The organism is Ignicoccus sp., from assembly GCF_056435145.1.
In genome coordinates this window covers 1-55,768 of the sequence record NZ_JBWNMZ010000009.1, presented here as the reverse complement: position 1 = coordinate 55,768, position 55,768 = coordinate 1, and the positions used below count along the sequence as shown (strand labels likewise).

Here is a 55,768-nt window from a genome sequence, read left to right as displayed (position 1 = left end):
ACCCAAAATTGGGAGCGCCATTGGACATGGCAAAGAGCGGCATAACCAATAATGTAAGGAGAAACAACGAGGTCCTCTTCATCACGCTCGTCCCGTATCCTCTGTCCCTTCGTCTGGTTTTTAAAAACGGCGTAAATATGGCGTCGCCAATGTAGCCAGTTATATAAGTTCAACACCTCGCGAGGGCTTATTCGCGACGAAGACCTTCTTCGCACCGGAAGCCAAGAGGGCCGCGCTAACAGCCTTGGCGTCTTCAGCCAATGCCACAACGGCTCCGCCGCTGCCGGCTCCCGAAACCTTGACTCCGTAAGCGCCCGCAAGCTCTGCGGCGTGAACGGCATTACACACGTCTTTCGGCACTAACCCGAAGGACTCCAACATAGCGTTGTTTATTTTCATCAGTTCTCCTAGCTCATTGAGATCCCCTTTGATTAGGGCCTTACGGGCCTCCTCTGCTATTTTTCCCATAATTTCTATTATATCTTTGTAGATTTCTGATCTACGGACCTTTAGTGCCACTTCGTTTACTAATTCAGCCGTAGTCTTCCTCTTTTCAAATATTCCTACGACCAACGGAAGCTCACTTACGTTCAATCTTTCAATCTTCCACTCCGGACCTTTCTTTTCTATCCATAGCACACCACCCAAGGCCGAGGCAAAGGTGTCCATGGGACTGGCCTTCCCTTGGACCTTTTTCTCAACCTCCCACGCCATCTTGGCAATGTTTTCCTTCTTTAGGTCACATCCCTTCATAGCGCACGCCGCAGCTATAGTGCCGACAGTGACCGCCGCGCTAGTACCCACCCCCGCTCCCACGGGCATGGGAGACTCGATCTCTACTTTCACCGACTCTACGCCGATGGCTTGCAACGCCTTGACAACGTATGAAATGTACTTTTCCATTTGTTTCTTCACTAACTAGCCTACCTCTATCCTACCTTCAGAAATTACCAAATCAACACTCCTCAAGTTAACTGGTCCAGTTATTACTACTAACCCGTCACTTGGAGCTAACTTTACCTTTATGTATATCGGTAGAGAAAACACAATGGCGGGCTTACCGTAGACTACAGAATGTTCGCCAAACAAGGTAACTTTAGTTGGAGCCCGAGCCAAGGCCACCAAATCTTGCCCGGGGCTTCTCTACTAGATTTTTATTTTAGCAGTAACGAGGGACGCGGGGTTTTAGGGAGTTGAGTGCACACCAGAAGAAGCTCCCCTTTAGGCCCATACAAGAGATACAAAAAAGTATAGCTGATAGGTTGAGCGGGATAAAGTACAAGATCGCCGTGATGAGTGGTAAAGGAGGCGTTGGTAAGTCTTTCGTAACCGCCAATTTGGCGTTCGCTTTGGCTTACAGAGGTAAAAAAGTCGTCGTTTTAGACGCAGACTTCTACGGACCCAGCATTCCGAAGATGATGGGGGTAGAGGGACAGAGGGTCTACGCCACGCCCGAGGGCTTGATACCCGTGACCGGACCTTTGGGAGTAAAGATAGTTAGCGTTGACTTCATGCTTCCCGACGACGAAGCTCCGGTTATATGGAGAGGGCCGATGCTTACCAACGCCATGCTGGAGCTCCTCGAAAACGTATTGTGGGGAGAGGCTGATTACATGCTAATAGACTTGCCCCCCGGAACGGGGGACGCTCCTTTGACAGTAGCACAGATGATCCCGAACTTAACGGGATCCGTAATAGTTACAATCCCGTCCGAAGTATCTCAAAAAGTAGTGATGAAGTCAGTAAACTTCGCAAAGAGGTTGAACGTTCCCATACTCGGCATCATAGAAAACATGTCGGGCTTCACGTGTCCGTGTGACGGAAAGACCTACCCGATATTCGGCAGCGGAGGTGGTAAGAAGGTCGCAGAGAGGGCCGGCGTGGACTTCTTGGGATCCATACCGCTCGACCCGAGGATTTCGGAAAGCAACGATAAGGGCATACCGTTCTTCGTGGAGTACCCAGATACCCCGGCGGCAAAAGCCTTCCTAAAGATAGCGGACAAGATTGTAGAGAAAGTAGAGAAGGCTAAGGTAACGTCCTCTTGATCGTTTCGACCACAACATCCGGCCTCATCAAAGCCGTATTGATTACTAAGTCGAATATTTCTAGACTAGCCACGTCAAAGCCGTAAAGCTTCCTAAACCTAATCCATTGCACCTCTTCTCTCAGAATGATCTCTTCGAGCGCTTTTTCGTAACTTATGCTGTCGCGCCGGGCTATCCTCTCGGCCCTCACTTTTAGAGGGGCCGTTAAGTAGACGTTCACGTCCGCGTAGGGCGCTGCGACCCAGCCGCCCAAGTGCGCCTCTATTATAACGTCCCCTCTCTTGGCTTCCTCGAGTACCATCTTGTCTATCTTTAAGTCTATCTCGGGATCCTCGAGCGCCATCTCATTTAGTTCTAAGAGGGTTACCCCGATCTCTTCTGCTAACCTCCTGAACATGGAACCTGCAGAGACGTATCTCAGTCCTAGCTCTGAAGCCAACCTCTTCGCTACAGTGCTCTTCCCGCTGCCCGGGGGTCCACTTATTATTACTACTGTCACGCCTTTCGCGGCCCTCCGATGATATTAACGGCTCTATTAATGTCTCTTCACCACGTCTGTTGCTTCTCCGCGTATGGTCAGTGGATCGTAGTTGCTCTGACGGACGGCCACGTTCAAATTTATGGGCAAGGCAACGCGCTCGTTGCCTCGTTTAAACTGCCCAGGGCCCCCTCTTGCCTCGCCGGACCCTACGCTGTCGTACCCGAAAACGAAGGAATCTCGATATATTACATTAAAATCCCTCGTCCAGTAAAGCTCAGAGACGTGTGGTTTGAACCGTCTTACTGTCATGCTAACGAGAGGCTTATCGCCTTAGTAGCGCAAGAGGACAACACCTCTGTTATATTAGATCTCGCAAACAATACGACTTATGTAATACCCCAATCGACCTTAGTAAAAGTTTATAAGAATGTCATAGTGATCGTCAGAGGCAATTCTGTCGAGGTCCACAATCTCCTCGGCGGGTTCAGTATCTCCTTCAAAAGTCGCGTAAACGACGTAACCTTAGACAACAATCTATACGTTTGCACGGATGACGGACTTTATGCAGTCTATAGCAGAGACGAAGTGAAGCTCGTCTCGCGAAGGGGCTGCGACATCGTGGATGCTAGGGGCGAGCTCCTAGCGTTCTCCCAACGCTCGAAGCTGTTTGTATACAACGGCACCAGAAGCGTACAAACGTTCGACTTTAAAATGGGTATAAAGTCCTTGAAGGTATTGACAAACAACAAGGTTTTTGTATTGAGCGGAGACACGTTGTTTGGTTACATAATAATATCTATAGACGATAAAGTTCTAGCAATAATGTTGGGAGCCCCCCTATTGGTAGCCGTAACTGACTTCTTAAGAAAAGTTATCCAACTAAGGGATTAGCCTCTCTACATTAAGTACTAGTATGTCTTTGGCCCCTGCATTTTTTAGCTTCACAATCACGTCAGCTATTATATCCTCATCCACGGCCGCAATAACCTCCCACACGGGTATCTCACTCTTAACTTTGCTTATTGTAGGACCCGACATAGCTGGTAACACCTTAAGCACATTATCCAAGGAGTCGTCAGGTACATTCATCATAACTAGTTTCTTCTTAGAAGCCCGTAGAACTGACTCTAGCATTAATTTTATTGTTTCTATTTGAGGATCGTGCAGCATGTCCTTCCTAGCTATCAACCTGGCGCTGCTAGTTAATATTACGTCTATCGGAATCAAACCGTGTAACTTAAGCGTCGTTCCAGTCGACATTACGTCTATTATTCCGTCAGCTGCCCCTATGCCCGGCATTACCTCTGCCGAGCCACTAACCTTCACTATCTTCACGTCCAAACTCTTTCTTTTGGAATAATCAATAGCTATGTTGATAAATTTCGTAGCTATCCTAAAGCCACTAGGTATCTCTTCCGGCCTCTTTATCCCGGAGTCCCTGGGTACCGCTAAGACTAGTTTTGAATGACCGTAGTCTAAATCGAGAACCTCGGCAACGTCTCTCCCGGATTCGACGACGTAATCGTGGCCGGTTATCCCCGCCTCAGCCGCACCGCTCTCTACGATCCAAGGTATGTCCTCCGGCCTCGCGAAAACTAGATCTAAGTCAGGTTTGTTTGAAGGGACTATCAAGGCACGGGAGTCGAGGTATGACGGTTTTATCCCGGCCTTCTCCAAGAGTTCCAGAGTAGCCTCCTTAAGCCTACCCTTGCTCGGTATTACGAACCTCACGGCTCTCCGGACCCCAACTCGAGAACGAGAAATTTAACGCTACCAAGTGGACCAAACTAAAAAGATCGCAGAACGGACGTGGCTTGAAGGAACGTTGTCAGAATATCTGACGACTGCCGTGGTGGCTGTTGCCCTGGCGTTGCTCACTAACGCGTTGTACCCAAAAGTAATGAAAGTTGTTGAGAGGAAGCTCCGACCCCGAAGGGTTAGGGTTAGGATTGCTCAGAACGTGGCAATCGTCGACGCTTCCAACGTCGTCATGCACGGTCCAAAGGTAGGGAAAAAGGGTAGGATAGAAAACTTACTAATAGTTATCAACGCCCTCAAGGAGAGGGGCTTCGAAGTTTACGCCATAGCTGACGCCTCCTTACGGCACAAAGTCGACAAACCCGAAATCTTGGAAAGATTAATAGCAAAAGGGTTCGTGCTCCAAGCCCCCGCGGGCACGCCAGCTGATTATTTCATACTGGCGCTAGCAGACCGAGAGTACGGGGTAGTGGTTAGTAACGACGTCTTCAGGGAGTGGAGGTCTCTATTTCCTTGGATAAAGGATAAGCACCGCCTCGTTAGATACATGATAATAGGGAAGACAGCTTATTTCTATCCCGATATAAGACCAAAGAAAAAGAGAAAGAAGACTAAGGAGGAAGAACCCCTCTGCCCCCAGTTGCTCGAAACCTCTGAAAGGTCTGAAGGAGAGGATTACAGCAAATACTATGTTATGTAACCCTTCTTGTACATAACCTCTGCTGTTAAGAGACTGATCCCGGAGGCGCCCCTTAGCAAGTTATGACCGACGATTACCATTCTTATTCTATTAGCCTCTGTTATCTCTATCCTCCCCACAGTAACAGCCATGCCGTTACCGTTCATCCTGTCCAGTCTGGGCTGTGGACGGTCCTCTTGCTCTACGAGTACTAAGGGCTTTGTCGGAGCTGTCGGTAGCCCCAAGCGTTGGGGTTCGCTTTCGAACCCATTCAAAACGTTTTTTACTTGTTCGACATCAACGGACCTCTCAGTAGTTATGTAAACGACTTCAGTGTGACCGTCCAAGACCGGGACCCTAGTTGTCGTGGCCTCTACGACGAAGCTTGCTGGGGCTATGGAACCGTTCTCAAGCTTTCCCAAAATTTTCTTCGACTCAACCTTGACCTTGTATTCTTCCTTTGCAATGTAAGGTATTACGTTATCGACTATAGAGTACGCGGTGAGCCCTGCGAACCCCGCCCCGCTTATAGCTTGTAGCGTAGTCACAGTTATCTCCTTGATACCGAATTCATCCATAATTGGTTTGAGTGGTAACGTCAAAACTGCTGTGGTGCAGTTAGGGTTCTTAACTAACTTCCCGCCCCACCTCTCTTGCTTCTTCAAGAGTTCTAGGTGTTCCCAGTTAACTTCTGGGTTCATGAGAGGGACATCGGGTTCTAACCTAAACGGGGATGCGTTCGAAACTACGTTAAATCCCTTTTTTAAGTATTTTAACTCTACTTCGCCGGCGACCTCGCTAGGAAGGGCCGATAACACTAAGTCAACTTTCTCGGGCAAGGAATCGGGGTCGGAGGCGTCGAACACCACGTAGTCGGAGAACTTGGTTGGGAAGGGACGAGGGATAACCCATTTGACGGCTTCTTTATACTTCTTGCCGGCCGACCTCTTTGAAGCTCCCAACGCGACCAGCTCGAAGTACGGGTGATCCTCGAGCAACGAAGCAAACCATTGACCCGCCATTCCGGTAGCCCCTAAGACGGCCACCTTGAGCTTGTCCAAGCTTTCCTCCCATAATGCTCTAGGCTGATTTAGATTTAATCCCCACCACTTTGGGGTTCCCGGGGTGTAACGGGATGGGAGGAAGGCAGAGGACCAGCTTGTTCATGGAAAGGAGTTCCGACAGGAGCAAAGTAGAAAAGAGGGTTCAGAAAAAGGGTAAAAAGTGACTCTATTTAGATACAACCTTTCTGACCCAGAACGGGTTTGGAATTGAAGTGTCCGTTCAGACGTATTAGAGTGGCTATCCCCGCCGACGCCCTCTCCAGCAACCCCTCTCTGCGCGAAAAGACCTTGGTCGCGGGGTACTTAGCGCGCGCAGCGGCTGCCCTTAGAGCAGAGGGTGTGGACGTTTACGGCCCCAAGGGGCCGGGCTTCGACGTGCTAATGTCCGTCTTAGAGTACTTGTCGTACCCTACGTACTTGAGAAAGCTGACAGTCCCCTTAAGGCCGGAGCTCAAGTACGCGGGAGTACTGCCTCCTCTCGCCGTCAAAGCAATGAATGAAGGCTTTAGGGATAGAGAAGAGGGATTGTTCTTCAAGTTCGGATTAATAGTTGAGTGCAAGAAGGGGTCGATAGCAACAATAAACGTTGGAGATAAAACAATAGTACATAATATAAAGAAATGTAAAAAGAACACTTTAGTCTTGATAGGTTTTAACGACAAGAATAGGGTAGTTAAAGTCTTACCTTCAAGGAGAGGCATATGGAGAGGCGAGTACTTGGGGTTCGAAGTGAACTACTTCGAAAACATCTACGAACTCGTTCGATTCTACAAGACCAGAGGTTTCAAGACGTTAGGTACCAGCCGCCGAGGGTCGTGGCCGGGCACGTTGCGGGAATATTTGGGTTATAACTTAGGGGTGTTGTTCGGCTCGCCGGACAAGGGCCTGATTGACAAATATCCTGAGTTAGAGTTGGATGCACTCGTCAACTTGTTCCCGTGTCAAGGTGTCAGAACAGTAAGACTCGAGGAGGCGGTCTGGGGATTCACTGCGGTGTGGAACTCGCTTGAGGGCGGGATTTGTGAGACTAGGTAAGTTTGGCCGAAATTTGGACTTGGTTTGGACAACATTTGGACACGACGTTGGACCCGCTTTCGTACTGCTCCTACTGAGGAGGCTAAACTTCTTACAAAATTCAAACTTTGTTTTTAGACATGTTTTGTATAATAGTTCTATTCGCTTGGTGAAAATACAGAAACGTAGACGATAGAGAACAAAGCTGTACACGAACTCCGATGCGTACGTCCAAAAGGCTAGACGAAGTCGTGTCCGAATGCTTGTCCCAGGGTGTCCAACCGCAGTCCAAGTTGCATCCAAATATACCTTAGAGATACTTGAGCAGGTCTATAAGACGACGATCCGCTATCCTGTACTTACCTCTCTTTCCACTCTTACCGACCTTTTCGACGAGTCCCTTTTTCGAGAGAGGTTCCTTCAACCTGTAGTGTACAGTACTCTTGGCTACGTCGTAGCCTTGTGCCTTGAGCCACTTGGTGACGTCACTCGGACCAGCTTCTCTGAGCTCGGTAAGGGCCTTCAAGATCATCCGGTCGAGTTCGTCTAGTTCAAAAAGAACAGTAGTTTCCATAGCCCTCTCAGCCTCTTTTATTGCCAACTCTATGTGCTTCTCGAAGAGGATACCCTCTTTAGCTGCGTACGTAAGTGCCCTCTGCGCGACTTTGATTGCGTCTCTGAGGATGGGGAAGTGAGACCAGATATTTTCTATCCATTCTTCTTTGAAGGGATAGTAGGGGTTCTCGGGAGACGCGAAACCCTCTACGCGTCTCCGGAATACTTCCTTCACTTCTTCTGCAGTATAACCCGGGATTCTTATTTCTATGAATTTGCTGACTATAAAGGGGTACCTCATCCTAAACGTCTGGAGTGCATCGGGCGTCAAGGTTATTATGAAGCTAGCTTTGTTCTGGCCTTGAAGTATATTATCAAACCAGAAGGCGATGACTTCGAAGGAGTCGGAGACTACGAAGCCATCTATCATGAATACTATAGGTACGCTCGTATTCTCTAATATGAAACCGATTGCAGACTTCATCGTTTCTAGGTCTACGCGCCCCAGCCTCTCGTACCTCGTGAGGACGTTTTCAACAACTTGCGTTATGTACTTGAATAGTTTTTCGTATTCTTGGTTTACGCTCACATAGTATATCCATCCCGGCTTTTTGAACCCTTTTTCGATACCCTTAAGCAAGCTGTAAAAGAACTTCTGGGGATTGTCATCGTAAGTTACCTTCACCACGATAGGTATATACTTTTTCATTGAAGCTTCCAGGGGAGAACGGGGGTAAGGTACGTCAAAACGACTCCTCCAGAAGTTCAAGAACGTAGTTTTCCCGAGGCCGTAGCTGCCCACCACTGTTACTTTTGACGTTCCCTTGTCAGACATAACTTTTTCGTAAGCCAACTTTTCGAAGAGTTCGTCGGGTTCATACCTCTTTACATAGTATTTCAGCATGTCACCGTCCAGCGGCACTGGTTCGAACCTCTTGATGAGTTCGTAGAAGTCGGCTGGACCCATTGGTGCTACCCGGATTAGATCTAGCGGTCCAGAAAGATAAAGCGAAGGGAAACGTTGTTTGGACAACTGTACGACACGTTTGGACTGCTCACTTAGCAATCCAATAGAGTAGTCCATAATTTGGACGAACTGCGCAGTTGTACTGTAATAGTGGTTTGTCCAAGTCTCCTGCAGGGAAGGGCAGAGTGCACGCCAGGAAGAAACTAATTACGAAAGTATTAGAAAAGATATATCCACTCCACGACGACGTAGTTGCCATTAAGTTCATAGAAAGAGGATATTACCACGAGGTGGCGCGCGAGGTGGGAGAGGGCTCCAGAATCCTAGAAGTGGGTTGCGGCACGGGTCGATTCATACAAACGGTTACGCATAAGTGCTACGGCGTAGGTTTGGACATATCTGAAAAGCTGTTGCGCATCGCAAAGGAGAGGCTGGAAGAGGAACCCTTCGACTGCGTATTAGGTACTGCAACGCTCCTACCGTTCAGATCGGACAGCTTTAAAGCAACAATTACCTTCACGATGATACACCACTTAACAGATCAAGAAAAGGTTGAAGCTTTAAGAGAAATAGCCAGGGTCTCCCCGCTCTACCTCTTTGGGGAGGTTGCCAAGGGTTTCTGTTGGTCAGCAATCCTCTTAAAAATAATAGGTTCGAAAAGGTTGATCAGGAAGGATGTAATTGAAAGAGCTGGATTGAAGGTGCGTGAGTGGCGCGACATGGGAGGGTTCTGTTTAGTTTTTGGAAGGGCAGAGAGAACATAAATATTGTGGATCGAGCCTCGGACCCATTAGGGAAAGAACGTGAGGCTGAAAGTAGTCGCCTCTCACCCCGGAGGGTATCCGCGGCCGCCCGAGCTGCGAAAGAGCATCGACACATATAACGCCGGCAAGCTCGACTTCGCCTCTCTTCGGAGCGCTTGGGAGAGGAGTACTAGGAAGGTAATGATGGAGCAAATCGAAGAAGGGTTGGACTTACTCACCACAGGACATCTGCTGTGGGACGATTTGTTCCGTCCATTCACGGCAACGTGGGACGGCTTCGAGCTTCCCGAAGTGGGTGGGTATTATAGGTTCTACGAACTAAATTTCTACTACAAGCGCGCTAAGGTCAAAGGACCCATTTATCCTCTGAGGCCAGTGACGCTGGGAGAACACAAGCTGGCGTTCCAAGTCAGTCCGAGACCCATTAAAGCCCACCTACCCGGTCCCCTAACCTTCTCCCTCCACGTGGACAATCAGTACTACAAGAGGATGGAAGAACTCATGTCAGACATAGCTTCAGCCTTAATGTACGAGGCAATAGCGTTAAGTCAGTATGTAGATTATATGTACCTAGAGGAACCGGCGCTCGTTGACCCTGAAGTACCGGCAGAGCTGAAGCAGTTAGGAATAGAATACATAAACGTAATAGCCCATGCTGTTGACATTCCGGTAATTGTTAAAACATACTTCAAGAATCCCGAGAACGTATACGAGATGATGTTAGACCTATCAGTCGACGGAATTGGTTTCGACATGACTGCATGGAATTATGACGACGCTAAGGCTACTTTCTCCGAGTACGGATACCCGTACCCAATAATAGAGTTGGGCGTGACAGATTCATTGAACGTCAAATTGGAGCATATAGAAGAAACAGCGGCGAAAACGCTAAACTTAATAGAAGAAGTAGATGCCAATGAGATACACATAAGCGCCAGCTATAGATACGACGTATTACCATATTCGTACATTAGGAAGAAAATGAGGAGGTTAGCTGAGATAGCCTTTAAGTTGAGGGAACTTGTTAACGAGGGGTGAGCGATATGAGTTACAGAGTCCCCAAAGCCCTCCCCACGACTGTAGTGGGCAGTTATCCAAAATTTCCGATAGCCAAGGAAGCTTTAAAGAAGTTCTACAAAGGTGAGATCAGCAGCGAAGAGTTCGAAAAAATGATCAAAGAAGCAATTAGGTTGGCCGTCGAAGATCAGATAAAGGCGGGAGTGGACATCATTTCCGACGGAGAACAGAGAAGGGAAGACATGGAAGTGTACTTCGCTGAGAGAATGGATGGCTTTGTAGTAGGCAATAAGCCAGAGGATTGGGTCAGAATATTCGACAACGTCCACTACAGGAAGCCCGTAGTAGTCGGTAAGATAAGGTGGAAGGGACCCATGACTTTAACTGATTGGAAATATGCCTCGGAGTACGCTCAAGGTAGACCTGTAAAGGCTATAATCACCGGCCCCTATACTATGGCTGACTGGGCGTTTAATGAGTACTACGGAGATAAGAAAGAACTCATAATAGACTTAGCGAAGGAGTTACATAAGGAACTCAAGGCTCTCTACGACGCGGGCGCGAGGTACCTCCAAGTAGACGAGCCGGCGCTCTCGACCCACCCCTACAGAGAAGACATAGAGATAACCAAGGAGGCACTTTCCATAGTGTTCCAAGGAATGGACGACGCTAAGAAGATAGTTCACATATGCCACGGCCGAGTAGAGAAGCTGTTTCCAGACCTGCTGGAATTCCCAGTAGATCAGTTCGACTTGGAGTTCGTTAACAACAATTTCAAGTTGTTGGAAGCAATAAAGGAATACGACTACGCCTCGAGCGGGAAAGAGCTGGGTTACGGAGTAATAGACATACACTCCAAAAAAGTAGAAAGTAAGGAATTCGTGAAGAACGCGATATACAAGGTACTAGAGATAATGCCGCCAGAGAAGGTCTACGTTAAGCCAGACTGCGGCCTGAAGATCCTCGGAGACAGGGACGTGGCGTTTAACAAGATGAAGGTCATGGTAGAGGCAACTAAGGAAGTTAGAAAAGAACTGGGCTACGAAGAGTGATTTTACTTTCTTACAGCCTTCATAATGAACTCAGCGATCTTACATTTCTCAGATATTACAACGAAGGAGCCTTCGACTTCTTCGGGCCTATTCATGTGTATTATGTTGTCTTTTACAACTATAACTAACTCAATCTTATCGGGACACATCTCACCTTTTATTATACCGTTACAATTCCCATCTATAAGGCCCTCTGCGAGTAAACACTCGGATAACGCGACGTCCTTGAGCATGGTTCCCACGAGGGCGAGACCCGAGCCCTTAGCCGCCACATGCAATGCAGAGAGCTTAAGCGTCAGCGCGGGTATTTCTATTACCAAGTTGACCCTGGCGTCGGGGTTGTCTTCTAGGTCGATCATAATCATGTCGCTGTCTAACTCTATTACTTCTACGAACCCCTCAGCTTCGTTTTTACACGCTTCAAAGATCCGGAGGGCTTCCCCTCCTTTGAGCACCTCCCCGTTCACTTCGGCCTCCAGGGCCACGATCTTCTCGCTAATCGTTTCAATCCTCAGTATTACATTTCCTACGTTCTTGCACGTTCCGTCAAACACAAAACGTCCTATGAAGCCTTTCTTGGCGAACTCCCTCAATATACTTTCCAGAGGTGTGTACCTATTTACCCTCCGGAAGCCGACAGTCTTGCCTCTGCTTATGAAAGGCATTTTCAGCGACCTCCTTCTAACTTTTCTAACTCCGCTCTAATGGTTTCATAGCCCGGGACAGTGGGCGGGATAACGTATATTGCAACGATTTTCGCACCCTTAGTGAACACGAAGAATATATGGTCCTTAAACGTTTCGCGTTGAGAACTCAAACGGTCTATTACGTTTTGAAGCTCCTCTTTATACTCCTTAAAGGCCGAGGCCACCTCTTTTTCGAAATCTTTAGAAAAGACCAGTAGGGATTGATGAAGAACTGTTAGCGGAGATTCTGAGATAACTTCCTTCTCCGGCGGCTTGGTCTTAAATCCTAATAGCTTGTACCTCACTAGCTCCTTCCTCCCTTGATCCATTACGATTGAGATTACATTTCCATATTCGGCCAGCTCCTTCTCTATTTCATCTATTTCTTTCTTTAGTTTATCTATCAAGGAATCTACGCCCAGCGCAGTAATAATCATAGCTTCACTACCCCCGTTTCGACGGATTTGAGGCGTTCATCAAGCCTCGGGTCTAGCGAGAGTGAAATCTTAGGACACAAGAACGGCTTCGCTACAGTAATCACCCACTTCCCCGGGCTCTCCAAGGGAAAGACGAAGGCGTCAGCGCCCTTAATCGTTTCAACGCTCTCTGGCATGTAGAGGCTAGCGCCGAGTATCTTGTACCCACATGCGAGGACGTCCAGCGTCCACCGCTCTGTGAGCGAAACGACATTTATTGCCTTATATCCTTCGCTTAATATCTCGGCCAGCACGTCCTTGGGCTCCTCTACGGTCAACGAAAAGCTCTCCCACGTCTCAGTATCGACACTCACCGAGGAGGGGTCTATCAGCTGGGCCACGGGGTAAACTTTCTTCTTAATGACTACGGCTTCCCTTACCACGATCTCTTTGATTAGAGATATTAAGCTTTCTATCGAGTCTAGCTTGATGTAGTCCTTATCTTCAAGTTCTATAAGTATTTCTTCGTCGGTTAGTTCGTATACGTTGATTTCTAGTTTTTTGGGTAACGAGAAGCCGCTCAAGTCTCCCCTATAACCCATGATGTGACCTTCGGCGAACAAGAGGTCCAGAGGAGGCCACACCACGCTCACCTTGCAGTTGAGGCCATTTGACGTCACATAGTTTATCAAGCTTAACAGGTCTGTACCACTCTTAACAAGGCCTCCTAGCGACCAACAGAACTCAGCCATGGCTTTCCACCCTTATCTCTTTAATGCCTAACGGTTCTAGGTACTCAAGTGCAACCTTCTTCACAACGTTAGGGTCATAATTCTCAGCAATAAGCACTATGTAAGCTACTTTCTTGTCAACCTTTATGTTTATATCTTCTATTTCGTATCCCAAGCTGGTTAGTTTGTGGACAATGGCCAACACTTGTTTGCCGAGTGCGACTACGCTTATCCCAGAGAAGTATCTAGCTTCCGTCTCCTCGAGCACCACATCAGCCGACGTTTCGAAGTCCTCTGTGAACGTTAGGGAGGATGGGGCTGGGTAGAACGTTAGGTGGAAATCATTGGAATTCTTGGAAATATCGCTCAATAGCGCTTCCCAAGCTTCAGAGCCCCTAAGCCCTTTCCACGAGCCTTCTACAACCTTTCCTTTACACACTACGAAAGCTCCTTTGGTTTGACCGCTCCTTACGGTCAACCTCGTGCACAAGTTATTGAGTATCTTCTTTAGCGCTTCGACACCACATTCCCCCTTAACGATCGAGTAACCCTTCGGTAGCTCTATTGTTTCTGTCAAGTACCTCTGGAACCTCCGTTTGTGGAACTAGTACTAGAAAATTAAAGCTTCCGTGAACCTTTCACACGGGGCTCAACGGGGTGCCCGAGGAGAAGAATATTAAAAAGGTAAGAGGTCCAGAGGAGGTAATGATAGAGGCTAAGAAAATAAAGAGCGGAAAAGCCATACTGTTGATACTAAAAAAGGACCTAAAGTGGAACAAATTCATACTCACAGTAGAAAACAACAGAGTGGTTGCCGGCGAACCGAAGCTGCCCTCCGAAGCCGACTTTAAAGATGCCATCCTAGCTTTGCTCGTCATACCTCACACTGCCATGGTTGAGAAGGGCGTGGAGTCGGCCATGGAGAGTGCCGGCTTAGATGTCGCGGCGCTGCCCGAGGACGTCAAGAAGTTAGTACAGCTGATTCCTGGGATAGAACTTTTCATACCGGACAAGGAGCTCGTAGAGGCGGGGGTGGGCGAGACCGTAATACCGCCAGATGAAATAATGAATGAAGTAGCGGACGTTATAGAAAATATAATCAAAGAGTTAGGTGTGGAAGGTGAGGTAAAGTTGAGCAACCACGAGCTGATAGTGATTGTGAGTAAGAGGGTCCCCAAGCGGATTATGGAGCAGCTGCAGAAGATGCTCGAAAGTAGAGTCGGTGACTTGTTCAAAGTAAAGGTAGTCTCTGGGTGATAGGCGTGATACTGTTCTTCAAAAAGAAGAGGAAAGGAGAAGAGATAGTTGTAGGTATAGAGAAAGAGAACGTCTACGGTACTATGAGCCCTAAGGGCGGTGTCGGGAAGACCAGCATAACCGTAGAAATAGCATTCCTAATAGCACAGAGGGACTACAAAGTGGCAATGATAGACTGGGACTTGTGGTCGCCCAGATTGACGTCCAGGTTGCTCGGTTCCTCGGAAGGTCCTGGCCTCTTAGAGCTATTAATGGGCGAGGCCACGCCAGACGAAGTAGTCAGGAAGGTCAGCTTCACCACGGCCGAAGGGAAAGTCATAGAGGTAGATTTGGTTCCCGCATCTGATAAGGAAGCATTGGTCAGAGGAAAGGTAAAGAGATTAGCTGAAGAACTCGAGGACAACTATAATAAGATCAGAGAGAGAGCCGTAAGTCTGGTTAACTACTTATCTAACACACACGACATCGTGTTCAACGACTATCCAGTCCCTAGCGGACCCGCGCCGGCCCCCTTCCACAAGGTGGCCGCCAGCGCTACTCATTGGCTCAATATAGTGATAGATGCCGTGCCCACCACTGCAGAGTACGCGGCAAGGTACGTCGAGATGTTCTACCCCAGCCTCCCGATATACATGGTGTTCGTTAACATGATAAAACCAGTTCATCACGAGTACCGAGCGGCGGTGGCCAAGGCTCCGGAGCTGTGCAAGAAGTTCGCCGCCCGCTACGTGGTCTTCGTGCCATTCGACGGCAAACTTTACGACGTTAAGGTGTCCGGAGCAGCCCCTCCTGCGAGCATAAACTATAAGCCCACGGAATCGGCGGCTTTGAAGGTCCTGAGGGACGCAGCGATGAGGATAGCCAGAGGGGACAAACCTGTGGGTTGCGTAGCGTTGCACTTGAAGGTGCTTTAAGGAGGGGGTTCGGAGATGGCACAGAAGAAGTGGAAGGTGCATGAAGTTCCGGGCTACAAAGTAGACTGGTACGTAGTTTATGAACTGAAAGGGACTAAGTTAGAAGTGGTTGATTACGAAAATATAAAGCTAGACAAGATCAGCGAGATTTACGATATTGTAATAAACATATTTCACGACTTGAAAAGCATTTCGGAGAGAGAGTTAAAGATGTACAGCGTCGAGAAGAGGCAGTTGGACGTTGTGGTCAATGCTGAGAGAGGTTACATAAGTATGAGTTTCGTCGCGGACAGCGTCCTAGTCATGGCCGGCCTCAAAAAGGTAGAGTGAGCCGAGAGCGTTTTTCAAGAAGTGGATACTATCACTACTCTTACATGAGATCCATCCCATATGGCCTTTAGCTTTAGTTCGGTTTCCAGCTCGCTTTTCGAGAAGAGAGCTTTAAATACTGCGATGGAGGACCGCAAGGCCCTAACGTTGTTAACTACCTCAGAGAGCACTGGAATGACTTGATCTTTTACTAATTCATCGTTAGGATCGACAAGAACCTTCATTCTGGGGTACGACGCGGAGCCCACTCCGCTTCCTTTCCACTCCTCTTCTAAGATTATCTTCAGCATTCCTTTGATTCCATCCAAGTTCAGCGTTAACTCTTTTGACATTTCGTCCAGAAGCTCTTTAAACGACTTATGCTCGCTGACCCTCACTGGCACGGCTTTTCACCTCTACTGATAGCTCTTCAGAGTTGCTAGCATTAACCGGGCTCCCCAGCCGGTGGGGTACGGGGAACACCACCAAGCGTTGGCCTCGTGGGCCATAGCCGGGCCAGCTATGTCTAAGTACACCCACCTCTCCGGCGCGAACTCCTTCAAGAACAGTGCTCCGATTATGCTACCTGCCCCTCTGCCCTTCCCGACGTTACTCAAGTCTGCACTGGGATGCTTTAACTCCTCTTTATACTTCTCATACAGGGGCATTCTCCACACTAACTCCCTCGTGCGCTTTGACGCTTCTTCTACCTTCTTGACGTCCTCTTCATGAGTGGCGTAGAGCGCAGCTATGTCGTAGCCAAGGGCAATTATTTGAGCGCCGGTCAAAGTCGCTAAAGTGAAAGTTACCTTGGGCGAAGCGCGTTTGGCATAAGCCAAGGCGTCCGCCAGAATAAGCCTGCCCTCAGCGTCGGTGTTACCTATATGCACGTATTTACCACCATAGCTCCTTATTATGTCTTCCATTTTGTAAGCTCTCCCCGAGACTAGGTTCTCCGCCAGTGGAATGTATGCTTCCACATTGATGTTCAAGTTCATTTTGGCTGCATAGATCGTGGCGGCGGCGACTGCGGCTGCACCGCTCATGTCAGCGTGCATGTTTTTCATGTAATTTGACGGCTTCAAGTTATATCCTCCGGCATCGAATGTAATCCCCTTTCCTACGAGGGCGACCCTCTCTCCGCCCCCTTCATACCTCAATATGAGCATCCTAGGAGGTACGTCGGAACCCTTGCCGACAGCCAAGAGTAGGTCTAATCCCTCCTTCTTAAGGTCGTTCTCGTCGAGAACTTCTATTTTTATGGGCAATCCTTTGGCTTTTTCAATTACTCTATCGGGGAAGGTTTTTGGGTTCAAGACGTTGGGTGGTTCGGAAGCAAGCTCTCTGGCAAACATCTGCGCCTCCGCGTGTCTCAAGGCTTCTTCTGCTGCTTCCTTCTTAGATATACTGAAAACGACTTCTACATCACTTTTCTCGGACTTGTACTTGTCGAATTCCCAAGCGGTCAACGCTATGCCAGTTATGTACGGGTAAGGATCTTCTATTTCTGTTACGTCGACTACGCTGCTCTTCAACTTCCTTAGGACTTTGCCCAGCGAAGTTGCACACTCGAAATCGTCTTCGCAGAAAGCGGCTACATAGCCCTCTCCGTCCTTCTTTACTTTTAGGATCGTATTGGGCTTTACCTCTTCTACAGTGTAGAAGGGTGAGGCAAAGTCAACGAAATCCTCTTTGTTCTTAAATATTTTAACTTTTATACCTACTAACCTTTCCGGAGGGACGTCCGTCAACTTTAGTTTCAGCAACCTCTCAGCCGTAGGTAGGTTAAGCCGGGAGAGTTAAGGGCGATGATGATAACTCGGCAAGCCCGAGGTCTCGGTGAGGAGTCAGAGTTACGCTGAGTCGAATTTAAGGTCAGATGCGCCGAGCTTCCTCATGCCTCGAGGCGAGAGAGGTCAGTCGGGGGTTTCACATCACTCCCTGAGAGGCCCCGTGCAGAGTAAGCACCTACATAACTTTTCCGAAGGTGAGTATAAGGCCCCGTGGCAAAACTTGGCCTCGCATGCGGAAACGCACTCCTCCTCGCTTTCCACTTCGCTTATCAAGACCTCACTCATTTCTTCCTCAGCTCCTCTACGAGATCCGGAGGCAGGTAGGAGGAGGGCGACCGCACCGCCTCCCTCGCCAACTTCCTCAGTTCTGGCCTCAGCTTCTTGAACTCCTCGCTCTCTATTCTTACGAATTTGACAGTCCCTTTATATTTGTTCATGTTCTTTTGGACTTCAGAGGGCGGAACGATGAAGAAGGCTAGCTTAGGTCTCTCTTCGGAAGGTATTCTGCCCATGGCTATTGCTACGTAAACGTTACCTGCCAGCCCCCTTTCGGCCTCTACCACGAACACGTCAACGTCCACGGGCTTGAACACTTCTAACCCACCGGGGGGCGAGGAACAGCGGGTATTTATATTTTAGAGTTATAGCCCTTCTCTACCGCTTCTGAAGAACGCGTACGTCCGTTCGAGTATAGGCTTAATTGCCCTCTCTGGCAGCTCTACGCTCTTGTGGGCCCATTTCAGCGGGAGCGGGTACCCGCCCTCATTGGTGGACAGGAGAGATAACCTCCTGACGAATCTTAGAGCATCTTCCAAGCTTATCTCCCTAGGCACTTCGACGTAGTACAAGTTCCCGCCTCTCTTAAATTTAGCGTAGAAGAACCAGACCTCCTCCTTCTTACCCACCAAAGGCAGCTTGACGGTCTTTCTTGCGGGTACAGTAGCTCCAACCCCATCTAAATCTTTATTTAAGTGCGTTATTACAAAAAACAAGATGGTAAGATCGTCGAGCTCTTTGTCCTTGAATAAGACGTTTGAGTGATACTTCTTTGCGACGTAAAACAAATTAAATGGCTTCATTTTCATTAATCTCCAAAGGTTGTACTGTTTTACGGCGCATTCCAAGCACACCTTACAACTCCCGCTGAGCGTTTTGTCGTTCAGCACTTGGGATATGGATTCGTACTTTAAGGAACAACTACACTTATTTCCTTCGTAAGTCCTACATTGGCTCATGGTACTTAGAGCACCATCGGCCAAGATCAAAGTGTCCGACGAGCGTTCAATTTCGTCTATTAACTCTCTTACAAGCTCTACCTCTAATGATTCCATGTATAATATACTTCTATCGTTTGACTTGTAGGGTGGAGAGACAATCCCATAAAGACTCCTAACTCTGTGGACGCCGCTCTTGCCCTTTAAGTCTAAGAGGAAGGAAAGGGCACGCACTATGAAGAGAGACAGCGACTGGAATTCTACGTGAATCTTCGATCCGTCTATAGAAATCACTTTAGTGAAGTCGAGTCCCGAGGAACGCTCGACCCCCTTGTCCGGATACCAGAGCTCGACCACGCGTTCTTCGTATTTTTTCGCGGCGTCGAGCATTTTCTTAATTGCGTCTTTCTTCATGGATATTAGATCCATGAGTGAGAGTCCGTCGTGAGCGTTCAAACTTTTCACCTATTTCGAGAGAGGTTCTGATGATGGTACTAATGAGCTCTCAAGGGATGAGTGAAAGTTACAAAGGCGCGATAGGCTACGTAGTTGGCGAGGCGACTTCATCAAAGGTCACAGTTAGGACCAAAGAGCCGTTGAAAGTAGGTGAATACGTAATAATAAAACCCTTGAACTCGAAAGAAGAAGTGTTGGGTTGGGTCGAAGAGAGCATAGCTAAGAACGAATTGATGGGAGACTTGGTCGACCTTGAGGACCCCGAACTCGCTGGTACAATATTGAGGACCCTCGAGTTCGGGCAATCGAACACGAGGTACTTTGCGATAGTTAAGGTTCTTACTAAAATAGATCCATTAGTCAAAATGGGAAAGCAAGAACCGCCCAGAGCGGCCATCGACCCTGGATCTGAAGTATATAAAGCAAACACGGAGGCCCTCCGAGAGATATTCTCGAAGGAGGGAGAGAGGAGGTTCGTCAAGCTCGGCGCGCTGGCTGCACATCCGGACGTGGACTTCTATGTCGACGTTTCCCAAATAGTTTCACGCCACATGGCCGTGGTGGCAGTAACCGGCGCTGGCAAGAGCAATACCGTTACCGTTCTGACTACCAGAATAGTCACTGAGAAGAAAGGGTGTGTGCTGATATTCGACATGCACGGCGAGTACTCGCGGTTGGACGCGGAATACGTAAACATAATAGAACCAAAGCTCGATCCGACGAAGCTAGATCCGGACTCCTTTTCCAAGCTAATAGGTCTCAGTAGAGACGCCTACAAACAAGAGCTCTACCTCCGTAACTTATTGACTTTGTGGAAAGTGATAGAAGAGAGTAACTCGCTCGAAGACAAGAATAAGTTCTTTATTATACTTCAGAACATGTTAATTGAATTGATGCGTAACAAGGAGATGCCAGTTCTCCACTACAAGAACGTCGGACTCGCGGCACAGATCCTAAGGGAGTACGGCAAGTTCAACCCGACGAATCCCCTCTCCTCAATAAAGAGTGCGTTAAAGAGCGCAAACAAGACGAGCGTGTGTGAGAAGAACGACTGTTCCGACCTCTACACTATAATAGATGCCAGGAGTGACGTTAACTCGGCCATTCCTAACCTACTGGTAAAGATACAAGATGCGGAGAAGAAATACAATGAGATAATTGATTTCAACGTCCCTGACGTAGTGGAAAGGATAAAGCCAGCATCTCTAAACGTAATGGATCTCCACTCTTTGGACGAGGACATGGCAGATGTAATTGTGAGTGTATCAATGAAGAATATACTAAACGCGAGAAAACGGAAGGTCTTGGGAGAGGTCGGCTCCAACAAGGGACCGGTCTTGGAAGTTCCGATACTGCTGGTTTTAGAGGAGGCCCACATCCTCGCGCCCGTCAACAGGAGGACTTTAACCAAGTATTGGGTTTCGAGGATCACTAGTGAGGGAAGGAAGTTCGGCGTAGGTCTAGTTATGGTTTCCCAAAGGCCCAAGGGCTTAGATCAAGACGCATTGAGCCAAGCTAACAACTTGATAGTACTCAAGCTGGTGGAGCCCGGCGACCAGAGGCACGTGCAGGCCAGCAGCGAGGGCTTGAGCGAGGAGTTGGTCAAACACTTACCTTCCCTCTCCGTAGGAGAGGCCCTCGTCCTCGGTCCCCTCGCGCCTTTACCGGCCATAGTAAAAGTCGACAAAGCCGAAATAAAGAAAGTTGGACAAGATATCGACGCAGTAGAGGAGTGGAAGGAGCACCACTCCGCGAGGGACGATGGAGAATGGGAGACGTGGGAAGAGTAGTCGTCGGTTTGGGCGGGATAAGCTCAACGCTTGTCGCCCTAGGCTACGTAATAACTACAGAATACGACCTTTTGGGAAAGGACACGGAAGAAGAACAAGAAGAGGCGAACAAGAAAAGAAGGAGCGTTAGGGTGCCAGAGGTAGTCTCTCTGAGACCTTGTAAGAAGGGTGAGGTGATTGACGCTAAGAGGGTCTATGACTCGGCCTTCCTGTTAAACCCTTCAAGCAAGTTGAAGAAAGGCCCTCTACCCGAAAGCCAGCTGGCCGGAAAGGGGTTCAAGACGTTTGTCATCTGCCTTAAGGACCCGTGGCCTATGGTCCTCGACAGCGTCAACAAGGTTGTTGGAGATAAGGCTCTGGTAGTCGGCGACGCGTTCTGCGCGGCCTCACCCCAACCGGCGGAGTGTTTTTCGTCATTCTTAGCTATGGCGGCTCTGGGGAAGAGGAGGGGCGAGCTAGTTGTCGCCTACCCTGGGAGACCCCCTGCTGATCCTGCTTGTGTAGCCGAGAGGTTGCAAAAGGCGAGAGACTGTTACTTGGGTAAGAAGTACGTAAGCGTCGACGCTTGGGAACAGTTCAAGAGACTAATAGATTATGTATATGCTAAAGTTCCGTTAGGCTCTATTAAGGCCCTTTACCTAGCAGCAGAGGAAGGGGTGAGCCCGTTCTACCTCTTCCTTTATCCGTGTTATTACTCAAGGCAAGACGACTGTGCAGCCCTTAGAAGGAAAGGCCCCAACAAGTTCCGAAGGCCCAAGAGGCCTTGCTCTGGTGACTTAATGGAAGTACTGTCGGAGCTACGGTAAAACGAGGGTCCCCCACTCGCCTCTGTTTACGATTGACGGTATCCTCTCGGGCTCGCCGCCGTAGATCACAGCTATAGGTATTCCGCTCCTTTCAGCTATCTGTAAGGCGACGGAATCCATTAACTCGTACCTCCCGGGTTCGTTCCTCCAGTCGAGACCTTCCAAGAGCCTTTGCAGTTCTTTGGCCTTGATCTTCTTTATCTTCCTCGCCCCTGGCTGCGAGGGAGGCTTGTCGTAGACCGCGTCTACGGTGGTTGCGTTCACCACGATGTCTGCTCCCACTAGCTCAGCTACCACCAACGCAACGGCGTTCGTGGACTGTCCGGGTTGTAAACCACCCACTAAGAGTATGCTCTCTCCGTCCCAGAGCTCAAGGACCTCGGACGCGCTCTTGGGGATAACTTTCTTTGCGGACGGGGTGTGCATGGCTAGTAACTTTGCGTTGAGCCTGGAAACTTCTATTCCTATTATATCCTTGAGACCCTTGGAGGGGGGAGCCAGATCTATGTACTTTCTGGCGACACTTCCTCCGCCCACCACTACGGCTAGCTTGTATCTCTTTCTAAGCTCTTCTAGGACTGCAGCGTACCTCTCTACGAGAGGGGTGTCGTAGGGCGAGATGAATTTACCTGAAACTTTCAAGACTAAGGTCCTCAACACTTAAGCACCCGCCTCCTTCAAGCCCAAGTAGAGCTTACCGATCTCGGGGTGACCAAGTATCTCTTTCGCTGGGGCCGAGTAGGCTACTCTGCCGGTAACCAAGACGTAGCCTCGGTCCGCTATCTCTAAGCCTTTCTTAGCGTTCTGCTCGACCAAAACTATAGTTACTCCTGTGTCGCGTATTTCCTTTACTTTCATTAGTACCAAGTCTACGTATTTTGGTGAGAGCGCGGCCGTAGGCTCGTCCAACAATAAAGCTTTAGGCTTGGCCATTAAGGCCCTAGCCATAGCCAACATCTGTCTCTCCCCGCCCGACAAGTTCGCCGCCAATTGGTCCTTTCTGGCCCTCAGTTCTGGGAACACCTCGAACATCTCTTCCATTCTATTCTCTACTTCGTTTTTGTCTTTTATTGTGTACGCGCCCATCTCTAGGTTTTCCTTTACCGTTAGGCTAGGGAACACGTTGTCGGTTTGAGGGACGTAGCCGATCCCCATCCTAGATATCTTGTCTAACCTCTCGTTAGTTATGTCATTTCCCTCGTAGAGTACCTTGCCGGAGAGGACCTTTGCTATGCCGAGTATTGCTTTTAACAGTGTACTCTTACCGGAGCCGTTAGGACCGACTACGGTTACTATCTCTTTCCTCAAAACGTAGAAGTTCACGCCGTGAAGAATGACCATTTTACCGTAGCCCGCGACCAAGTCCACAGTCTCTATTACCTTATCAGTCATAATTATCACCCCTCACGCTTCGCCTAAATATATATCAACAACTACCTTGTTATTCATAATCTCTTCGGGTGTCCCCTCTGCCACTATCTTACCCCTATGCATGACATATACATAATCAACGTAGTCGAAAAGTATGTCAAGGCGATGCTCTATTATGAGCATGCTTATACCCTTTTCAACTTTCAGGTTTACCAACAACTTGAATATTTCGTGGGCTAGGGTCGGGTTGACTCCCGCGGCGGGCTCGTCTAGCATCAACATCTTGGGGTCGCTCATTAACCCCCTAGCTAGCTCTACCAACTTCATTTGACCTCCGCTGATGGCTCCAGAGGGATTCCTCGCTACGTGGAGTATCTTCAACAACTCCAAGATATCTACGGCCTTCTCAGCTATCTTTGTCTCTGCGTGCTTCCACAGCCGTCTCACGATGGACTTAGTGTACTTCTCGCCAGGGTTCTTTCTCGCAGCTGTCATGACGTTTTCGAAAACTGTCATTCCTTTGAACATCCTAGGGACTTGGAACGTCCTTACCAGCCCTAGATGGTAGATTTTTTCTGGGGGTAAGCCGGTTATGTCTTTGCCGTCGAAGATCACTTTTCCGGAATCTGGTTTATACACTCCGGCAATGACGTTGAACAACGTAGTCTTTCCAGATCCGTTGGGTCCTATTAAGGCTGTCATACTTCCCCTCTTGACGCTCATCGTTACGCCGTCGAGAGCCACTACACCTCCAAACCGCTTCTTCACATCATCAACCTCCAAGATGTTGATGCTCACTCTTCCTCACCTCCGGGCGGTTTAGCCCTACCTTCTTCTTCTGCCCTTTTCAACACGCTCCACGCCGGCGTCCTCACTACCTTTTCTACGACCAAACCTTGGGGTCTGAACATGAGAAATACTATTATTAGTATACCGACCATCATGGCTTGGAAGTAGTTAGGCTCGATGGGTAAGTTTATGTAGTCCTTGGCTATTTGTGTCAACCTGTTTATCAGTATTACTATTGCGCTTCCGACGACGACTCCGTAGTTATTGGCAACACCACCCATTATTACCATTATCCATATCATGAAGGTAACTAGCGGCATGAATACGTCGGGATTTAAATATAGGAAGTAGAACGCGTAGAGCGCACCAGCGACCCCGGCCAAGGCGCTGCCGACGAACATCGTGAGCAGTTTGTACCGGTAGGTAAACTTTCCGATGCTCTTAGATGCAAGTTCGTCGTCTCTTATGCTTTTCAAAACTCGGCCCAGTGGAGAGTTACCCCATTTGTCGACCAACCAATAGGTTAGGGCCAACAACGAGAGGGTTAGCGTTACGAAGGCCGCTTGCCGTGCAAGAGGATCACTTATGTAAGCGAAGACGGGATTTATCCCCCTTAACCCGAAGACGCCTCCCCAGACGCTTTCGGTGGGAGTGTTTCGTATGAGGATCCTTATCATTTCTCCTATGATTATTGTTGCCATACCCAAGTAGTCTTCGCGCAACTTGACCGTCGGTAACGCGACGAAGACCCCCAAGATGCCGCTGGCAAGTGCGGCAGCGATCAAGCAATAGACGAACGGCAAGTGGAAGGCAGAAGACAAGATGCCGGCTGCGTAAGCGCCCACGGCGATGAACGCCACTTGTCCGAAGTTGTTTAGTCCAGTGTAACCGTATTCTAAGTTTAAGCTTAGTGCGGCTATTGCATAGAACGCTATGAAGAATATCACGTCGAGGGCGTAGCTGGCACTGACAATAAACAATGCTATTAGGGTTCCCAAGATAGACAAGCCCAAGAGTGCGCCCACTTTATCCATGACGAACACCTCCCGCTATGCTTTTCTCCTCTTAATACCGGCTATTCCCTCCGGTTTGACGAAGAGAACTAAGAGGAATACGGAGAAAGGTATCATAAACCTGTACCCGGTTAGCTGTGGGTTTATAGACGCAAGTATGCTTACTCCTAGCTGTTCGGCGAAGGCCAATAAGTAGCTCGCCACGAGTGTGCCCCAGAAGCTACCGAGGCCTCCCAGCACCGCCACAGCGAAGGCATTTAGGAGGACCATCCAGCCGAGCTCCGGATATATTTGTGTTTGTATAGCCCAGAAGAGCCCGCCTATGCCGGCAAGCGCTCCCGCGACGAGCCACGCTAGGTTAATCACGGAGTCCACATCTATTCCGCAAGCCGCGGCAAGCACTGGGTTGTCGGCTACCGCTCTCCAAGCCTTCCCTATCTTCGTTTTCTTGAACATAGTTGTCATAACTATAAGTATTATTAAAACGGTTGCTGTACTCCAAACGTGCAGTTCGGTGAACGACATTAGGGGTTGTGGGAAATACAGCAGCAAATTGATGGACGGTATCTTAATTATTCTTATCCCTTGGGCTCCGATGCTTAGTGCGGGAACGTAGTCGGATATGAAGGACGCTGTAGTGTTAACCAGTATCAAGCTGTTGTTTATTATCCACCCTTGGAAGCTATTTAGGTTTATTCCGAAGTTTTGGTACATTATCTCGGTCTTAAAATACGTCCTGCTATACCATGCGAGTTCGTACAAGAAATACCTTATGAAGAGTGCTACGCCTATGCTAGCTATCATTAATTGAACTAAAGTGGCTCCCTTGCGACTCAAGGGACGGTACACTAGTACGTGAGAAATTATGCTCGTCAAAGCGCTGGTAGAAGCGGCGATGATTATCAAGTCGAGTAAGTTCGCCTTCAAGAAACATGACCAAATTATTGTGATACCGATTAAGATGCTCGGTACGCCGAGGGCCAAAGCATCGCTGTTGCCCTTCAACTTCCACAAGAGGATAAGCACGGTGCCGAAGAGTAGCGAAAACATTCCGGTGGCTAACACAGCATTGTTTATTATACCACCTATTATGGCAAAGTTGTAGATCAAGTAAGCAGCGTAGGCCCCTGTGGTTGCGACGTCGCCGTGGGCGAAGTTTGCAAACTTCGCTACGGTATAAGTCAACGTTATACCGACAGCGATGAGAAAGTATAAGTTGCCCAAGAGTATAGCGTCTACCACGATTTGTGGTAACTGTTGAGAAACGTTGCTCAAAACCGAAGATATGTTCCAGAGAGCGTAGATTATGAAAGCTAGCAAGAGTACTCCGGCGAGCGCCTTCGTGTTCAATATTATTTGCCCGACGTCACTCCCCATCAACTTTTAATATCGTTTTGTCTTCGCCACGTGCGCAGCTACAATAATTATAATTAATGAACCCGTGTGGGCGACCGGGCGAGCTTAATGACGTTTGATGTAGCTGTCGTTGGAGCTTCCGGCTACACCGGCGGCGAGCTATTGAGAATACTTTCCGTCCATCCCAACGTAAACGTGAAGGTAGTCACTTCTAGAGAGTACGCCAATAAGCCAGTTTACTATGCCCATCCCCACCTAAGAGGGATATATTCGGCTTCACTGAAGTTCAGGAGACTCGACGACCCTGAAGAGCTTAGCGACGTGGTGGGGGACGTCGATCTAATCTTCCTAGCGCTCCCACACAAAGTCTCCTTACACTACGTACCCAAGGCCCTTGAAGTAGGATATAAAGTAGTGGATCTAAGCGCGGACTACCGACTCAAGAGGGTAGAGGACTACAAGACTTGGTACGGCTACGAACACCCCTATCCCGACTTGCTCGAAAAAGCCGTTTACGGGCTACCAGAGCTCTACGGAGAGAAGATAAAGAACGCACAACTAGTCGCCAACCCGGGCTGTAACGCCACGAGCTCGATATTGGCAGTCTTACCTCCGGCGGCTGAGAGAATAATTGAGTTGAACAAGATAGTTGTAGACGTCAAAGTAGGGAGTTCCGAGGCGGGGGCTAAGCCTTACAGAGGGGGACACCATCCGGAGAGGGAGGGCACTGCTAGACCTTACGACGCAGAAGGGCACAGGCACGTAGCCGAGCTAGAGCAAGTTATTAGGGATTATACTGGAAGGGACGTCAAAGTGGGTTTTACTCCGCACGCGGTGAGCATGATTAGAGGCTCTCTGGCTTCCGCCTATTCTTGGTTAACGGAGGACTTGACGTCCTTGGATATTCAAAGAATTTATGCTAAGTATTACGCTGGCAAGAAGTTTGTGAGAATAGTGAGGGGCCCTCCGATGCCTTATCCGGACGTGAAAAACGTGTACGGCAGCAACTACGCCGAGGTGGGATTCGCTTTGGACAAGAGGACTGGGAGGTTGGCGATGTTCGCTGCTATAGACAACTTGATGAAGGGGGCTGCGGGCACTGCAGTTCAGAACATGAACATCATGCTTGGGATGGAAGAGGACGAGGGCTTAAGAAACTTGGTTCCCGTACGCCCTTAATAGCCCAGAGGGTTCGTGTTGGGAGGGATAACATCGTACGTCACCAATGATGTTTCTATTAGCAACGCTTTTCCGGACTTATTTAAATAATTCACAACGCCGTTGTAATACTTCTCTATCATATTTAAAACTTGGCGATCCTCTATGATCTTCGAATAGCTCAGAAGCTCGTCTATTTCCTTTGCTGAGAGGGGTTGATCGTGAACATCTATATTGTTTAAGATTCTGTTCACTAACTCGCTAAACTTGGGCTCGGGCAGTCTTTCGCGTACGTAGTCATTCAGTAACCTTTCTAAGTATTTTAAGTGTTTCTCTGAGAGGACATATTCGTAGAGGCTGCCGGACACGGCTAGGGCATAAATTACTTGTCCCTTCCCTCCTCCGTCCTTAGGGACGCTCGCGATTGCTTGATCTATTGACTCCTTCACTGCAATGGCTTCTTTCGGCATGACGTGTGAGACGAATATATAGGGGTCTATGGTCCCTAGTGTTGACCAAGGAGTAAGCAACAGCTCTTCCGAGAGTAGAGGGAGCAGACCGGACAAGGATAGTGCTGAATCCACTATGAGGGTTTTTATCACATCTACACCAAGACTTTTAAGCTTTTTTACGACGAATTCGGCAAACTGGGCTGTAGCGTTATATGCATTGAACAATATGAAGAGTGAGTTACAATCGAAGAACGAACTCCTCAGAGCTCTTATAACTAACGAGGAGTCCCTTACGTGCGATAACATAGTAGAGAACTTCTGAGCGGCCTCCATGTAGGGGTTAGCTATAATGGAGACTACGCACTCTTCCCTCAGTACGATTGATATTTCGTCCAATATCCCCTTTCTCCCACGGGGGTGTTCGTAGCTCATTAGCTTCCACCTCTTCGAACCTTTACTCTCCTTGTAATAGAGTTTCTCGCGACCATGAGGTAGGCTGAGGAGGCATGTTTTTTGAGACCACGAACTCTTTTCCTCGAGGTTCCGTGTTCTCTAACCAGCACGACGGGCGCTTCCACGGGTTGAGGGAGTAGGTCCAAAGCCTCCTCGCTCGTGACTATTCGGTCCGGTTTGATGACTTTAACTATTTCGGTTATAATCTTGGGTGCGTCGCTCCTAGGGCCTTCCCACTCCCAAACAGGTACGGAGTCTACGACAATGACTATCCCTACAGTCTCGCCTGGGTCTATACCCAGCTGTGTAACCTTCGAGCCGTTGCACATCTTTAGCGACTTCACTATGCAGTCCAACTCGTTTTCGCAAGTCACGGACTTTGCACAGCCCGGATCTATTTTGAACTCCTTGAACTTTCTAAGCAACAAGTAGAATTTTCGGTCCTCCAATTTCTCGTGTTCCGAGAGGGTGAGACATTAATAAATCGAGTGACAGAGGTCGTAACCGTCTACGACCTCTTCGTCACGGAAGAATATCGACATCTCCTTTTGTACCTTTTCGGGGCTGTCCGTCGCGTGGACTACATTCCTGGCCTTACTGAGGGCGAAGTCTCCTCTGATCGTACCGGGCGCAGCCTTGGCTCCGTCGGTGTCACCTATCATTTTCCTTACCACTTCGACCGCGTTGGGACCTTCGACAAGGATAGCGACGACGGGTCCACTCGTCACGTAATTTATTAAATCTTCAAAGAACGGTTTTCCCTTGTGTTCTTCGTACAGCTTTTCTGCCATTTCTTCGCTCATTTTGACCATCTTCATGGCAACTATTTTCAATCCCTTCCTCTCAATCCTTGATATTATCTCTCCGACGAGCCCTCTTTTAACGCCGTCTGGCTTAATCATTATGAACTCTCTCTCCACGGCGTTCACCTCGATGCGTATTTGTTAGTCCAAGGAAGCTTTCTGGGATCCTTCCCCATCTTGAAACTCTTGAAGCACTTGCTGCTACAGAACCACATAATTGAGCCGTCATTCTTAACATACATTATTCCTGTCCCCGGTTCCACCTCTTTTCCACAAAAGCTGCAGACCCTCCTTACCAAGACCGACCCCCACGTCCCGGCATTTTAGAGATTTAAAAGGAAACTCAGGAGAGGAGCGGGGTAGGGTCGTGGCGAAAAAGGTATATGTAGGCGAATGGATGAATGATATAAAGATCACAGAGGAGATAGGTTTCCCTGTCGAGGTTATTCAAATCATAGGGAGAACTGGCGTAACTGGAGAGATAACCCAAGTCAGGGTGAGGGTTCTAGAAGGTAGGGACAAGGGCCGTATCTTGACGAGAAACGTGAAAGGACCCGTGAGGTTGGGCGATATACTGATACTGAGGGAAACCGAAAGGGAGGCCAGAAAGCTCTCAAGCAGAAGGTAGAGATATTGAAGCTACCATCTTTGCTATCTCGGGGCTGTAGAGCCCGCGCGTCGCGAAGTTGCACCACTTGACGTTGCCCGCGCCCCACAGCAAGTACGCCATACACTCTTCGAGCGCTTCCACAGTCCTTGAGGACCAGTTTATTTGTTCGTATAATTCTCCGCTGAACGGAACTGGAATCACCTTTATTCCTTCTTCGACTATCTCTAAGATCACGTTTAAGAGTGCTCTCCTCTCGTTGGCGTCGGCTAGGACTCTCGGGTGAATTTGGTTTACCACGAGCAGCGAGGGGATCAAGTCTATTGCTTCCCTGACGAGCTTTAATGTTCTCCGAATCTCTGGCGCAGAAGCTTGAGTGACGAGAACGTTTTTGGCTCTTAACGAGTTTATCATACATTTTAGTATCGGTATGTCCGCAAAACTTGTTACGGGAACGTCTACGACCACTAAGTCAAAATCTTCTTGGATCTCAGCCACAGTCCTAGCGACAATCTTTATCACCTCTTTCACGCCTTTTTGGGCTATCATCATCGAATATTTCATTGCCGAGTCCATCGTTCCCGAAGGCACTACGTACAAATTGGGCTCCACTCGGTGGAGGTACCTTTCCAGTCGGCCTCCCTTGACTAAAACGTCGTACCACCCTTCCAAGCGTCTCGCTTCTTCTCCCAAGAAGAAGCGAGAAGAGCCGTCGCGAAAGTCCGTGTCTATGAGGAGAGTAACCTTGTTTACCTTCTGGGAACTGGCTTTGGCTATGAGAGCGCTTATTGTGGACTTCCCTACCCCGCCCTTAATGCCCCACACCGCTTGGACCTTGCTCCTCGCGAGCAGAGGAGGACATTCGAGGCCCCTAGCTCGTGCCACTACATTTACCCGTGAGCTCTATGTGCTGAAAGAAATAAAGTTGGACGACTGGCGGTCGCGCGTAGCTCAGCATCTTCACCTTTTCAGCCCACGTACAGTTCGTCATCCCGGACCGATCCCAATGCGCCCACGAGACGCATTATTAAAGCTGCTTTACGAGAGGGGCGTGGAAAAGTTAGCCTCCCTAAAGTGTAGTATGAACACTAGGTTTAAAAGGGACCCGTTCCAAGAAACAGCAGTCCACATGCTCGTCAGAAATAGTAAAATAAACTTGAAGAAAGGCTTGAAGTCGCGAAAGTGGTTCCGCGTAGAGTTAGGAAGCTACGTGATTTGGTACATGTTGAGGGGAGGCGAGGACGTGAGCGACGTCACCCACGAGGCCGAGGGTGAGTTGAGTCGGGAAGAGCTGCTACCGTTGTTGGACCGATTACCCTACGTTGCTGTGTACTTAGGTTTCTTCGACTTACACACCCCGAAAGAGCTGAGAAAGCTGAAGCTACAGCTTTGGGAAACGTTGAACTCGGTTAGGTACTTCCTTTGGGACGCACATATGGTTTTGGTAGACGTTCCTAGACACTTTCACTGGAAGCCAAACGACCACGTGAAGTCCATGAGCCTAGAGGAGCTGTGCACATTCGATAGAGTAGTACTGTTAGACCCTAATGCTGACGAGGCCTTAAGCGCCAAAGAAGTGCTGACGGCCGACGTCTTCTTGTTCGGAGGAATAGTAGATAAGGAAGTGCCCAGACCCGGCTTAACCTCTAAGATCCCATGCAGCTGTTGTAGGAGAAAGAGAATAGAACTTTGGGGAAGCACTGTGGGTGTGCCACTAATGATACACAAATTAGTCTTTGCCGTATTGATGGCTCGCTATGAGTTGGGAGGGGACGTACAAAAGGCTATTGTAAAGGTAATGGGATCTCGAGAGAGAAGGTGGAGACTCGCTTGGGAGGCCGTAATAGCTTATAAGAACGGTAAGGATCCGCTGGCTGCAGTCCTCCAGAAAGCGAAGGAGTTAGGAGCCTCTAGGGCGGAGGTAGTTAGGGCTCTAAAGATGAGTGGGATAGAGGGAGGTAAACTTGCCGAAAGGCTTCAAACAGAGTATAGTGGTGAGAACTGATATTAAGATGGGAAAGGGAAAAATATGCGCTCAAGTAGCCCACGCGTCCTTAGGCGCTGCATTAGAAGCCATGAAGAAGAAACCGATGTGGTTCGAGGGTTGGATTAGGGAAGGTCAAAAGAAAGTGGTTCTTAAAGTAAGTTCCTTGAAGGAGCTACTAGAAGTTTATCAAAAGGCTAGGAGCCTAGGCCTCCCTGCGTTCTTAGTTGAGGACGCGGGGTTGACGCAGCTGGAACCCGGCACGATAACGGCAGTTGCAGTGGGTCCAGCCCCCGAGGAGGAAATAGATAAAGTGACTGGTCATCTAAAACTGCTGTAGCGACGGACCTCGGCGGAGAAGAGATTCCAATAACTCCCAAGACTTCGCTACTTCTTGCGAGTCTACTTTATCGGGAGTGTCCACCTCCGAATGGTATATTTGGAAGAGTTTGTCCCAGTCCGATGTAATTCCTACTGCTTTATTCAACAAACTCTTATCTCCGAGAGGTAGCAGCTCACCCAGAGACCTTCTGTCCCTCACTAGTATGGGGGGACTGAGGCCCACCGAGTCAAAAGCGACTATTAGATCCGCGCCCTCTAAGACGTCCTTAAACTCCCTCTCGAAGAACCGAAAGCCGAAACCCCAGTAAGGATCTTCGTTAGAAAGTTCGTCCGGTGCTGAGAACACCACTAAAACTTCCTTCAAGTCGAGTTGTGCTATCCTGTCAAGAGCGATTGCTACAGCAGCTCCGTTGTCCACAGAACCCCCTCCGAAAGAGTCGTAATGGATGAAAACAACCGTTTTTGGGTTCTCCAAATTACCTACTAAGATTTCTGAGAACTCAAAGGTCTTCCACTTTACTTCTATCTCACCGCCGTCGCTTCTCTTGACTTGCTCTACGTCATTCCTACTCACGGTTATCGAGGGTTGCTTTGTGAACAGAGCCTTTGAGATCGAAGGACATTTCGAATTATACAAGAAGGCCGATCCTTCCGGATCAATATCATTCTTAAATAACTCGTAAGTATCTATTACTATGTTACTCACGTAGCCACTCTCAAAGCCAGTTGCTTCACACTTGACGGGAGGACCGAAGACCTCACAGTGTGTGTACACAGGCAAGGGGACCTTACCGCTGAGTTCGTAATATTCTATGCCGTTCTCCCTCAGCACGGAGCCTATGAAGTTAGCCGCGTCTTGCAATCGTTCGTATAGCCTCGGGCTCAAGCGGTAGAGGTTCCATAAGTAATCTAGGAAGCCCAAATCGGTTCCCTTCGAACTTTCGGAATTTGTTTTTATTTTTCTGTCCACGTCAAATGCCGCCTAACCCTCTGGCATCATCTAATACGTTCTCCTTCAGTTCTCTTATTATTTCTTTTCTTGCTTTTTTAGTCTTCCTCCTCCATCCATCCGGCCTTCCTAGTATTACTGACGCCGAGACCCTATCGGTTATGGGCTCGTAAATCGGACACTCTAACACGCACAGTCTACACGAGATGCACTTCTCTGGATCTACTTTGGGCCTTTCGACAACCTTGATAGCTCCAGTGGGACACCAGAGCTCACAGCTCTTACACTTCATGCATTGGTACCAGCGGTGAATGAGGGCGTCAACCACCAGAGCCTCTTCTAGAGAGTTTACGCCCTTAACTTCCACCTTATTCTTAGAGAACGTTATTTCGAGACCTTTTTGCGACTTTATATTGTTGCGGTTGGTTCTCTTGCCTAAGATGCTCCATTGATCCTCCAAGGCCCTTTCTATATTGGAGGAATATTTCACAACGGTCTTGTCGCCGTTACTCTTCGATTCGACTATGTTAGGCCAGATCCTGTTTTTGTATTCGTCCTCCCAACTATAACTTATCCTAAGCTTATTCATAAAGCTCTTCTTCTTCGAACTTGGGCTGAGCCACCTCCACAGTCCGTATTCGTTCCATTCCGGAGGTAGCCCTAAAATTTTCCTCCACCTCTCTACCTCTTTCTCCCACTTCTCCCACAAGTCTTTGTGTACTTGTTTTGTGAATTCGAACTCCGCTAGTAAGCTGGCTGGACACATGAAGCAGCCTATTCTCTCAAAACCCTTAAAGTATAGCGGGTTCACCATATCCTTCAAGCCCTTTTGGAATATGTACATCCAAACGTCCAACTGAGTCCAATAGTGTATCGGAGCTATATTAAGTACTTGGGGAAACCACTTGTTCCTCCAAACCCTTGGGGACTTGCTCCTCTCTATGCTCTCGAAGGCCCTCTGACCTACGACATTCAACGTGCCGGAGGGCCACCTCTCCTTCACTAGTTTAGCCATCGGCACCAGTTTAGTTACTTTGCAACACCACCGCAAGTCCCTCGCCGGCGGGGAGTTTCTCATCATCGCTTCCCAGAATGAGTCCCCGGCGTCAGCAACTACCAACTCTAAGCCGAACGCCTCTACGACCCTCCTCACCGTTTCGAGGGTTTCGGGCATTTCTATTCCAGTATTATTAAATACAACTACGGGATTACCGAAATCTAAGGTCAAATGAAGGGCAACTAAGCTGTCTTTGCCTCCGGAAAAGGAGACCGTGAGGGGCTTGTCGACCTTACTTACCATAGAGTAGATGAACTTTTTCGATTGAGAGGTGAGCCGCCGAAGACGACGTTCGTTGGAGGCTACTACGTCTTCTATCGTAGTGTCGCGCGGCTTAGCGGGAAAGGGCTCCTTTCCAACTATCGACTTCGGGAACGAAGTTATTACCCTGACTCGCCCCTTCCTACAAACTCCGACCCCCACGGGGACTCCGCCCTTGTTGACCAAGATCACTTGCTCTCCGTCGGAGCACCTCTCATAAAATATCGAAGAGCCCTCGCTCGGATGCTCTTCTACCTTGAGGGTCTTGGCCACACCCAACTCTACGAGGACTGAAGCTCCAGCGTAAGACGGCCTGAACCTCCAAATCCTTTCTATTGGTTCCCAGTATAACTTGCCAACTATGGTACCCCTCGAGAACACTTCTCTGAAGTCGTCAAGTCCTGCGCCCTTGTTTACTAGAACTACTCCTTTGCCTCCTAAGACTTTCCACAAGAAGTCGGAGCTCCCGAACTCGCGTTCGAGAGCCTCGCTGAGCAGACCTATGTCGTGCTCAAAGGCGAAGCGGGCGTCTCCAGGCAAGGTCATGGGAAGCTCTACTGTTTCACAGTCCCAACAATCCTCTTTGAACGTGGGTACGTTCTTTTCCACGTCCCACACTATTCCTGCACTAATATTCCATCCTTTCCTCATAGTTGCGACATCCCTCTCTCCGGCCTTTGTAGGATTAAACGTTAGGGGCGTCGATGGACGTCATTACTTCTTTACTGACGCTTTCGTTGGCCTTATCTGGCTTGAGTTACGCATTAGGCGTTCTACTGTACGCTCTTCCATTGCCCATAGGGGATGTGAAGAAGTGGGCACCAATCCTGATAAACGATGCACAACTCGTCTTAGTAATGACGCTTGCGTACGGCTCAATAATATATTTTTCTGACAAAGTAATCGAACTAGCAACGTCTAGTTCTAGGGAGGAGTTAGTGTACGACATTTATGAAATAGCTAATGGGATAGCAAGGCTATATTTATTCTTTAAACTGTTGAAGATCATGTTCTCCAGCATATTTTCGTTTAATGTGCTTGGACTACCTTTGGGTAAAGCAATAAACGCCTTTTACGAAGTAGTTTCAGCCCTCGACCCTTTGGGCAATTGGGCTTCTTCGTTTACCTTAGACTTAATGATAATGGTGTTTAAGGCAGGTGCCTACTTGTGGACGCTCACTTACATTTTAGCTGTTGTGGGTGAGCTCGTCATGCCGCCGATGCTGGCACTGGGCACGCTGGCCTTAGGAGTTCCTTTCAGAATAACGAGGTCCGTTGGGGCAGCCCTAATAGGATTCGCTATTAGTACATACGTGTTCGTCCCTTTGGTAGTATCTTTCTTAAAGCTAATAGCTAGCTACAATCCCGCCCTAAGAGTTGTGACAGAACTAATACTGAACCTTCCAGTTCGCGCAAGTGCAAGCATAGTCTACCCTTACGGAAAGGTGTTAGACGCACGAGGGAGGCCAGTGCCCTACGTGTTCATTTACTTTGAGGACGAGAACGCACACTTCGGCCTTTATCCCGTAGACGGCGACGGAAGGTTCGACACGCGGATCCCCTTAGGCGGTGCACCATGGCCTCGTGCACTCGTGAAGGTAGACCTCTACGGCTTGAGCGTTAATTATGGTCAAGTTGAGCTGGGCTCTATGAGCAAGGGCTCTTTTGGGGAAATTACAATAAAGATGGACGATGTACAAGTCTTTTCGCCAGGGGTGGCCGTTGTCGGAGACGTCTCGACTGAGTTTAGGTTGTTAGTTGAGCCTCGCTCTGGGATGTTATACTTACAATTCAAGTTAACTGCCATAAATGACACGGACGTCAACATAGTAGTTACTGGGGTTCTGAAGGATCGCGTTAGCTTCATTAGTAGTCACGACTTAGCCAACTCTCAAATGAGAATGGAATCATGGGAAGGGATGCCTTGCTACGTAATAAGTTTCCACATGAGCCGAGGCGAACGCGTTGAAATGCTCGTTTACGGTACGGTGAGCACCTTTACGCCGCCCAAGCCTTACGTCCTAGGTTATCTTGCAAACTTAGTAGGAATAAAGATGAAAAACAGTATATACTACGCCAAGCATTACACAACTCAACAGTACATCCTCGTGGTTCCCTTCATAGTTTCTGCCCTCCCCGCCATTCACATGATGTTGGCCGGACTAGTTGCTAGGGCGATAGCATCGCTGATCTCCGAGGGGTCGAAGAACCTCATTGTAAGGATGTGGTGACAATTTGTTCTTAGAGTTGACGTTTGCGATACTGACGTCAATGCTTATGTGTAGTAAATTAAACTCTAAAAAGAAGCGACGCTACCGCGTGGGAAGGGACGTTTTAATATTAGAGGAGGGTAGGGGCAGACTTTACGTGGGAGGTCTCAAGGTAGAGAAGGTGGATCCGCTGTACTCGTACGACGATCGGAAAGTCTATGATTACGCTAGGTCTCTTTCTAAGTGTTGTAAGGGTTCGGAGGTTGAGGTAAGATTAATTAGGAGTTCTGAGGATGCGAAAAAATTAATAAAGAAGATAGAAAACGAAATTAGTACGCTGAGGATTATTTTGAGTAAGGATAACAGTAACGTGAAGGCTGAAGAGAAGTTGAGGTATTTTGAGAGCTTGTTGAAGACGGTCTCAAAGCACCCGCCCACGTCTGTGAACACGTATTACATACTCCGTTCCAACTCTAGGGAGAAGCTAGAGAGAGACGTAGAGTACCTCAAGGGCATAGTAGAGGGTATTCTTAACGTAGAAGTCAGAAGGTTGAGTGGTCCAGAGCTGTTAAAACTCATTAGAGGTGAAGATAGCAATAAAATAATAACGAATTCTAAGTCGTTTTACGCAGTACAGCCCAAAGCGAGGCGTCATAACGATAACGCGTTCATATACCTGGGTATAAGAGAGGACGGCGAGGCGTTCCTCCTCGACGTCAACGATTTACTTCATCACGTCCTAGTGGCGGGCTCTACCGGAAGCGGCAAGAGTACTCTTCTCTGTACCCTAGCCACTAGGGCTAGACTAGTTGGGATAGAAGACATAACTATCATGGATCCTAAGGGAGATTTGATAAACATGTGCGGGAAGGAGTACAAGACTTACGGACCATTTGTAGAAGAAGAGACGAGGAGGCGAAGGGAGGTGGTCGAAGCCTTTGCGAGTGACGTGTTATCAAGTATATTGAAGGAGGATTTGAGCAATACTTTAAGGAGATTAATAATAATTGACGAAGCTTGGTTGTTAGAAGAGGAGACGTTAGAAAGCATGTTGAGGGAGGGCAGGAGCAGAGGGGTAGGAGTGGTCTTAGCCACCCATTCCCTGACTGACTTGGGAAGCGGCGTCCTCAACAACGCTCATACAAAGATATTTATGAAGTACTTAGAAGTTCAAGAACTGAAGGAGTTGGGGCTACAAGTTGACCTGCTGGAGTTGAGGAGGCTGGAAGCAGGGGAAGCTCTAGTTTTGACGTCCGGCGGCGAGGTGGTAAGGGTAAAGATAGACCCGGTTCAAACCCTTACCCGGACCACCTTGAAGTCCTCCAAGCCCGAGTCAGTTAAGACCTCCTCCACTCCGTCTACAAGGCCTTCGAGCTCTACCATCATGAAGTTTGGAACTACCTTCGACTTTTGAATAGTTCTCACCATGAACTTCTTTTTAAATAGGGATACCACTTCGTCGCAATTCTCCCTCCAGCACTGTACGAAAACTCTAGTCACCTCTACCATGGTTTCTCTACCTCTACTTCGGTCTCATAGCCCAGCTCCTTCAGTGCTTCCTTTAATAGATCGACCGATATCCTACGGTCAAAGACTATTGTTACTATTTCTTCGTTGCCCTCCTTTTTGAGCGCTATCTTATCGACTACTACTATTCCTCTTATCATGTCGTCCAAGCTATGTGGGGGAGCTATGAAGTCCTTGAACCTCTTCTGCATGTCGCGGTAGAACTCTTCAAAGTGGCGGAGGTACCTCATGGTTTCTTGCAAGTCCCTCGGACTTTTGCCTAATTTCCCTTCAATTATTTCAAGTAACCTCAGCGCGTCCTCCCTGGAGAGCTCTACCCACTTATACTTACCGCCATCAACTACGATCCTTACCGTTTTCACGTCTTGGTCCCACCCCCGTTAACCTAAAGAAAGTTAAATAGCAAACGTCGGCGGAGGAACTCCATGGACGAACCAGTCTTTAGAGCCATGTTCTCTCAAGCTAGCAAGTTTAAGAAGATATTCCAGCCTCTCACCAAGCTCTTCGAGTCGATGCCGTTTTACGTAACTCAAGAGGGTATAGACATAAGGAGTATGAGCAGCGACAAAAATACCATGGTAATATTTAACATGCCGTCCACCTCATTCGAGGAGTTTCAAGTAAACGAAGATAACATAGTAATTAAGGTAGATAGCGATGAGTTAAACAAGGTCGTGAAGAGAGGTACGAGGGAGGACGCCATAATATTTGAATACTACAAAGGGAGTCCTTACTTGCACATAAAGTTCTTGAATCGCAAAACTAGCGTGGAGAGAGAATTCAAGATACAAGCGCTTGAAGTTCCTGAAGAAGAACACCTAGACGAGCCCCAAGTACAACTAACTGTCACGGCCAAAATGGACCCAGCCGACCTTCGCCATGTCGTGGCCGACGCAAAGATAATTTCGGACGAGGTAGAGGTTTCCACTCCCGACAATGAGACCTTGGAGTTCATCTCATTTGAGGCCAACAAGAGTTACGAGGCACAGCTGAAGTTGTTTAATCCGCTGGTCAGTTTGGTTGTGGAGAAGGAAGCCAAAGCGAAGTACTCCGTCCAACACTTATACGATGCCACTAGGGCCTATCAAGCTACCAAAGAACTCACACTCGAGTTCGCTACAGACATGCCTATGAAGCTGGAGATGAGTATGGAAGCGGGTTCCGAGCTTAGGATGTGGATAGCTCCGAGGCTTTGAAGAGCCAGTGCATACAACGCTCGCCGCTTTTGATATTAGAATACTTAAGTTTGGTGAGGACGACCGGGGCCAACCCCCTCTCCGACAGTTCGTTTAACACCCGCTTTACCCCGGAAGGGGACAAGTCTTTGGGTATGACATACACGACGGGCTTTCCATTGAGCGTGGGGTAGTCGTACTCTGGAACGGCCATCCTCAATACTGTTTGGTTGAAGAAGCCCAGAATCCCTCCTAACTTGAAATATCCCTTTAACGGTATGTTCCTCCTTATGACGTCGGCGAGCGTCCCTATATCCCTTAAGGGCGCGCTCGAGGTGCCGTCCACGTAACTGTTGTCGTCAGATATTACAACCCCCCAAACCCATTCTACGCCCTTGAACGTTAAAGACGCCAACAAGTCGCTGACTTCGTAGCTCCTTAACGAGTCCAACCTGGCAATCAGAACTACGGTATACCCCTTTTTAATAGCGTTTTCGGCTATTTCGTCTGAGATGGGTTTAACGAGCGAGAAGTAACCTTCCTTTGGGGGAACGGAACCGTCAAACAAGTAGTCTCCGAACCGGTCGCCTGGGAACTCTGCGTTCTCCCAAGGGTATATGGCGCACAACTCTTTGCCCGGCTTAACCGTAGGCAACGCAGTTCCTGATACATACAACTTCAGCAATAAGATAAGAATGAGTATTTCGGTTGAGTACGTTATAATTAGAAATATTCCCAAGAATTTCTTCCTGAGTTCTAGTAATCTGAACGTTGCGTGCAGGAGCGAGAGCGAGCCGAGGAGCGTCAACGACGAGCCCAGCAGCTTGAGAGCTACGTCCCACCCCGGAAGGACTACGTCGCTTATTCTGGACAGCTTCGAGAGCCAGAGGTTGAATGGAGCTAAGAACAATGGCGAAAAGAGCATGGGAAAGATGTCCCAAAAAGCAATAACGTGCGACAATGAATAGAATAGAAACGAGAGGGTGAAGCGTCTAGCAACTCTCTCGTCCTTCAGAACTATTGGAAGCAGCGTCGCAGGCACCACCAAGTGTTGTAGCGCGCCGACGTACGTGAGCTGTATATAGGTGATATAAGCTAAGAATGCAGCTGTAGGAACGTCAAATATGTAAGAAATCAGGATAAGTGTAGGGATATAAAGGATAGAGATCGGAGTTATTACGCTATGGAGCGTCACCGCACTCCCATGCATCAGAACGGCGTTCGCCAAGTTCCCCGAGTACCCTCCAAGCGCGTCAGTGTAGAGGGCCAGTTCCGGAAAACCCCCAAATCCCAGCGCGTTCGGAGGTCTGTTTGCGTGAAACAGCGTGACCTCGATCAAATCTTTAAACGAAGAGACCCCCTTGCCGGTTAGAAGGCCGTATATAAGGATTGTTGAGATCAGCGAAGCTAGTGCCACCGAGACGAACTTCCCCAAGCCCGTGAGGTCCCTCCTTCTCAGGAACGAAAAGGCGAGGCTCGGAGCCAGCAGTAGGGAATGTTGTTTCGAGGCTAAGGCCAAACCGTAACTCAAGCCGCCAAGGAACGTTCTGTTCCTAACTGTAAATAATACAGTTAGCAATACGAAGAGAGCTGTGACGCTGTCAAACATCCCGTGCATGAATATTGCAGCTAAGGAGACCGGGTTGAATAAAACGTACTTCCACGAGCCCTTTTGAATCTTTTCCGCTATGAGCGCAGTCGCCACTAGAGCAAGGACGCTGGGCAGCTTTATTGCCCACAAGTAAGCCAAAGTCAGCGGCACCCCTAGAGTCCGGAGCACGCAGACCGGAGGCAGCCACATTAGGATGGGTAAGGGGGGGTACGCTACCCACATAGGGCCTATTCCGGGGAGGCGAGCCCCTACCCATTGAGAGTAAGAGTAGGCGTCCTTACCTTCACATACTAGAACGGTACTCTTTATGAAAACAAACGTATCCCAAGCGTTGCCGGAGACTAAGAACACTAGACCAGCGAGGATCGCCAGTACGGCCAGCTTTAGCGAAGCCCTAGTCTTCACTTCACGCCTCCTTTACAAAGAGCGCTAAGGAGCTCAAAAGCGCGTTGCGGATCGTACACGTAGAGCGGCACTAACGAGGAGTCGGGAGAGAGCATGAGGCCTCCAACCCAAATCCCCCTTTTTAGGGGAGCGTAACGTAGGGCGCCGACCTCGAGCAAGTAGTTCGCAAACAACGCAGCTAGAGGACCGTAGGGAGTGGTCACATTGAGAACGAACTGATAACTCCCTTCGGCGTTATCAATAATTATGGTAGCGTTTGTGGAGACGGAGGAGGGGCATGAGGGTCCCCAACAGTAGGCCGCGTCGTAACCTTCTAGCGCCGGCGGTTCTGACCACCGCGGCCCCTTCTGGACTATTGCGTACACCCCAATTTCGTTTGATATTAACATTCTGAACAAGGTATTCAAGTTTTCCTTGAATACCTTAAATTCGAATGGGGATAAGTAAAACAACACCTTACATCTCTCCGTACCATTGAAGGGCCGTATATGTAGGAGGTAGAATTTATTTTCGTTTGTGCTTATTGAATCAAGCGAGGAAAGCTTGCGGAGGTCGAGATCTAAGGCGTTTCTGATGTGTTGCGGGGAAACGACCGAAACGTAGGTGTAAGCTATCAGTATCGCCAACAACGTTAGTACTAGCGACGTCACGTCGTTCACTACTCTTCCCTGTCAAAAGGGCTCGCCGGGGTGTATATGTGAATAATGCTCATGGTCTAGGAAAGGTAGCACCAAAAGGCCTCCCAGAGTCAAGGGGATCAATAACGAGGCCAACAAGCCCAAGCCGGCGGTCTCAAGTAAGGCGAACGCGTCGTCCTCCCTTCCTTGAGAGACTAGCTCTTTCACCTTTTGGAGTTGTGGACTTATCCTTTCCAGAGCAACGATTAAAGTGTTGTACCCCTCTCTGGTGAGCTTCAATTCTTTGCTCTTAAAGAACAAGAACTTCTTCTCTTCTACTTTTACAAGGCCTTTGTCTATCAACTCCTTAATCACCTCTTCGACACTCTCTTTATCGACGTTCAATATGCGCGCTAACTCTTCCGGAGCTTTGATTCTATTATAAATTCCTAAGAGTACGCCCAGCGAGAGGGGGTCTATGTCGTACTGTACCAATACCGAGTCCCCGCTAAAGTGTATGGGGAGGAATTAAGACGTAACGCGTATCCAACATTCATCGAACCCTCCGAGCTCTCTCCTCTTCGACTCAAGCATTTTATAAACTTCTTTTCCGAAGATGTCCACTAGCGCTTTGACTACCTCTAGCACGTCTGCCAACTCCTCGGCCGAAGGCTCTATTAGAAACTCCAGCGCTTCTTCGACTAGCTTTCTTTTAAGCCACTCTAACCTTTCTTGGTCCTCACACTTAACGTAGGCCCCGGGAGCTACTTTTGGGATCTTGTCTCTCACGAGTTTGCTCCCCAAAGGGCTAGAGCCTCCGGGGGAGAGGATATGGCAAGAGTTAGAAGAATGTTAATCGTCGACGGGTACACAGACGAGCCAGCCGGCTTAGGCGTCCCACCGTATCTCGACGTCTACGCCAGGGAGGCTTACGGCGCTCTGAAGCTAGCGGACAAGTCTAACGAAGTTTACTACCTCACTATAGACGAGGTAAGGAGAGACTGGAGCGGCTACGCGGAGCTGTCGAGGAAGGTTGACTTGGTGCTAGTGATAGCAGGTGCCCTCGTGCCGGGTAAGTACTTAGGAGGAGAGCCGTTGAGGTCCCCAGCAGAATTCGAACGCTTAAAGTTCTTGAGCTCGGCGCCGGTTGCCTTGACCGGACCTGCTGCGAGCTTTGGTCTCGGCGGCGTCGGAGGGAGCGTCTCAACCAAGGTCGATGCAGACTATCTTATAAGAGGCAGAGTAGCTCACTGGGTTTACGAAGCAGCCGTCTGGGGCCCAGAAGGCGCCGACGACGTACTCTGGATAGACAATTACGCCTTGGTAGACAAGGCATTAATAAGGGGCAGCGAGGTCGTGAAACAACATCCCAACTACAGTATGGGCAACTTGGTAGTGGAGCTGGAAACGTACTCAGGCTGCGCTCGCTCGGTCGCGAGGGGGTGCAGCTTTTGTCTAACCCCTCTGAAGGGAAGGCCCGTGCAACGCGACGTGAGAGGAATTATCGGAGAAGTAGAAGCTCTCTACAACCAAGGAGTTAGGTCCTTCCGCATCGGAAGGCAGAGCGACGTCTTGGTTTACGGCTCTCCGGAGTTGGGGAGGGAGGAATGGCCGAGGCCCTCCCCCTCTGCCTTGAGGCAGCTATTTCAAGGCATAAGGAACGTAGCGCCCTCTCTCATTACCTTGCATATAGATAACGTTAACCCAGGCACCATTTCGCGATGGCCCGAGGAGAGCGAACTCGCGCTAAAGGAAATAGTGAAGTGGCACACGCCAGGAGACGTTGCAGCTATGGGAATAGAAAGTATTGACCCGAGGGTCGTTAAAATAAATAATTTAAAGGTTATGATGGAAGATGCATTAATTGCCATTAGAATAGTTAACAAGGTAGGACGTCACAGAGGTTGGAACGGTATGCCACACTTACTTCCGGGGATCAACTTTATCGCTGGCCTTCCTGGAGAGAGCAAGGAGACGTGGGAACACAATAAGGCCTTACTAGACAAAATAGAAGAAGAAGGACTCTTAGTACGGAGGGTAAACCTACGTAAACTAAGCTTACTTCCCGGGACGCAAGCTTACTTCCTTACTAAGAAAGTAGTGGTTTCAAAAGGCTACGAAGGCTTTCGAAAGTACGTCTTGAAGTGGCAAGAGAGGATGTTGAAGAACGTGGTCCCGCCGGGGACTGTGCTTAGAAACTTGGTCGTGGAGAAGGTGGAGAGGAGGGTCAGTTATGCACGTCAGCCTGCTAGCTATCCCCTCACTGTTGAGATAGCTAGGCCTTTACCCAAAGGAAGATGGATAACGGCTGTCGTTAAGAGAGTCCACGCGAGGAGCGTGTTAGCTGAAGTGCTATGAGTGAGGTAAGGAGGCCCAGGTGCTCGATCTGTGCCCGAGAGGCGGTAGTAACAATCAAATATGCACGTCTGCGCCTCTGTGAGCAGCACTTAGAAGAGTTTCTAATCAAGAGGATTAAAAGGGTTGAAATTCCCAAGAAAGTTCTACTAGGGCTCTCGGGGGGTAAGGACAGCGTAGCCTTGTTATACTTGCTGAAAAAACTCGGGACCGAGGTAGTCGCCGCGACGGTAGACACGGTACCTAACTACACCTCGCTGGAAGCAGAGGTGGCCAAGCGCGTTGCCGAAGATTTGGGGGTAACGCATTTAACTATACACGCTAAGGAGCTGTACGGCTTCACCGCGCTTTCGTATAAGATAGTTAGGAGGGCTCCGTGCTCGATATGCTCGAAGCTCAGGCGCCACGCATTAGACCTCCTAGCCCGAAGGCTCGGTTTGGAGTACGTCGCGACGGGCCACAACATGGACGACATGGCTTCTTGGGCCTTATCCTACATATTGAGAGGGGACTTCCAGAGTTTGAAGAAAGTGAGGCCTGTCGAAGTCCCGAAGGGCCCAGCTCGCGGTCGAGTGAGACCGCTGTTTTGGGTGGGTGAGAAAGAAATTATAACTTTCTTGTTATCAAAGAGATTGCCTTGGTTGAAGGCCTCGTGTCCTCTGTACGAGCCGCGGACTACATTTGCGGACTACGTTAAGGAGGCCATATTAAGGTTGGAGGAAAGGTACGGAAACGTCAGGATAAACTTACTTAATTACGTGACGAAGCGCGAGGGCGGAGACGACAGAGGAGGGACGCCGAGTTCTTGCAAATATTGTGGAGGCCCCGCGTGGGGCGAGGTCTGTTCCGTCTGTTCTCTTCGTATGAGACTTGGTAAGCTGGAGGAAAGTCCTTTGGAGCCAAAGGTAAGAGTCCTAGGAGAGGGGAACTTACTCGTAGTGGGACAAGGAGTCTACGCGTGGACAAACATCAGGAGGGTTAAGAGAGTTCAAGACGTCTTCCGAGCGCTCGACGTGCCAACGGAAGCGGGGGTGTTCGTGCACAGGGGCAAGCCAACCCCTCCAGAGAGCCTTCTCATAGGGGAGCTGGAGAGGGGCGAGGCCGTCTTGTTCTTGGCCCCCCGCATCAAGCCTAAACTCAATCGACCCTAATCGACTTTACCTCCTTTAGTACCCTTAATACGTACATGGTGTACGTCTCTTGGACGCCCTCCATTTTACCTATTAAGTCAAGTAACTTTGCAAGCTCTTCTCTGTCCCCTAAGACAGTCTTTACCAGAAGGGAGTACTCACCGGTTACGTCGTAGGCCTCATAAATGTCTTCCAGCTTCACAATATCCTTTACGGTTTCTGGATACTTGTTTGCATCTATCTTGATTAATATGAAAGCTATGGTGTCCTTTCCTATTTTTGATGCGTCTATGTCAGCATAAAAACCCTTGAGTACTCCCATCTCCTTCAATTTCTTTACGCGAAGGTGTATCGTGGCCTCGCTGCGGTCAAGCATCTTAGCGATTTTGGAGAACGACGTTCTGGCGTCTTTCTGAAGAATCTCTATGATCTTTTTGTCTATTTCGTCTAACTCTACCGGTTTGTTGGCCACAATGTCACCCTTAAAACAACTTCTTAATGATAGATAAGGAGAACCTCCTGGGTAATATGCTCAAGAAGTCCTTGATCCCTGCCTCACCCATTCCGAACTTGTATATGGCTTCTATGTTTTTCGGGCTCAAATCCTTTAGGACGGGCAATTCTCTTTCCTTTCTGATCTTCTTTAAGATCTTCGCTTGTAATTGTGTTGCTTTATATAGTTTCATACTCTCAAGCACTTCTCTATAGTCCTTCCCGCGGGAAATAGCGTGAGCCAACACCTTTGCAGTCAGTATGCTGGGCCTTATTCCCTCGCCCGTCAACGGCATCACAGCACCTAGCGCCTCCCCTACTACGTAGGTTGGATCTTTGGCCCACTCGAGCTTTATTCCGCCCATATCTATGGGTGCTCCGTCTACCTTGACTATTAAATCACTGCTGATATTAAGTTCCTTTAAGAGCGAGTCTAACCTAGTCTTGAGTTGGTCGACAGTCACATCCAGACCGCCGATGCCTATCTTCGCTTCCCTATCTCCATAAGGGAAGAACCACGCGTACCCTATTAAGTCTCTGAAGAAGAAGAACTTCATCTCGTTTGGGTCGTCTATCTTCATCCCCTTTACGTAGTACTGGATGGTCTGTGCCAGCATGTCGCGCTCTTTGAGCTTCCAAGCTACGCCCGTCGCAACTATTACATTGGATATGTCTACCTTCTCGTTATTAATAGTGATGTAGGAGCGATTTATCTTCACGGAAGTTTTGAGCGCAACGTCGAAGGAGGTGGAATAGTGTTCTAAGAACTTGGTCCTATCTACTAGGTAGAAAATAGTTTCCTTGGCGTCCCAGGTACCTACGTGCTTCATATTGAAGTAGAGTGATAACGACTTAACCTTGTTTAATATCGAATCGGCCGGGAGGGTCAACGTTATGTTCAGCTGTGTTGGTATGCCTCCTCCACAAGGCTTAGCCCCCAGGTGAGGCCTCTGCTCGACAAGGAGTACTTTGTACCCCTCCCGGCTGAGGAAGTGCGCAGTCGCGACGCCGGCCGGCCCCCCTCCGACGACAAAGAAGTCGTATGTCGTCGCCAGCACCCTTCGAGGAATCCTCAAGGTACATATAAAAATGAGTGCATGAAGCGTTTAGCTCAGTTCGTACTTTCCGTCCACTTTTCTCACGAGACCTCTGTACTCCATAACCCTTAGAGTTTCGGAAAGCGGTACCGGTGGAGTGATGTTGTACCATTCTTGGAACTTTATAATTATGTCTTGTAAGTTCAGAGGTGCGTGCTCCTTCAATATCTTTTTGACGAGGTTAACCATATCTTCGACGTAATTCCACGGATACATATACCACGTCCAGTCTCGGACTAGGTCTACGAAGTAGTCCGGCCTTATTTGGGCGACGGGCTCTATGTATTGCATCGTCGCCAACTTTACTTGTCGTGCTTTCCACTGTTTTTCTACATATTCCTTAGCTACGATTAAGCTCTTGCCAGTATCACAGATGTCGTCTACTATTAATACCTTTGAATTACTTAGGTCTATTCCTTGTATCGCATACTTGATTACAGCTTCTTCTTGGTGACTTCCGGTTTCGATCCAATGTTCTACCTTTAACGACAAGACATCTATAACGTCCATGTAGTCTGCCAAGAGTCTAGCGGGCGTAAGTCCGCCTCTCGCTATAGCAACGATCACGTCAGGTTTGTAGCCAGATTCGAGTATTACGAATGCTAGCTCCTTGGTCCAGCGGACTACGTCTTCCCATGTTACTACCCTCACCCTGAGCTTGACCACGCAGATCCCCCTACAGCATAGGATAGCTCTCTTTATAGTCTCCGCTTCAACGACTCCTCGTCGGTGTGGGGCGGTGTACCTTGTGGAGTACCAAGTCCTACCGCTCGGTACGTGTAGCCCCAGCGTCTCTGACTTGGTAGCGGAGGCTGTGAACGTGATACGCCAAAAGAACTTAGAGTTTAGGGTAACGCCTATGGGTACGGTAGTGAAGCTCCCCTCTTTGGAAGAGGCAGGAGCGTTAGCTCAAGAGATCGCGGAGAGGTTGAGGGACAGAGGGGTTAAGAGAGTAGTCATGGTCATAAGGGTGGATATGAGGTTCGATAAAGAACTAGATATGGATAAAAAAGTCGAAACTGTATTGAGGAAGCTGGAGAAGACATGAGCACCTACGGAAGGCGCTTCGAAGACTACCTAAAGGTTATCTATTCTCTCCAGAACAACAAGGGCGACGTTCGGTTGAAAGAAGTGGCAAAGGCAATGGGGTTAAAACCTCCTACAGTTTTGCAGTACATAAATAAACTCCAAGAGATGGGCTTGGCGACCTACTCGCAAGGGAAGATTTCCCTCACAGAAGAGGGAATAAAGAGGGCTCACGAGCTATTTATGAAATTCAAGAAGATAAAGGAATTTTTTGTTGATGTGGTTAATATGGAGGAGAAGAAGGCCGAAGAGGTGGCGTGCCTAATAGAACACGTAGTCGACGAGGAGACAGTTGCCCGGATGGAGGAGATCTCAAAGAGGCTCTCCAGATGTTAGCAGTACTCCTCACTTCCTTCGGAGGGTTACGAATATGCAAGGCGACTGAGAGCCCTCGGAGCACTTAGTTTCTTGTACTTGTACGTACTCACCCTCTACAAAAGAGACCAAGCCGCTCAGCAAGCCCCGCGTGAAGTGACATCTGGGCCCCTTTATTGTAACTACCTCTGCCTCTAAGCTTTTTTCAAGCCTAAAGGTATATTCGCCGTGCTTCAGTCTCGAAACCTTGAAGTCGAAGCTCCCAATACCAAAACTCTTCAGCAAGTCCAGTACGTCCCTTATGAGTACTTCGCCTGTGTGCTTCGTTTCTTCGTGTATTTCTTTCGCTAACGAGTAGCCAACCCTCATGCCTAGTTGGTACAATATGCTTGCGGCTAAGGCGGGCTGTTTGAAGTATGCATAAAACGAATTGAAGAGAGCCTTCAGGAAGTCGGACCCTAGAACTACAGCACGCTCATACGTGTACACCGGAAAGGCGTTAGGAAAGAAGGTTATGTCACCTAGCTTCTCCGTTTTACTCATTACGTCTTTTACGCCCTCCATACTCTTTAACTCTTGGACCAGCGCTTCTATCGTTATACTGGCCCTCCTCATGTTGAGGACTAATATATATGTAACTGACTTAGCCTTAACGTCTGTGGGGCCTCTGATTATATGCAACGTGTCTATGTCCTTAGATATTAGGGTTTCCAACATCTTCTTTAGGATATCGTCCTTCTTGTCGGCCCTTAATTTGACTGCAAGAAATCTTATATCTAAAGTCCTCTGTTTTATTATGAACGGATACAACACAGCGACGTCCTCGTCTTTGCTGCGCCCGAACGGCGGCACTCTTCGCTACCCTCTGGGCCAAGTAAATATAGGGATATTTTATGTTGTCCGTGAAGGATGGAGAACCTTGCAGGCGATCAACCTCAAGATTTGTACTGAGGGCGGCGAGTGTGAGTCGAGGGAGTTCAAAGTCAGAGAGGTTCAGTGGATCAGAATAAACGGAGTGCTCGTCGCCGTCGGGAAGCCCCCGGAACGTCTGATAGGAGGGGACGCGTGGGGCTATGCTGTGTGGGGCGACGAGGCGATCAACGTCTTGATAGGTAAAGGGACGTATCCGGTAGTGGCGTTGGCGGAAGCGCCGAGCGACGTAGTGGTCCGCGGGCGGTGGAGGTCTATTGCGTTCGGAGGCGAGGCTCCGGAGCCTTGGGCCCCAATAAGCGTTACCGTGAGAGGGGTTAACGTCCCCGCCCGCAGGGGGGTCTTGGTGGCTTTGCCGTAATGCTTTGCTTAATTATTCCAGTGATAATAGGTCTCGCTTTCCACGCAAAGGCTCCAGATGACCCCCTAAAGTTGTTCCTTTTAGGCTGGGCGACTGTCGCGCTGACCTCCTTCCTCAAGTGCGGGATGCCTCAACCGCTTGAAAACGAAATACTGAACATAGTTAGCTTTGTAAGGCGAAGCAACTTCCTCTTTGCTGTTTTGAGGATCTATCAACATAACTTGATAATCTTGATGCTGTGTGCCCTCTTGGGCAAAGGGTACTACGGTTTCGTTGTCAGTTACACCGCTCTGGTCGCGTCCGCGCTCGCCGGAGGGTACCCGGTAAGCGTAGTCTTCGGCGCTCACACGTTCTTGGAACTCTATTCCTACGCGCTCGCGACCACGAGGAGGAAACTGGATCTGGTTAAATCGGCCGCATACCTTTTGGTAGCTGCTGCCTTCGAGGTAACGGCAATACGTTTCTAACGCTCTCCTCGCTCTAATAACACAGAGATGTCGGGCTATGATCCGTGATGCTTACGGCAGGGGGTTGACCACTCTTAGGGTTTCTGTCACGGAGAGGTGCAATTTCAATTGTGTGTTCTGCCACTCCGAAGGCGTGGCCGAAAGGACCCTCGACGAGCTTTCAGTTTACGACTACGACATAATAGCTGAGGCCACTTCGAAGCTGGGAATGAAATACGTCAAGTTCACGGGGGGCGAGCCCCTGCTTAGGAGGGATTTAGAACACATCGTTCTCTCGTTCAAAAGGCACGGGTTTGAAGAGATATCTATCACTACGAACGGCTTCCTCCTCCGGGAAAGGGCTGAGGGCCTCAAGGAGGCTGGCGTCAGCTGGATAAACGTTAGTTTACACAGCCTCAAGAGGTCCCGCTTTAAACAAATAACTGGGGTTGACGCCCTACATCGAGTGCTGAGCGGCATCGAGAGGGCTTTGGAGAGTGGGATAGATGTCAGGATAAACGTAGTCATCCTAAGAGGGATAAACGATGACGAGGTGGAGAAAATAATAAGGTACGCCGTGAGCAAGGGGGTATCGGTACACGTCATAGAATTACATCCAGTAGGGAACGGGGCCTCGATATTCTCCGAACGACACTCGAGAGAACCCATAGAGAGATTGAAGAGGTGGCTGGAGGAGGTTGCAGACCGAAAGGAGGTCAGAGAGTTACATAACAGGCCTCGGTACTACTTGGGCAAGAGCTTCGTCGAGCTAATAGAGCCCGTTGGCAACCCTTACTTCTGTGCAGGCTGTACGCGGCTGAGGTTAAGCGCGGACGGCAAGTTCTATCCTTGCATCAACGTTTACTACACCCGCTTCGACGCGTTGGGGGTGTTGAGGTCTCCTGAACCGAGGGAGACCAAGGTAAGGAAGATAATAGAGGGCATCTTAGAACTCAACGACAAGAGGAGACCATACTACATGTGGAGTTTGGAGTTCGAATCAAAACGCATGCCAGTTAAGAGGGAAGTCCGGGTCAGCAGAATAGAGTTGCCGAGGAGGGCTAAACTTCAATTCTGGGCGGCGATTATGAGGGAGGGAAGACCTCTTGAAACGAAGTTATGTGGTGGCCCGGTACGAGTATAAGGGCCATAAGTTCGAGATATTGGTAGATCCAGACAAGGCAATGGAACTCAAGTCGGGTAAACGGATACCGGTGGAAGAGGTTTTGATAACTGATACGATTTACAAGGACGTGAGCAGCGGAGACAGAGTCTCCCCAGAGGTGTTAAGAAAAGTCTTTGGAACCGACGATGTAAAGAAGGTAGCTCTAGAGATAATAACCAAAGGCGAAATACAATTGACTGCTGAGCAGAGGAGGAAACTGATTGAACAAAAGAGACGTCAGATAATTAACTACATAGCAAAGAACGCCATAGATCCTCAGACCAAACTCCCTATCCCCCCGGCAAGGATAGAAGCGGCCATGGAGAGGGCCAAGGTAGGCGTAGACCCTTATAAGAGCGTTGAAGAGCAAGCGATACAGATAGTTAGGGCGATATCAAGGATAATCCCAATTAAAGTAGCGAGGGCGATCATTCAGGTCAAGATACCCCCCAAGTACTCGGGCCGTGCCTATTCTGAACTCAAGAAGCTAGGAGAGATAAAGTCTATGGATTGGAAGTCAGACGGAAGCTTGGTCGCTGAGATAGAGATACCAGCTGGCTTGCAAGGTGAGGTTATGGACAAGCTGGCGAAAATGACCAAGGGAGAGGCGGAGGTTAAAGTGTTGTACGCCTCTTAAGTTAAGGGGGTGGTGTTGATGATACTAGCCATAAACGCAAAAGTTTACTATCCTTACTCGTTTGGAGCGCGGCTGCTGAGGCTGGCGAGAGCGATAGATAGGATAGCCCAAGAATATGCAATCACTACGATAATAGCCCCTCCACATACGGAGTTAAAAGAAGTAAAGGATATAGTGGAAGTAACCAAGGTCTATGCTCAACACTTGGATCCCGTGGAGCCCGGAGCGCACACGGGCTCTGTCGTGCTAGAAGGTGTAAAGGAGATAATAGACGGTAGCATAATAAATCACAGTGAAAAGAGGATGAAGCTCGATGAGATAGAATTCCTAGTTTCTAAGTTGAAGCGTGCTGGGAAGGGGAGCTTGGTCTGTGCTCCCACGCCCAATACGGCAGCAGCGGTGGCCGAGCTGCGCCCCTCCATGGTAGCGATGGAGCCGCCAGAACTGATAGGTACTGGAGTCTCGGTCTCCCGTGCAAAGCCTGACATTGTGAGGGAGACTGTAAAGGCCGTCAAGGAGACGGGCTTCGACGGCCCAGTTCTCGTGGGGGCCGGCATCTCGAGCGGTGAGGATGTCAGAAAGGCAATAGAACTGGGCGCGGACGGGATCTTGGTGGCCTCAGCGGTGGTAAAGGCCGAAGACCCTTATCTAAAGCTAAAAGAGCTTGCGGAGGCAATGACAAGATGATTTTGACTAAGGAGGAAGAGAGGGCCCTCTCGGGCGAATACGGCGAAGCTTTGTCTCAAGCTATAAAGATCCTCGTCAAGGTAGGAGAAGTGTTAGGAGCGGAGAGACTGCTCCCCATATCTCATGCCCACGCCTCTGGAGTCAGTTATGCTACAATAGGCGAGCCTGGAGTCCACTGGCTGGAAAGACTCGCCGAGGGCGGCGGTAGGGCGAGGGTCTATTCTACAATAAATCCTATAGGATTTGACCCCTATTCAGATATCATAAAGGTAGACAAGGACTTCGCAAAGGGTCAAATGAGAATAATAAGGGCTTTCGAAAGGATGGGCTTCGATACCTCCCTTACGTGTACTCCGTATTACTTGAGGACGCCTAAGCCCTTCGAGAGGCTCGCCTGGGGAGAGAGCAGCGCAGTCATCTATGCCAACACGGTGTTGGGCGCCTTTACCAACAGAGAGGGGGGCCCGGTCGCCGTGGCGGCGGCCCTCGCCGGGAAAGTGTACGAGGCTGGCTTACAGCTACTCGAGAACAGGAGGACAAACTTCTACGTGAAGCTCGACTTCCACCCAACAGATCCGGCCGAGTGGTCGGCGACGGGCTACGTAATCGGCGAGAGGATAGGGCAAGGCATACCCCACCTCAAGGGGCCGCAGCCGCCGTCCGAGCACTTGAAGTACATGCTGGCAGCCTCTGCAGCGTCGGGGGGCTTAGCCATGATGGTAATAGAAGGGGTGACGCCGCCCAAGACCTACCTACTCGGCGACGAAGAGAGGGTAGAAGTTGAGCGCGAGGACGTGGAAAGCATGTTCGGCAGCGTAGACGATGCAGACTTGGTTTTCCACGGCTGTCCGCACGCTTCCGTCGAGGAGCTCGTCGAGCTGGACCGGATAATAAAAGACAAGGTGAAAAGAGAGGTCTGGGTCGCTCTAGCCCCCAAAGTTTACGAAAGGGCCAGTCAAACGATCAAGAGCTTGTCCAAGAAAGGTATCAAGTTCGTTAGGGGGACTTGTTTGGTCGTATCGCCTATCGACAGAATGGGAATAAGGAAGGTAGCAACCACTAGCGCTAAGACATATTTCTATTTGAAAAGGAGGGGGTTTGACGTATGGTTAGTTCGACTGAGGGACTTGGCCGGCGCGTGAGGTGTGGTCGCGCCCTCGTCGGAGAGGGGGACGTAAAAGGGCGCGTCGTAAAGGTTGAACATCACTTAAGCTTCTTGGGTGAGGTAGATCCCAGAAAGGGAGTGCTCTACGACGGGAGGTCCATTAAGAACAAAGTGTTGGTCGTCAAAGGCATTAGGGGATCCACTGTAGGCTCTTACGTAATCTACGCCTTAAGGTATTACGGAAACGCACCTCTCGCGGTAGTCGTCGAGGGCGAAGCTGACCCGATAGTTGTGGCTGGCTGTGTTATGGCCGAGTTACCTTTGGTGGATAAAACTGGCTCCCTCGAACTATGGGATGGAGATCTAGTATTCCTCCAATTTGTTAAAGGGAAGGCTTGCATCTCGAAGGTTGGGGATGTCGACCTAAAAACCTCGGGTAGGACTGTGGAAGGGTCATAGACAGTGGCCGTCCCGGAAAGGGTCAATCCTAAGGGCGTTGAGCTGAAGGTTATGGAAGCTAAACAGAAAGACGTGGGGCACGGAAGGGTTAGAATAGATAGGATGATAATGGAGATGATTGGAGTATCTCCCGGTGACGTGGTTGAGATAGAAGGCAAGAGAGTCACGGCCGCTATCGCTTTGCCGGCGTACCCCGAAGATCAAGGACTAGACATAATTAGGATGGACGGTCTGATAAGGAAGAACGCCGGCGTAACGGTGGGTGATAAGGTCTACGTCCGGAAAGCAAAGGTGAAGGAAGCTAGGGTAGTGAAGCTAGCGCCGGCCAATTTCAGCGTAAGCATAGATGAGGGCTTCATTCCCTACGCTAAGAAGAAACTGATGGACAGGCCTGTTGTGGAGGGCGACACCGTAATGATACCGATACTAGGTCAAACGATACCCTTCGTGGTAGTTAGTACTAAGCCCAGCGGGGTTGTAAAAATAACAAAGAACACAAATATAATGATATTAGAGAAGTATGTGGAACACACGAGAGTGCCAAAGGTAACGTGGGAGGACATAGGCGGCCTCGAGAACGTGGTACGGAAGCTGAGGGAATTAATAGAACTACCTATGAAATATCCCGAAATCTTCAAGAGGCTCGGCATAGAGCCCCCCAAGGGGGTGCTCCTCTACGGCCCCCCTGGCACGGGCAAAACTATGTTAGCTAAGGCGCTGGCCAACGAAATAGATGCCCACTTTATACCTATCAATGGACCAGAGATAATGAGCAAGTACTACGGAGAGAGCGAGCAGAGGCTCAGGGAGATATTCGAGGAGGCCCGCAAAAACGCTCCAAGCATAATATTCATAGACGAGATAGACGCGATAGCCCCCAAGAGGGAGGAAGTCACCGGAGAGGTCGAAAAGAGGGTAGTCGCCCAGTTGTTGACCTTGATGGACGGCCTCCAAGAGAGGGGGAGGGTGGTCGTAATAGGCGCGACCAACAGGCCAAACGCCATAGACCCCGCCTTGAGGAGGCCGGGCAGACTAGAGGTCGAGATAGAGATACCTTTGCCCGACAAGAAGGGTAGACTCGAGATACTACAGATCCACACGAGGAACATGCCCTTGGCGGAAGACGTAGACTTGGAGAAGCTCGCCGAAATGACTCACGGCTACACCGGGGCTGACTTAGCGGCGCTGGTGAGGAGCGCGGCCTTCTACGCTTTGAGAAGGTACTTGCCCGAGATAGACTTGGATAAAGGCGAAATCCCTCCGGACTTGCTAGACAGAATGAAGGTCACCATGGAGGACTTCATAAACGCCTATAAGGACATAGTACCGTCCGGCTTAAGGGAAATATACATAGAAACCCCGGAGGTGCACTGGGAGGACGTAGGAGGTCTAAAGGAGGCGAAGCAGCAGTTAAGAGAGGCTGTTGAGTGGCCGCTGAGGTACCCAGAAGCCTTCCGCAGGCTCGGCATAGAGCCCCCCAAGGGGATACTCCTCTTCGGGCCGCCCGGGACCGGCAAGACCTTGCTAGCCAAGGCAGCGGCCACCGAAAGCCAAGCGAACTTCATAGCGGTCAGAGGGCCGGAGGTGTTGA

General features: G+C 49.1%; 67 protein-coding genes and 1 pseudogene (1 of these 68 cut by a window edge). 31 read left to right on the top strand and 37 right to left on the bottom strand.

Going from position 1 to position 55,768, the window contains the following annotated elements; translation table 11 throughout:
• From AC1HCZ_RS03360 to AC1HCZ_RS03350, 3 genes are all read right to left on the bottom strand, one after another.
• On the bottom strand, positions 1-28 hold the 5' end (the start) of the coding sequence (locus AC1HCZ_RS03360) for a Reeler domain-containing protein (protein ID WP_479462191.1). It extends 527 nt beyond the left edge of the window; the window shows 28 of its 555 coding nt (coding positions 1-28); its start codon is at positions 26-28; the stop codon falls past the left edge of the window.
• 131 nt (positions 29-159) lie between these two features.
• Positions 160-915, bottom strand: coding sequence for a mevalonate kinase (gene mvk / locus AC1HCZ_RS03355; protein WP_479462132.1), 756 nt, complete (start codon positions 913-915; stop codon positions 160-162).
• Positions 916-918: 3 nt separating this feature from the next.
• The gene (locus AC1HCZ_RS03350) at positions 919-1,122 is read right to left on the bottom strand and encodes a hypothetical protein (protein ID WP_479462131.1); all 204 of its coding nucleotides are present in this window, start codon (positions 1,120-1,122) and stop codon (positions 919-921) included.
• A 71-nt stretch (positions 1,123-1,193) separates the two neighbouring features.
• Between AC1HCZ_RS03350 and AC1HCZ_RS03345 the strand changes: the two genes are divergently transcribed.
• Positions 1,194-2,048, top strand: a complete 855-nt coding sequence (locus AC1HCZ_RS03345) for an Mrp/NBP35 family ATP-binding protein (RefSeq protein WP_479462130.1) — start codon at positions 1,194-1,196, stop codon at positions 2,046-2,048.
• Here AC1HCZ_RS03345 and cmk read toward each other — a convergent pair.
• The gene (cmk, locus tag AC1HCZ_RS03340; RefSeq protein ID WP_479462129.1) at positions 2,029-2,547 is read right to left on the bottom strand and encodes a (d)CMP kinase; all 519 of its coding nucleotides are present in this window, start codon (positions 2,545-2,547) and stop codon (positions 2,029-2,031) included. The genes AC1HCZ_RS03345 and cmk overlap by 20 nt on opposite strands.
• An 18-nt stretch (positions 2,548-2,565) precedes the next feature.
• Here cmk and AC1HCZ_RS03335 point away from each other — a divergent pair, with 18 nt between their 5' ends.
• Positions 2,566-3,420 (top strand): hypothetical protein, encoded by an 855-nt coding sequence (locus AC1HCZ_RS03335; protein WP_479462128.1) that lies wholly within the window; start codon positions 2,566-2,568, stop codon positions 3,418-3,420.
• On the opposite strand, the gene hisG is transcribed toward AC1HCZ_RS03335, so the two are convergent.
• A complete protein-coding gene (gene hisG, locus AC1HCZ_RS03330; protein ID WP_479462127.1) occupies positions 3,409-4,260 on the bottom strand; it encodes an ATP phosphoribosyltransferase in 852 nt (283 codons plus the stop codon). The genes AC1HCZ_RS03335 and hisG overlap by 12 nt on opposite strands.
• Positions 4,261-4,354: 94 nt before the next feature.
• Here hisG and AC1HCZ_RS03325 point away from each other — a divergent pair, with 94 nt between their 5' ends.
• The gene (locus tag AC1HCZ_RS03325; RefSeq protein ID WP_479462126.1) at positions 4,355-4,987 is read left to right on the top strand and encodes an NYN domain-containing protein; all 633 of its coding nucleotides are present in this window, start codon (positions 4,355-4,357) and stop codon (positions 4,985-4,987) included.
• On the opposite strand, the gene asd is transcribed toward AC1HCZ_RS03325, so the two are convergent.
• Complete coding sequence (asd, locus tag AC1HCZ_RS03320; protein ID WP_479462125.1) at positions 4,975-6,027, bottom strand: aspartate-semialdehyde dehydrogenase; 1,053 nt, start codon at positions 6,025-6,027, stop codon at positions 4,975-4,977. The two genes, AC1HCZ_RS03325 and asd, sit on opposite strands and share 13 nt — an antisense overlap.
• A 210-nt stretch (positions 6,028-6,237) precedes the next feature.
• Between asd and AC1HCZ_RS03315 the strand changes: the two genes are divergently transcribed.
• Entirely contained in the window at positions 6,238-7,065 is an 828-nt protein-coding gene (locus tag AC1HCZ_RS03315) for a putative RNA uridine N3 methyltransferase (protein WP_479462124.1), read from the top strand.
• Positions 7,066-7,354: 289 nt separating this feature from the next.
• Here AC1HCZ_RS03315 and AC1HCZ_RS03310 read toward each other — a convergent pair whose 3' ends face one another.
• Entirely contained in the window at positions 7,355-8,566 is a 1,212-nt protein-coding gene (locus AC1HCZ_RS03310) for a winged-helix domain-containing protein (protein WP_479462123.1), read from the bottom strand.
• Between the two features lie 185 nt (positions 8,567-8,751).
• On the opposite strand from AC1HCZ_RS03310, the gene AC1HCZ_RS03305 reads away from it, so the two are divergent.
• Genes AC1HCZ_RS03305 through AC1HCZ_RS03295 form a run of 3 tightly spaced genes read left to right on the top strand, consistent with a single transcriptional unit; the run spans position 8,752 to position 11,399 of the window.
• Entirely contained in the window at positions 8,752-9,330 is a 579-nt protein-coding gene (locus AC1HCZ_RS03305; protein ID WP_479462122.1) for a class I SAM-dependent methyltransferase, read from the top strand.
• 39 nt (positions 9,331-9,369) lie between these two features.
• Positions 9,370-10,368 carry a hypothetical protein gene (locus tag AC1HCZ_RS03300; RefSeq protein ID WP_479462121.1) on the top strand — a complete coding sequence of 333 codons (999 nt, stop codon included), beginning with the start codon at positions 9,370-9,372 and terminating at the stop codon, positions 10,366-10,368.
• A 5-nt stretch (positions 10,369-10,373) separates the two neighbouring features.
• A complete protein-coding gene (locus AC1HCZ_RS03295) occupies positions 10,374-11,399 on the top strand; it encodes a methionine synthase (protein WP_479462120.1) in 1,026 nt (341 codons plus the stop codon).
• A gap of 2 nt (positions 11,400-11,401) precedes the next feature.
• Here the strand turns inward: AC1HCZ_RS03295 and AC1HCZ_RS03290 are convergent, their stop codons facing one another.
• From AC1HCZ_RS03290 to AC1HCZ_RS03275, 4 genes are read right to left on the bottom strand one after another with little or no spacing between them, the layout of a single operon-like run.
• Positions 11,402-12,064 carry a hypothetical protein gene (locus AC1HCZ_RS03290; RefSeq protein WP_479462119.1) on the bottom strand — a complete coding sequence of 221 codons (663 nt, stop codon included), beginning with the start codon at positions 12,062-12,064 and terminating at the stop codon, positions 11,402-11,404.
• A 2-nt stretch (positions 12,065-12,066) separates the two neighbouring features.
• On the bottom strand, positions 12,067-12,522 hold the full coding sequence (locus AC1HCZ_RS03285) for a hypothetical protein (protein WP_479462118.1): 456 nt from the start codon (positions 12,520-12,522) through the stop codon (positions 12,067-12,069).
• On the bottom strand, positions 12,519-13,253 hold the full coding sequence (locus AC1HCZ_RS03280; RefSeq protein WP_479462117.1) for a hypothetical protein: 735 nt from the start codon (positions 13,251-13,253) through the stop codon (positions 12,519-12,521). The genes AC1HCZ_RS03285 and AC1HCZ_RS03280 overlap by 4 nt, the downstream gene beginning before the upstream one ends.
• Complete coding sequence (locus AC1HCZ_RS03275; RefSeq protein ID WP_479462116.1) at positions 13,246-13,809, bottom strand: hypothetical protein; 564 nt, start codon at positions 13,807-13,809, stop codon at positions 13,246-13,248. Before AC1HCZ_RS03275 ends, AC1HCZ_RS03280 begins: the two co-directional genes overlap by 8 nt.
• A gap of 80 nt (positions 13,810-13,889) precedes the next feature.
• Between AC1HCZ_RS03275 and AC1HCZ_RS03270 the strand changes: the two genes are divergently transcribed.
• Genes AC1HCZ_RS03270 through AC1HCZ_RS03260 form a run of 3 tightly spaced genes read left to right on the top strand, consistent with a single transcriptional unit; the run spans position 13,890 to position 15,733 of the window.
• Positions 13,890-14,489 carry a hypothetical protein gene (locus AC1HCZ_RS03270; protein ID WP_479462115.1) on the top strand — a complete coding sequence of 200 codons (600 nt, stop codon included), beginning with the start codon at positions 13,890-13,892 and terminating at the stop codon, positions 14,487-14,489.
• On the top strand, positions 14,486-15,403 hold the full coding sequence (locus AC1HCZ_RS03265) for a nucleotide-binding protein (RefSeq protein WP_479462114.1): 918 nt from the start codon (positions 14,486-14,488) through the stop codon (positions 15,401-15,403). The genes AC1HCZ_RS03270 and AC1HCZ_RS03265 overlap by 4 nt, the downstream gene beginning before the upstream one ends.
• A 15-nt stretch (positions 15,404-15,418) precedes the next feature.
• Positions 15,419-15,733, top strand: coding sequence for a hypothetical protein (locus AC1HCZ_RS03260; RefSeq protein WP_479462113.1), 315 nt, complete (start codon positions 15,419-15,421; stop codon positions 15,731-15,733).
• Positions 15,734-15,747: 14 nt separating this feature from the next.
• Here AC1HCZ_RS03260 and AC1HCZ_RS03255 read toward each other — a convergent pair whose 3' ends face one another.
• The 4 genes from AC1HCZ_RS03255 to AC1HCZ_RS03240 all read right to left on the bottom strand — a co-directional run bounded on the left by AC1HCZ_RS03255 (position 15,748) and on the right by AC1HCZ_RS03240 (position 19,175).
• On the bottom strand, positions 15,748-16,116 hold the full coding sequence (locus AC1HCZ_RS03255) for a hypothetical protein (RefSeq protein WP_479462112.1): 369 nt from the start codon (positions 16,114-16,116) through the stop codon (positions 15,748-15,750).
• A gap of 12 nt (positions 16,117-16,128) precedes the next feature.
• Positions 16,129-17,478 carry a M17 family metallopeptidase gene (locus AC1HCZ_RS03250; RefSeq protein ID WP_479462111.1) on the bottom strand — a complete coding sequence of 450 codons (1,350 nt, stop codon included), beginning with the start codon at positions 17,476-17,478 and terminating at the stop codon, positions 16,129-16,131.
• 308 nt (positions 17,479-17,786) lie between these two features.
• Positions 17,787-18,098 (bottom strand): hypothetical protein, encoded by a 312-nt coding sequence (locus AC1HCZ_RS03245; RefSeq protein WP_479462110.1) that lies wholly within the window; start codon positions 18,096-18,098, stop codon positions 17,787-17,789.
• A 48-nt stretch (positions 18,099-18,146) separates the two neighbouring features.
• Complete coding sequence (locus AC1HCZ_RS03240) at positions 18,147-19,175, bottom strand: DNA double-strand break repair nuclease NurA (RefSeq protein ID WP_479462109.1); 1,029 nt, start codon at positions 19,173-19,175, stop codon at positions 18,147-18,149.
• Positions 19,176-19,204: 29 nt separating this feature from the next.
• Here AC1HCZ_RS03240 and AC1HCZ_RS03235 point away from each other — a divergent pair, with 29 nt between their 5' ends.
• Positions 19,205-20,965, top strand: coding sequence for a helicase HerA domain-containing protein (locus AC1HCZ_RS03235; RefSeq protein WP_479462108.1), 1,761 nt, complete (start codon positions 19,205-19,207; stop codon positions 20,963-20,965).
• A complete protein-coding gene (locus AC1HCZ_RS03230; RefSeq protein ID WP_479462107.1) occupies positions 20,944-21,771 on the top strand; it encodes a hypothetical protein in 828 nt (275 codons plus the stop codon). Before AC1HCZ_RS03235 ends, AC1HCZ_RS03230 begins: the two co-directional genes overlap by 22 nt.
• Here the strand turns inward: AC1HCZ_RS03230 and pyrH are convergent.
• The 6 genes and pseudogenes from pyrH to AC1HCZ_RS03200 all read right to left on the bottom strand — a co-directional run bounded on the left by pyrH (position 21,763) and on the right by AC1HCZ_RS03200 (position 26,294).
• Entirely contained in the window at positions 21,763-22,428 is a 666-nt protein-coding gene (pyrH, locus tag AC1HCZ_RS03225) for a UMP kinase (protein WP_479462106.1), read from the bottom strand. The genes AC1HCZ_RS03230 and pyrH overlap by 9 nt on opposite strands.
• 3 nt (positions 22,429-22,431) lie before the next feature.
• Positions 22,432-23,163 carry an ABC transporter ATP-binding protein gene (locus AC1HCZ_RS03220; RefSeq protein WP_479462105.1) on the bottom strand — a complete coding sequence of 244 codons (732 nt, stop codon included), beginning with the start codon at positions 23,161-23,163 and terminating at the stop codon, positions 22,432-22,434.
• 12 nt (positions 23,164-23,175) lie between these two features.
• A complete protein-coding gene (locus AC1HCZ_RS03215) occupies positions 23,176-23,265 on the bottom strand; it encodes an ABC transporter ATP-binding protein C-terminal domain-containing protein (RefSeq protein WP_420805655.1) in 90 nt (29 codons plus the stop codon).
• Between the two features lie 147 nt (positions 23,266-23,412).
• A pseudogene (locus AC1HCZ_RS03210) lies at positions 23,413-23,886 on the bottom strand (ABC transporter ATP-binding protein); the annotation flags it as partial.
• 50 nt (positions 23,887-23,936) lie between these two features.
• Positions 23,937-24,965, bottom strand: coding sequence for a branched-chain amino acid ABC transporter permease (locus AC1HCZ_RS03205; protein ID WP_479462104.1), 1,029 nt, complete (start codon positions 24,963-24,965; stop codon positions 23,937-23,939).
• Positions 24,966-24,980: 15 nt separating this feature from the next.
• The gene (locus tag AC1HCZ_RS03200) at positions 24,981-26,294 is read right to left on the bottom strand and encodes a branched-chain amino acid ABC transporter permease (RefSeq protein WP_479462103.1); all 1,314 of its coding nucleotides are present in this window, start codon (positions 26,292-26,294) and stop codon (positions 24,981-24,983) included.
• 114 nt (positions 26,295-26,408) lie between these two features.
• On the opposite strand from AC1HCZ_RS03200, the gene argC reads away from it, so the two are divergent.
• Positions 26,409-27,479, top strand: a complete 1,071-nt coding sequence (argC, locus tag AC1HCZ_RS03195) for an N-acetyl-gamma-glutamyl-phosphate reductase (RefSeq protein ID WP_479462102.1) — start codon at positions 26,409-26,411, stop codon at positions 27,477-27,479.
• On the opposite strand, the gene AC1HCZ_RS03190 is transcribed toward argC, so the two are convergent.
• Genes AC1HCZ_RS03190 through AC1HCZ_RS03175 form a run of 4 tightly spaced genes read right to left on the bottom strand, consistent with a single transcriptional unit; the run spans position 27,476 to position 29,465 of the window.
• Positions 27,476-28,342, bottom strand: a complete 867-nt coding sequence (locus AC1HCZ_RS03190; protein WP_479462101.1) for a hypothetical protein — start codon at positions 28,340-28,342, stop codon at positions 27,476-27,478. The genes argC and AC1HCZ_RS03190 overlap by 4 nt on opposite strands.
• Positions 28,342-28,812 carry a hypothetical protein gene (locus AC1HCZ_RS03185; RefSeq protein WP_479462100.1) on the bottom strand — a complete coding sequence of 157 codons (471 nt, stop codon included), beginning with the start codon at positions 28,810-28,812 and terminating at the stop codon, positions 28,342-28,344. Before AC1HCZ_RS03185 ends, AC1HCZ_RS03190 begins: the two co-directional genes overlap by 1 nt.
• A 27-nt stretch (positions 28,813-28,839) precedes the next feature.
• The gene (gene ndk, locus AC1HCZ_RS03180) at positions 28,840-29,283 is read right to left on the bottom strand and encodes a nucleoside-diphosphate kinase (RefSeq protein ID WP_479462099.1); all 444 of its coding nucleotides are present in this window, start codon (positions 29,281-29,283) and stop codon (positions 28,840-28,842) included.
• Between the two features lie 5 nt (positions 29,284-29,288).
• Positions 29,289-29,465: a 50S ribosomal protein L24e gene (locus AC1HCZ_RS03175; protein WP_479462098.1), complete on the bottom strand. Its 177-nt coding sequence runs from the start codon at positions 29,463-29,465 to the stop codon at positions 29,289-29,291.
• Positions 29,466-29,563: 98 nt separating this feature from the next.
• On the opposite strand from AC1HCZ_RS03175, the gene AC1HCZ_RS03170 reads away from it, so the two are divergent.
• Positions 29,564-29,794: a 30S ribosomal protein S28e gene (locus tag AC1HCZ_RS03170; RefSeq protein WP_479462190.1), complete on the top strand. Its 231-nt coding sequence runs from the start codon at positions 29,564-29,566 to the stop codon at positions 29,792-29,794.
• Here AC1HCZ_RS03170 and AC1HCZ_RS03165 read toward each other — a convergent pair.
• A complete protein-coding gene (locus AC1HCZ_RS03165; RefSeq protein WP_479462097.1) occupies positions 29,780-30,658 on the bottom strand; it encodes an AAA family ATPase in 879 nt (292 codons plus the stop codon). The genes AC1HCZ_RS03170 and AC1HCZ_RS03165 overlap by 15 nt on opposite strands.
• Before the next feature lie 121 nt (positions 30,659-30,779).
• On the opposite strand from AC1HCZ_RS03165, the gene AC1HCZ_RS03160 reads away from it, so the two are divergent.
• Together AC1HCZ_RS03160 and pth2 are read left to right on the top strand one after the other, a co-directional pair.
• On the top strand, positions 30,780-31,778 hold the full coding sequence (locus AC1HCZ_RS03160; protein WP_479462096.1) for a hypothetical protein: 999 nt from the start codon (positions 30,780-30,782) through the stop codon (positions 31,776-31,778).
• Positions 31,779-31,785: 7 nt separating this feature from the next.
• Complete coding sequence (pth2, locus tag AC1HCZ_RS03155) at positions 31,786-32,097, top strand: peptidyl-tRNA hydrolase Pth2 (RefSeq protein WP_479462189.1); 312 nt, start codon at positions 31,786-31,788, stop codon at positions 32,095-32,097.
• Here pth2 and AC1HCZ_RS03150 read toward each other — a convergent pair.
• Positions 32,083-33,021, bottom strand: a complete 939-nt coding sequence (locus AC1HCZ_RS03150) for a hypothetical protein (RefSeq protein WP_479462095.1) — start codon at positions 33,019-33,021, stop codon at positions 32,083-32,085. The genes pth2 and AC1HCZ_RS03150 overlap by 15 nt on opposite strands.
• A gap of 49 nt (positions 33,022-33,070) precedes the next feature.
• On the bottom strand, positions 33,071-35,017 hold the full coding sequence (locus tag AC1HCZ_RS03145) for a phosphoadenosine phosphosulfate reductase domain-containing protein (RefSeq protein ID WP_479462094.1): 1,947 nt from the start codon (positions 35,015-35,017) through the stop codon (positions 33,071-33,073).
• A 53-nt stretch (positions 35,018-35,070) separates the two neighbouring features.
• Here AC1HCZ_RS03145 and AC1HCZ_RS03140 point away from each other — a divergent pair, with 53 nt between their 5' ends.
• Positions 35,071-36,597 carry a hypothetical protein gene (locus AC1HCZ_RS03140; protein WP_479462093.1) on the top strand — a complete coding sequence of 509 codons (1,527 nt, stop codon included), beginning with the start codon at positions 35,071-35,073 and terminating at the stop codon, positions 36,595-36,597.
• 4 nt (positions 36,598-36,601) lie between these two features.
• The gene (locus tag AC1HCZ_RS03135; RefSeq protein ID WP_479462092.1) at positions 36,602-37,990 is read left to right on the top strand and encodes a helicase HerA domain-containing protein; all 1,389 of its coding nucleotides are present in this window, start codon (positions 36,602-36,604) and stop codon (positions 37,988-37,990) included.
• Positions 37,991-38,078: 88 nt separating this feature from the next.
• On the opposite strand, the gene AC1HCZ_RS03130 is transcribed toward AC1HCZ_RS03135, so the two are convergent.
• Entirely contained in the window at positions 38,079-38,465 is a 387-nt protein-coding gene (locus tag AC1HCZ_RS03130) for a hypothetical protein (RefSeq protein ID WP_479462091.1), read from the bottom strand.
• 63 nt (positions 38,466-38,528) lie between these two features.
• On the opposite strand from AC1HCZ_RS03130, the gene AC1HCZ_RS03125 reads away from it, so the two are divergent.
• Positions 38,529-39,299: a DNA polymerase sliding clamp gene (locus AC1HCZ_RS03125; RefSeq protein ID WP_479462090.1), complete on the top strand. Its 771-nt coding sequence runs from the start codon at positions 38,529-38,531 to the stop codon at positions 39,297-39,299.
• On the opposite strand, the gene AC1HCZ_RS03120 is transcribed toward AC1HCZ_RS03125, so the two are convergent.
• The 4 genes from AC1HCZ_RS03120 to AC1HCZ_RS03105 are packed head-to-tail and all read right to left on the bottom strand — an operon-like array spanning position 39,271 to position 42,701.
• Positions 39,271-41,295, bottom strand: a complete 2,025-nt coding sequence (locus AC1HCZ_RS03120; protein WP_479462089.1) for a hypothetical protein — start codon at positions 41,293-41,295, stop codon at positions 39,271-39,273. The two genes, AC1HCZ_RS03125 and AC1HCZ_RS03120, sit on opposite strands and share 29 nt — an antisense overlap.
• On the bottom strand, positions 41,292-41,954 hold the full coding sequence (locus tag AC1HCZ_RS03115; RefSeq protein ID WP_479462088.1) for a hypothetical protein: 663 nt from the start codon (positions 41,952-41,954) through the stop codon (positions 41,292-41,294). The genes AC1HCZ_RS03120 and AC1HCZ_RS03115 overlap by 4 nt, the downstream gene beginning before the upstream one ends.
• A gap of 12 nt (positions 41,955-41,966) precedes the next feature.
• Positions 41,967-42,407 carry a helix-turn-helix domain-containing protein gene (locus tag AC1HCZ_RS03110; protein WP_479462087.1) on the bottom strand — a complete coding sequence of 147 codons (441 nt, stop codon included), beginning with the start codon at positions 42,405-42,407 and terminating at the stop codon, positions 41,967-41,969.
• A gap of 33 nt (positions 42,408-42,440) precedes the next feature.
• Positions 42,441-42,701 carry a nucleoside triphosphate pyrophosphohydrolase gene (locus tag AC1HCZ_RS03105; RefSeq protein WP_479462086.1) on the bottom strand — a complete coding sequence of 87 codons (261 nt, stop codon included), beginning with the start codon at positions 42,699-42,701 and terminating at the stop codon, positions 42,441-42,443.
• Between the two features lie 42 nt (positions 42,702-42,743).
• Between AC1HCZ_RS03105 and AC1HCZ_RS03100 the strand changes: the two genes are divergently transcribed.
• Complete coding sequence (locus AC1HCZ_RS03100; protein WP_479462085.1) at positions 42,744-44,270, top strand: radical SAM protein; 1,527 nt, start codon at positions 42,744-42,746, stop codon at positions 44,268-44,270.
• Positions 44,267-45,418 (top strand): tRNA lysidine(34) synthetase, encoded by a 1,152-nt coding sequence (locus AC1HCZ_RS03095; RefSeq protein WP_479462084.1) that lies wholly within the window; start codon positions 44,267-44,269, stop codon positions 45,416-45,418. Before AC1HCZ_RS03100 ends, AC1HCZ_RS03095 begins: the two co-directional genes overlap by 4 nt.
• Here AC1HCZ_RS03095 and AC1HCZ_RS03090 read toward each other — a convergent pair.
• Genes AC1HCZ_RS03090 through AC1HCZ_RS03080 form a run of 3 tightly spaced genes read right to left on the bottom strand, consistent with a single transcriptional unit; the run spans position 45,405 to position 47,652 of the window.
• Positions 45,405-45,869 carry an Lrp/AsnC family transcriptional regulator gene (locus AC1HCZ_RS03090; protein WP_479462083.1) on the bottom strand — a complete coding sequence of 155 codons (465 nt, stop codon included), beginning with the start codon at positions 45,867-45,869 and terminating at the stop codon, positions 45,405-45,407. The genes AC1HCZ_RS03095 and AC1HCZ_RS03090 overlap by 14 nt on opposite strands.
• A 10-nt stretch (positions 45,870-45,879) precedes the next feature.
• Complete coding sequence (locus AC1HCZ_RS03085; protein WP_479462082.1) at positions 45,880-46,965, bottom strand: FAD-dependent oxidoreductase; 1,086 nt, start codon at positions 46,963-46,965, stop codon at positions 45,880-45,882.
• A 30-nt stretch (positions 46,966-46,995) separates the two neighbouring features.
• Positions 46,996-47,652 (bottom strand): phosphoribosyltransferase, encoded by a 657-nt coding sequence (locus tag AC1HCZ_RS03080; protein WP_479462081.1) that lies wholly within the window; start codon positions 47,650-47,652, stop codon positions 46,996-46,998.
• A gap of 73 nt (positions 47,653-47,725) precedes the next feature.
• Between AC1HCZ_RS03080 and AC1HCZ_RS03075 the strand changes: the two genes are divergently transcribed.
• Complete coding sequence (locus tag AC1HCZ_RS03075) at positions 47,726-48,034, top strand: MTH1187 family thiamine-binding protein (RefSeq protein ID WP_479462080.1); 309 nt, start codon at positions 47,726-47,728, stop codon at positions 48,032-48,034.
• Positions 48,031-48,408: a metal-dependent transcriptional regulator gene (locus AC1HCZ_RS03070; RefSeq protein ID WP_479462079.1), complete on the top strand. Its 378-nt coding sequence runs from the start codon at positions 48,031-48,033 to the stop codon at positions 48,406-48,408. Before AC1HCZ_RS03075 ends, AC1HCZ_RS03070 begins: the two co-directional genes overlap by 4 nt.
• Positions 48,409-48,417: 9 nt before the next feature.
• On the opposite strand, the gene AC1HCZ_RS03065 is transcribed toward AC1HCZ_RS03070, so the two are convergent.
• Complete coding sequence (locus AC1HCZ_RS03065; RefSeq protein ID WP_479462078.1) at positions 48,418-49,239, bottom strand: V4R domain-containing protein; 822 nt, start codon at positions 49,237-49,239, stop codon at positions 48,418-48,420.
• Positions 49,240-49,306: 67 nt separating this feature from the next.
• Between AC1HCZ_RS03065 and AC1HCZ_RS03060 the strand changes: the two genes are divergently transcribed.
• From AC1HCZ_RS03060 to AC1HCZ_RS03025, 8 genes are all read left to right on the top strand, one after another.
• A complete protein-coding gene (locus AC1HCZ_RS03060; protein WP_479462077.1) occupies positions 49,307-49,678 on the top strand; it encodes a hypothetical protein in 372 nt (123 codons plus the stop codon).
• Positions 49,679-49,698: 20 nt separating this feature from the next.
• Complete coding sequence (locus AC1HCZ_RS03055) at positions 49,699-50,145, top strand: hypothetical protein (RefSeq protein ID WP_479462076.1); 447 nt, start codon at positions 49,699-49,701, stop codon at positions 50,143-50,145.
• Between the two features lie 37 nt (positions 50,146-50,182).
• Entirely contained in the window at positions 50,183-51,268 is a 1,086-nt protein-coding gene (gene moaA / locus AC1HCZ_RS03050) for a GTP 3',8-cyclase MoaA (RefSeq protein WP_479462075.1), read from the top strand.
• Complete coding sequence (locus tag AC1HCZ_RS03045) at positions 51,231-51,926, top strand: ribosome assembly factor SBDS (RefSeq protein WP_479462074.1); 696 nt, start codon at positions 51,231-51,233, stop codon at positions 51,924-51,926. Before moaA ends, AC1HCZ_RS03045 begins: the two co-directional genes overlap by 38 nt.
• A gap of 18 nt (positions 51,927-51,944) precedes the next feature.
• Positions 51,945-52,613 carry a triose-phosphate isomerase gene (gene tpiA / locus AC1HCZ_RS03040; RefSeq protein ID WP_479462073.1) on the top strand — a complete coding sequence of 223 codons (669 nt, stop codon included), beginning with the start codon at positions 51,945-51,947 and terminating at the stop codon, positions 52,611-52,613.
• Complete coding sequence (locus AC1HCZ_RS03035; RefSeq protein WP_479462072.1) at positions 52,610-53,755, top strand: aconitase X catalytic domain-containing protein; 1,146 nt, start codon at positions 52,610-52,612, stop codon at positions 53,753-53,755. The genes tpiA and AC1HCZ_RS03035 overlap by 4 nt, the downstream gene beginning before the upstream one ends.
• Complete coding sequence (locus AC1HCZ_RS03030) at positions 53,752-54,177, top strand: aconitase X swivel domain-containing protein (RefSeq protein ID WP_479462071.1); 426 nt, start codon at positions 53,752-53,754, stop codon at positions 54,175-54,177. Before AC1HCZ_RS03035 ends, AC1HCZ_RS03030 begins: the two co-directional genes overlap by 4 nt.
• A 51-nt stretch (positions 54,178-54,228) precedes the next feature.
• On the top strand, positions 54,229-55,768 hold a 1,540-nt coding region (locus AC1HCZ_RS03025; protein ID WP_479462188.1), incomplete at its 3' end, for a CDC48 family AAA ATPase.

What these genes read in the sequence shown, in the direction of transcription:
- AC1HCZ_RS03035 (WP_479462072.1), top strand. Translation starts at nt 52,610, where the DNA reads ATGATTTTGACTAAGGAGGAAGAGAGGGCCCTCTCGGGCGAATACGGC.
- AC1HCZ_RS03190 (WP_479462101.1), bottom strand. Translation starts at nt 28,342, where the DNA reads ATGAGCTACGAACACCCCCGTGGGAGAAAGGGGATATTGGACGAAATA.
- AC1HCZ_RS03100 (WP_479462085.1), top strand. Translation starts at nt 42,744, where the DNA reads ATGGCAAGAGTTAGAAGAATGTTAATCGTCGACGGGTACACAGACGAG.
- AC1HCZ_RS03260 (WP_479462113.1), top strand. Translation starts at nt 15,419, where the DNA reads ATGGCACAGAAGAAGTGGAAGGTGCATGAAGTTCCGGGCTACAAAGTA.
- AC1HCZ_RS03215 (WP_420805655.1), bottom strand. Translation starts at nt 23,265, where the DNA reads ATGCATAGGGGTAAGATAGTGGCAGAGGGGACACCCGAAGAGATTATG.
- AC1HCZ_RS03290 (WP_479462119.1), bottom strand. Translation starts at nt 12,064, where the DNA reads ATGCCTTTCATAAGCAGAGGCAAGACTGTCGGCTTCCGGAGGGTAAAT.
- AC1HCZ_RS03220 (WP_479462105.1), bottom strand. Translation starts at nt 23,163, where the DNA reads ATGACTGATAAGGTAATAGAGACTGTGGACTTGGTCGCGGGCTACGGT.
- AC1HCZ_RS03170 (WP_479462190.1), top strand. Translation starts at nt 29,564, where the DNA reads ATGAATGATATAAAGATCACAGAGGAGATAGGTTTCCCTGTCGAGGTT.
- AC1HCZ_RS03335 (WP_479462128.1), top strand. Translation starts at nt 2,566, where the DNA reads ATGATATTAACGGCTCTATTAATGTCTCTTCACCACGTCTGTTGCTTC.
- AC1HCZ_RS03280 (WP_479462117.1), bottom strand. Translation starts at nt 13,253, where the DNA reads ATGGCTGAGTTCTGTTGGTCGCTAGGAGGCCTTGTTAAGAGTGGTACA.
- argC (WP_479462102.1), top strand. Translation starts at nt 26,409, where the DNA reads ATGACGTTTGATGTAGCTGTCGTTGGAGCTTCCGGCTACACCGGCGGC.
- moaA (WP_479462075.1), top strand. Translation starts at nt 50,183, where the DNA reads ATGATCCGTGATGCTTACGGCAGGGGGTTGACCACTCTTAGGGTTTCT.
- AC1HCZ_RS03310 (WP_479462123.1), bottom strand. Translation starts at nt 8,566, where the DNA reads ATGGGTCCAGCCGACTTCTACGAACTCATCAAGAGGTTCGAACCAGTG.
- tpiA (WP_479462073.1), top strand. Translation starts at nt 51,945, where the DNA reads ATGATACTAGCCATAAACGCAAAAGTTTACTATCCTTACTCGTTTGGA.
- AC1HCZ_RS03285 (WP_479462118.1), bottom strand. Translation starts at nt 12,522, where the DNA reads ATGATTATTACTGCGCTGGGCGTAGATTCCTTGATAGATAAACTAAAG.
- AC1HCZ_RS03140 (WP_479462093.1), top strand. Translation starts at nt 35,071, where the DNA reads ATGGACGTCATTACTTCTTTACTGACGCTTTCGTTGGCCTTATCTGGC.
- AC1HCZ_RS03145 (WP_479462094.1), bottom strand. Translation starts at nt 35,017, where the DNA reads ATGAGGAAAGGATGGAATATTAGTGCAGGAATAGTGTGGGACGTGGAA.
- AC1HCZ_RS03205 (WP_479462104.1), bottom strand. Translation starts at nt 24,965, where the DNA reads ATGGATAAAGTGGGCGCACTCTTGGGCTTGTCTATCTTGGGAACCCTA.
- AC1HCZ_RS03095 (WP_479462084.1), top strand. Translation starts at nt 44,267, where the DNA reads ATGAGTGAGGTAAGGAGGCCCAGGTGCTCGATCTGTGCCCGAGAGGCG.
- AC1HCZ_RS03160 (WP_479462096.1), top strand. Translation starts at nt 30,780, where the DNA reads ATGCGCCCACGAGACGCATTATTAAAGCTGCTTTACGAGAGGGGCGTG.
- pth2 (WP_479462189.1), top strand. Translation starts at nt 31,786, where the DNA reads ATGGGAAAGGGAAAAATATGCGCTCAAGTAGCCCACGCGTCCTTAGGC.
- AC1HCZ_RS03125 (WP_479462090.1), top strand. Translation starts at nt 38,529, where the DNA reads ATGGACGAACCAGTCTTTAGAGCCATGTTCTCTCAAGCTAGCAAGTTT.
- AC1HCZ_RS03235 (WP_479462108.1), top strand. Translation starts at nt 19,205, where the DNA reads ATGATGGTACTAATGAGCTCTCAAGGGATGAGTGAAAGTTACAAAGGC.
- AC1HCZ_RS03230 (WP_479462107.1), top strand. Translation starts at nt 20,944, where the DNA reads ATGGGAGACGTGGGAAGAGTAGTCGTCGGTTTGGGCGGGATAAGCTCA.
- AC1HCZ_RS03070 (WP_479462079.1), top strand. Translation starts at nt 48,031, where the DNA reads ATGAGCACCTACGGAAGGCGCTTCGAAGACTACCTAAAGGTTATCTAT.
- AC1HCZ_RS03295 (WP_479462120.1), top strand. Translation starts at nt 10,374, where the DNA reads ATGAGTTACAGAGTCCCCAAAGCCCTCCCCACGACTGTAGTGGGCAGT.